Below are 54,189 nucleotides of genomic sequence, written 5' to 3'. Positions count from 1 at the left end.
AAGGGCAAGCTGGAGATGGAGCTGACCGTCGAGCGCGGTCGCGGCTATGTCTCCGCCGTGCAGAACAAGCAGGTCGGCCAGGAGATCGGCCGGATTCCGGTCGACTCGATCTACTCGCCGGTGCTCAAGGTCACGTACAAGGTCGAGGCGACCCGTGTCGAGCAGCGCACCGACTTCGACAAGCTGATCGTCGACGTCGAGACCAAGCAGGCCATGCGTCCGCGTGACGCCATGGCGTCGGCCGGCAAGACCCTGGTCGAGCTGTTCGGTCTCGCGCGCGAGCTGAACGTGGACGCCGAGGGCATCGACATGGGCCCGTCCCCGACGGACGCCGCCCTGGCCGCCGACCTGGCGCTGCCGATCGAGGAGCTCGAGCTCACCGTCCGCTCGTACAACTGCCTCAAGCGCGAGGGCATCCACTCCGTGGGTGAGCTCGTGGCGCGGTCCGAGGCGGACCTGCTCGACATCCGTAACTTCGGCGCCAAGTCGATCGACGAGGTCAAGGCGAAGCTGGCCGGCATGGGCCTGGCCCTCAAGGACAGCCCGCCCGGGTTCGACCCGACCGCCGCCGCCGACGCCTTCGGCGCCGACGACGACGCGGACGCCGGTTTCGTGGAGACCGAGCAGTACTGAACCACTGGGCCCCGGGCTCTGAGCCCGGGGCCCTCGGTTCTGCCCAGAACTTCCGGCGGGCGCTCGCCCGTCGGTGACTGACACCGGTACCTCATACGGCCGGTGCAGACCCAAGGAGAAACACATGCCGAGGCCCACCAAGGGCGCCCGTATGGGCGGCAGCGCTGCGCACGAGCGGCTCATGCTGGCGAACCTCGCCACCTCGCTGTTCGAGCACGGCCGCATCAAGACCACCGAGGCGAAGGCCCGCCGTCTGCGCCCGGTCGCGGAGAAGCTGATCACCAAGGCGAAGAAGGGCGACCTTCACAACCGCCGTCTGGTGCTCCAGACCATCCGTGACAAGAGCGTCGTGCACACTCTCTTCACCGAGATCGGCCCGCGCTACGAGAACCGGCCGGGTGGCTACACCCGCATCACCAAGATCGGTAACCGTCGTGGCGACAACGCGCCCATGGCGATCATCGAGCTGGTCGAGGCGCTGACCGTGCAGCAGCAGGCTGTCGGCGAGGCCGAGGCCGCCACCAAGCGCACCGCGAAGGACGCTGCCGGCGACCAGGCGCTCGAGGGCCTGAAGAAGGACGAGGCCGCCGAGGCCGCCGAGGCCCCGGCGGAGGCCGCTGAGGCCGAGGAGTCCAAGGACAAGGACGCCTGAGCGTCGTTCTGACGGCTTGAGGTGACGGGCCCGCTCCCAGCGACTTGGGGGCGGGCCCGTCCTGCATGGAGAGGATTTCCGGGTGACGGACGAGGCGCCCGAAGGCTACGTACGCGTCCGGCTGGACCTGTCGTACGACGGCACCGACTTCTCGGGCTGGGCCAAGCAGCGCGGCCGGGACACGGTGCGCACCGTGCAGGGCGAGCTGGAGAGTGCCCTCCAGGTCGTCATGCGCATGCAGGACCCCGTGGAGCTGACCGTCGCCGGCCGCACCGACGCGGGCGTGCACGCGCGCGGCCAGGTCGCCCATGTCGACCTCCCGGAGCCCGTCTGGGCCGAACACCGCGAGAAGCTGCTGCGCCGCCTGGCCGGCCGGCTCCCGCACGACATACGCGTCTGGTCCGTGGCGGAGGCCCCGCCCGGCTTCAACGCCCGCTTCTCCGCCATCTGGCGCCGCTACGCCTACCGCGTCGTCGACCACCCCGGCGGCGTCGACCCGCTGCTGCGCGGGCATGTGCTGTGGCACGACTGGCCGCTGGACGTGGACGCCATGAACGAGGCCGCGCAGCAGCTCCTCGGAGAGCACGACTTCGCGGCGTACTGCAAGAAGCGCGACGGCGCCACCACCATCCGCACCCTCCAGCACCTCAGCTGGGAGCGCGGCCCCGACGGCATCATCACGGCGACCGTCCGGGCCGACGCCTTCTGCCACAACATGGTCCGTTCCCTGGTCGGCGCCCTCCTCTTCGTCGGCGACGGCCACCGCCCGCCGGACTGGCCCGCCAAGGTCCTCGCCGCCGGAGTCCGCGACTCCGCGGTCCATGTCGTCCGCCCCCACGGCCTGACCCTCGAACAGGTCGGCTACCCTGCCGACGACCAACTCGCCGCCCGCAACCGCGAGGCCCGCAACAGGCGTTCGCTGCCGCTGGTGGGTCCGACGGCGGCGGGGGCGGGCTGCTGCTGAGGCTCAGCGGCTCTGTTGGCCCGTTAGCGTCTTGTATGGGCACGCCTGTTCGGGGAAGTCTCCCTTGAGTCAGATGATCTCATCACAAGGGGTGGGGAATGCGACAGCGAGACGGAAGAGACGGCCACGGACTCAGACGCTGGGCGCGGGCCGGGTCGGTGACGGCGGCTCTGACCATGCTGGTCGCAGTGGGGGTGGCGGACTTGCCGGCCGGGCTGCCGTTCGGTGCGACTTCGGCCGCCGCGGCGGAGATCCAGCCGGTGGCCATCACCTCGGACCGGTATCCGGACGACGAGCAGTGGTATGACGGCGCGGGAGAGTACGGCAGCTTCACGCTCGACGCCGCCTCCCCTGACGCGGTGAAGTACCAGTACGAACTGACCGGTCAGGGCCGGGCGACCCTAACCCCGTCTGTTCCTGGCGGTCCTGTGACCTTTCGTTTCATGCCGGAGAGCGCAGGTGTGTATCACCTGTCCGTGAGGGCGTACGACAGCGAAGGTTCCACCGTGGGGACGGGCACTTCCTGGTTCCAGGTCGCCTCGGGACGGGCTCCCAAGGCCGCGTGGCGGCTGGACGACCCCGAAGGTTCGGAGCGGGCCCAGGGCAGCGGATCCGCCCCGTCGGCCACGGCCGGGCCGGGCGTGACGTTCGGGCGGCCGGGCCACGGCTGGAACACCGGTACCGCGGCGGCCCTGGACGGCACGAGCGGCGCGTACCTGGACGCGGGTGGGTCGGCACTCGACACGCGCAAGGCGTTCGCAGTGGGGGCCTGGGTGTATCTGCCCGATCGGCCGTCCCGCTCGATGACCGTGGTCAGCCAGGATGGCACCGACGGGCCCGCCTTCGCCCTGGGATATGACGATGAGGCAGGTGCCTGGGCCTTTCGCGCGTCGCCAGCCGAGGGCGGGTCCTTGTCTTGGGCGGTGTCGGGTGGCGCCGCGCCGCGGCAGAGCTGGATCCACCTCCTGGGGGTGTACGACGTCGAAGCGGGCAGCCTCCGGCTGTATGTGAACGGGCGTCTGGTGAAGGAGGACATCCGGCCTGGCCGCACGGTGGCCGGCGGTACCGGCGGTTTGCAGATCGGGCGCGAGGCATCCCCCTCCGGGTACACCGGCCGGCTGCGGGGGACCGTGGCGGATGTGCGGGCGTACGACCGTGTCGTCCCGGTGCCCGAGGCCGAGGAGCTGGGCACCGTGAAGCCGCATCAGGTCGCTTACTGGTCCCTCGAATCCGCCACCGGCGGCGTCGCCCCCGATATGGATCCGAAGCGACCGGACGAGTCGGCGGGAACGGGGATTTCACTGCGCGGCGGCGCGTCGATCTACACCCCGGCGGATCCCGGGTGTGACCCCGGCATGGACCCGGACTGCGTGGTCGATCCGAACGCCTACGCCCTCAGCGGCAACGGGCACCTGGCTTTGAATGGCACGAGCGCGTTCGCCGACCGGGCTGCCGGGCTGCTGGCGTCCGAGGACAGTTTCTCGATCACCGCACGAGCCCGGCTGTCGTCCTTGGACACGGCAGGGAACCACACGGTCCTGAGTCTTTCCGGCCAATTCGCCCGGGCCGCGGTGGTGCGTTACTCGCCCTTCACGCAGAGGTGGGAGCTCGCGGTGACGAGTCGGGACGACAGCGGTGCCGCGGTCAGCACGGCCCGGGCCGTGGGCACATACCCCAGCGACGAGAACTTCGGCGATCACCTGGCGCTGGTGTACGACGCGACGGCCCGCGAGGTTCGGCTATATGTCAATGGCGAACTGGCCGGCGCGGAGACCATGTGGGTCAACTCCTGGGACCTCTCCACGACGCGCCTCGATGTCGGCCGGTCGGCGACCGGCTCCGACGCGGCCGACTACTTCTCCGGGGCCGTCGACGAGGTGCGGGTCTTCCAGGGGGCGCTCGGGGAGGAAGCGGTGTCGATGCTCTCCCTCCTTGTGTCCGGCTCGAGCCTGCCCGAACCCGGCGACTCCACCTCCGGACTCACTTCCCGGGGCTCGGGCACGTGACAGCCAGGTTGTTGGCCTTCGTGAGGTAAGGGCGGATGCCGTCGGTGGACGGGTAGAGGTCCGTCTTGTTGCGGTCGACGATGTCGCCCATGATCCGGCCGACGCGGAGCGGGCTGATGTCGGCCGGGGCTGGGGTGTCCGGGGTGAGACGGAGCGTCAGGTCCCAGACCGGGGCCTTGGGTGATTCCGTGTGGGCCTCGCGGATCCGGTCGTACGGGATGGTGGCGCGGAACTCGGCCGGGCCGAGGGCCGTGACGGGGACGGTGAAGGGGCGGGACGGGCCGCCGCGGGGGACGGCCAGGACGGTGGGGGTCGCGCCCGCGGGGAAGGCGGTGCCGTGCAGGGTGCCGGCCACGTTGAGCGCCTCGGCGTCGGCGTGGATGGTCCGGGCCTCGGCGTGGGCCCGGCGGTGCCAGGTGCGCAGGGCGAGATGGCCGCCCACGGTGCGGTACGGGATCCACCAGGAGAACGGGGCGTCGGGCGACGGATCTTCCAGGTCCAGCAGGCCGCGCCCCTCCGCGAAGCGGCAGACCACCCGGCGGCGGGCGCCGTCGCCGGGGCGTAGGACATGCAGGTCCCAGCGCCCCTCCGCGAGGGTGAGGGCGCGGCGGTCGAGCAGCGCGGTCCAGGGGGCGTCGTCGGTGGCGGGGGGACGCAGGGGCAGGGTGAGGGGGGCGGCCCCCTGGCCGTCGTGATCGTCGCGGCGGGTGAGGGTGAGCGCGAGGTCGGTGCCGCGTACGTCCGTGCGGTCGATCAGGACGGTCAGGTTGCCGTCCGCGTCGACGCGGCAGGAGGCGCTGGGGCGCAGCGGCTTGCGGATCAGCTGCTTGACCGCGCCCTTGAGTGCGGTCTTCAGGGGCGTCCCCGGGGTGGCGAGCCCTCGCAGCGGACGGCGTCCGCGCCGGGTCGCGGGGGCGGACGTGCCGCGTGCCTCGTAGAGCTGCGTGAACAGTTGCTCGTACGCCTCCGCCACGCGCTCAGGCGCGTACCGCTGGGCGGCTGTGCGGGCTGCCGCGCCCATGGTGCGGCGCAGTTCGTCGTCCTCGATCAGGCTCAGCAGCCCCTTGGCGATGGCGTCGCTGTCGCCGACGGGGACGAGGAGGCCGTCCTGGCCGTGGGTGATGATCTCGCCGGGCCCGTGGGGGCAGTCGGTGGCGACGACGGGCACGCCGCAGTGCATGGCCTCCACGATCGTCATGCCGAAGGACTCCTCGCGCGAGGTGACGGCGGCGATGGAGCCCTTGGCCCACTCGGTTTCGATGGGGGAGTGCGCGCCCATGAGCGTGACGTGGTCGGCCAGGCCGAGTTCGTCGATCCGGCGGCGGAGGATCGGCTGCTGGGGGCCGCGGCCGTAGAGGCGCAAGTGCCAGTCGGGGTGTTTGGCGGCGACCGTCGCCCAGGCCTCCACCAGCAGGTCGTACCGCTTGACGGGGATGAGCCGGCCGGCCGCCACGACCAGCTTCGCCGAGCCGTCGGAGGGCTCGACCTCGGTGGCGGGGACCCCGTTGGGCAGCCCGACGATACGGGTGGCCACGCCGGGCAGATGGGCGCGGTGCGTCGCCGCGTCGGCCTCCGAGACGGTGGTGTACGCGTCCAGGCGGGCGATGGCGGCGTCGCAGGCGGCGCGGAGGGTGGCCTCGTGGGTGCCGTAGATCCGGTGTTCCTGCCCGATCCGCAGACAGCGGCCTGCCTGCCCGAACTCGGCGAGGTAGATCACGAGTCCGGGGCGGGTCGCGATGACCACGTCGGCGTCGGTGTCCGCGAGATAGGCGGCGATGCGCTGGTCGGTCAGGGCGTTGAAGTTCGTGGTGCCCTTGGCCTCGGCGGCGGGGATGTGCGCGGTGGGGCGGGTGAGCAGGGGGTCGTCCGCGTCGCTCGTCTCCGCGTCCGGGCGCCGGTCGATCAGCGGGGTGATGCGGACGGCGGGGTGGAGGGGGAGGCTGGGCGCGTCGTGGGTCCGCATGACGGTGACGATCTCAACGGTGTGGCGGGCGGCGAGCGCGCTTGCCATGTTGAAGGTCGTGCGGATGGTGCCGCCTATGCCGTACGCGTTGTGCAGCAGGAATGAGATCTTCATGGTGATGTAGGCGCGGCCTGGGCGGACCGTCGCGCCGCTGCCTCCCGTTCAGCTTCACGTAATGCGCTCAACTCACAAACCACTCTGAAATACGCCCACATGAGCCCGGTATGGGGCCGGTATGGGTTCGGTAAGCATCGATCGGTCGGTAAGACCGTTGGACGCGGGAAAGGTTGCTTATGCGGCAGGTGATATGCGATGCCCCACATCTGGGCCATCCGATACAACCTTCCGCGGGGGTCGGGTGTCGCGGCCATCTCAACGGGAGGGGCGCGGGGCGCGTTGATGCAGCCTCGTGCGGATCCGATGGACCCCGCCCGCCGCCGGCTCAGTGAAGAGTGGCGATCGCCGTGCGGCAGAGGACGCTCTCGGCCTGATCCCACGACCAGCCGTTCTCGACCACCAAGGTGCGCCAGCCGGTGGGGCCGAACCAGAACCACAGCAGGCCGGCCGTCTCCTCCACGGTGCGGGAGGGTGCCGGAGCGAGCGTGTGCAGGTGAGGGGCGGCGGCGATGAGTGCGTCCCGGTACGCGGCGGTGGCGCGCGCGGCGACACCGGCCGCTGAGGCGATGTCCGCGACCGTGACTCGGCCATAGCCGCGCTCGGCGAAGAGCTCTGTGGCCTGCCGGAGGATCAGCGCACGCGTCTGCGCGACTCCGGGGCCGTCTGGGGTCCTCGCCTCGGGCGCGTGGATGCGGTCGGCCTTCAGCGACCTGCGCTTCCCCATCCTCGGCACGGCCCGCGACGATGACCAGGTCTGGGTGCGGCTGCGCATGCGGGGTCGTCATACGGGCCCCTTCGTCCGCTTCCGTGAGGGCGCCCTCGACCAGGCAATACCCCCTACCGGGCGCGAGATCGACTTTGAACAGATCCATGTGCTCGGCCTGCGCGACGGCAAGGTGGCCGTGCACGAGGCGGTGCGCGACGATGTCGCCATGCTCGGGCAACTCGGCATCTTTCCGCCGACGCCGGCGATCGCGGTACGCATGCTCACCTGGCGAGTGACCGGACGAGCCGCCCGCGCGGCCGCACACGTCACGGCACAGGCAGCCGACGCGGCCGCCCTTCTTGCCCCCGCGCCGGCGTGAGGGGTTCCCGGCCCCGCCGCTGGACGGCATGTTGGGCCGTTGTGATCTCGTGATCAGGCGAGGGGCAACCTTTTCGGCGATACCTGATCGTCATGGAAACCGCTGTTCGAACGCGCGCAACCCGTTGTTTGATGACCCCAACCGCGATCGCGGGAGAATCAACAAAGGGTGGACAAAAAAGTGAGTAAGTCTGTGTCGCGCGTCGTGCTGGCGGTCACGGCCGTGGCGGCGCTGGGGTTGGTGACCGCGTGCAGCGGCGACTCCGACGGGGACAAGAAGTCCGACAAGTCGTCAGAGCAGACGGCGGGGAAGACGCCGGGCGGCGACAAGGCGGTCGCGGCGCCGCTCGCGAAGGCCGACTTGGAGAAGGCCGTGATCGTGAAGGCCGACGTCAAGGGCTTCGAGGTCGAGAAGATGACGGACAAGGAGTACGCCGACGGCGGAGCGGCCAAGGCCGCGAAGGCCGAGTGCCAGCCGCTGGCGCAGATGATGGGGGCCGAGCAGAACCCGGTGCCGAAGGCCTCGGCGTACGCGACGTTCGCCTCCGGCACCCCGGGCGGCGACGACGCGGATCTGGGCCTCACGGGCATGATCCGGGTGTCCTCGTACGCGGAGGCCGGCGCCGAGCAGACCATCTCGGACCTGCGGGGCGCCCTCAAGGCCTGCGCCGGTGGGTTCAAGGCGACCGACGGGTCCGGCGACAAGGCGGACGTCTCGAAGGTGGAGACGCTGACCGCGCCGAAGCTCGGCGACGAGGCGCTGGCCTACACGGTGACCGACAAGCAGGAGGGCGCCGCCGTGAAGTTCACCGTCGTGCGCTCGGGCACGCACCTGTCCGTGTTCTTCGGCGTCAACATCGCGAACCCCGCCAAGTCCGAGATCCCGGAGGCCGTGGTCTCGGCGCAGGTCGCCAAGTTGGAGAAGGCCCTGAAGGCCTGAAGCCCCTGACGGGTTGATGTGACGCCCCGCCCGACCCCGGCTGCGGAGACCGGGGTCGGGCGGGTGCGCGGTGTCAGTTGGAGGCCGTCGCCGCCGCCGACGCCTGCTGGTTGCCGCGCTCCAGGATGCGGCGGAAGGCGTAGTCCGCGATATCGCGCCCCGCCTCCAGCGCCTTGGTGTCGGAGGAGGCCACATCCGCGCCGGAGGTGTATCCGGCGATGGTGAAGTAGGCGTAGCGGCCGATGGCGTTGGCCGAGGCGCGGCAGTCCGCCTGGCGGCAGAAGGCGGGCACGCCGCCGCCCGACAGGGACGCCACATTGGGCCCCGCCTGCTCCTTCGCCCGCTCCGCCGCCGCCTTGGTGTCGAAGACGGCGATTCCGACGGTGACCGCGACCCCGTCCTTCGAGTACGTCGCGCGGAAGAGTTGGCGGCAGCCGTTGCCGGTGAGGGCGGGGACCAGGCTGCCCTGGGCCGCCGTGGCACAGCTCTTGGTGGCCGCGGTGGAGCCCTTGGCGTACTCGCGGCCGTTCCCCACGGCCTTCTTGTCGGGGAAGAGAGTGCCGGTGCTGATGGGCGCCTTGTCCCGCTGCGCGCTGGAGAGGATGTCCAGCGGCTTCGGCGGGGCCGGCGGGGCGACGTCGGAGAACGTCGGCTCGGGGGTCGGGGACTCGCTCGGCAGGTCCTGGGGCGCGGGCAGCTGACTGGCCGACTTGTCGGACTTGTTGGCGGATTTGCCCTTGTCGCCGCTGCTGATCACGGCCGTGGCCACGATCGCCCCGACGGCGGCCGTCGCGAGCACCCCGCCGCCGATGAACAGCAGCTTGCGGCGGCGGCCGCGCCTGGCGCTGTCGTCGGCCAGCGCCGCCCAGTCCGGCGTCGGCGGCTGAGCACCCCCGGGCCCGTAGCCTCCCCCGGGCCCATAAGGCCCCCCTTGCCCAAAGCTCATGGCGCGCATCTTAATCCGCGCAAGTGTTAAACCGGTTGGTCCGGTACGCGCCCGGAGGTCACAATCCGGTCCATGGGACATGTGGAGGCAGGGCATCTCGAGTACTACCTCCCGGACGGACGGGTGCTGCTCGGGGATGTGTCGTTCCGGGTCGGCGAGGGCGCCGCGGTGGCGCTGGTGGGGGCCAACGGCGCCGGGAAGACCACGCTGCTGCGGCTGATCGCGGGGGAGCTCAAGCCGCACGGCGGCTCGGTGACGGTCAGCGGCGGGCTCGGCGTGATGCCGCAGTTCGTCGGGTCCGTGCGGGACGACCGGACGGTGCGGGACCTGCTGGTCTCGGTCGCGCGGCCGGGTATCCGGAAGGCCGCCGAGGCGGTGGACGAGGCCGAGCACGCGATCATGACCCGGGACGACGAGCCCGCGCAGATGCAATATGCCCAGGCGCTCAGCGACTGGGCCGAGGCCGGCGGGTACGAGGCCGAGACGGTGTGGGACATGTGCACCATGGCCGCGCTCGGCGTTCCGTACGAGCGGGCGCAGTGGCGCCAGGTGCGGACCCTGTCGGGCGGCGAGCAGAAGCGGCTGGTGCTGGAGTCGCTGCTGCGCGGCGCCGACGAGGTGCTGCTGCTGGACGAGCCGGACAACTACCTCGACGTCCCCGGCAAGCGCTGGCTGGAGGAGCGGCTGCGGGAGACCAAGAAGACGGTGCTGTTCGTCTCCCACGACCGGGAGCTGCTGGCCCGCTCCGCCGAGAAGATCATCAGCGTGGAGCCGGGCCCGGCGGGCAGCGACGTCTGGGTGCACGGCGGCGGCTTCGCCACGTACCACCAGGCCCGCAAGGAGCGCTTCGCCCGCTTCGAGGAGCTGCGGCGGCGCTGGGACGAGGAGCACGCCAAGCTCCGGCAGCTGATGCTCACCTTCAAGCAGAAGGCGGCGTACAACTCCGACATGGCCAGCCGCTACCAGGCGGCGAAGACCCGGCTGCGGAAGTTCGAGGAGGCCGGCCCGCCGCAGGAGCCGCCGCGCGAGCAGGACATCCGGATGCGGCTGAAGGGCGGCCGCACCGGCGTGCGCGCGGTGACCTGCCAGGGGCTGGAGCTCACCGGCCTGATGAAACCGTTCGACCTGGAGGTCTTCTACGGCGAGCGGGTGGCCGTGCTCGGCAGCAACGGATCGGGCAAGTCCCACTTCCTGCGGCTCCTGGCGGGGGACGAGGTCGGCCACACGGGCGCGTGGAAGCTGGGGGCGCGGGTGGTGCCCGGCCACTTCGCGCAGACCCACGCCCACCCCGAGCTGGACGGACGCCCCCTCGTCGACATCCTGTGGACCGAGCACGCCAAGGACCGGGGCGGCGCGATGAGCGCGCTGCGCCGCTATGAGCTGGAGCGCCAGGGCGACCAGCGCTTCGACAAGCTGTCCGGCGGGCAGCAGGCGCGCTTCCAGATTCTGCTGCTGGAGCTCGCGGGCGCCACCGCGCTGCTGCTGGACGAGCCGACGGACAACCTGGACCTGGAGAGCGCGGAGGCGCTCCAGGAGGGGCTCGAGCGGTACGAGGGGACGGTGCTGGCTGTCACGCACGACCGCTGGTTCGCCAGGTCCTTCGACCGCTTCCTGGTCTTCGGGGCGGACGGGGTGGTGCGGGAGGCGTCGGAGCCGGTCTGGGACGAGGGGCGGGTGGCGCGCAAGCGGTGAGCCGCGGTGTGCCGCTATGAGCTGGAGCGCCAGGGCGATCAGCGCTTCGGCAAGCTGTCGGGCGGGCAGCAGGGGCACGGGGGTCTGGGGGTGTCCCCCAGAAGGAAGGGGTCAGATTCTGCTGCTGGAGCTCGCGGGCGCCACCGCGCTGCTGCTGGACGAGCCGACGGACAACCTGGACCTGGAGAGCGCGGAGGCGCTCCAGGAGGGGCTCGAGCGGTACGAGGGGACGGTGCTGGCTGTCACGCACGACCGCTGGTTCGCCAGGTCCTTCGACCGTTTCCTGGTCTTCGGGGCGGACGGGGTGGTGCGGGAGGCGTCGGAGCCGGTCTGGGACGAGGGGCGGGTGGCCCGTAAGAGGTGAGTGGTGCGGTGGCGGCCGGGGGTGTTTTGACCCGTGCGGGGGCGGGCCGGTATTCTGCCAGTTCGTTATGCGTATTGGCTTGCTCGTTCTCACGTGAGAGGCCGTTACGCCGGTCCACCGGGCCGATGACCAGCGGCAGGCACTCGGTTTGCGTCACCGATGTGCGGCCAAGGCTGTCGTGATCGTCCGGGTGGCCTTGTTCGGACCCATCCCCTCGGTCCTGGCGGACCTGGGGAGACCCCATCACTGAAGAAGCGAAGGCAACGACCGTGCGTACGTTCAGCCCCAAGCCCGGCGACGTCCAGCGTCAGTGGCACGTCATCGACGCCACCGACGTCGTCCTGGGCCGCCTGGCCTCTCAGGCAGCCACCCTTCTGCGGGGGAAGCACAAGCCGGTGTACGCGCCGCATGTCGACACTGGTGACTTCGTCATCATCATCAACGCCGACAAGGTGCACCTCTCCGGCAACAAGCGGACCCAGAAGATGGCGTACCGCCACTCCGGCTACCCGGGTGGTCTGCGCTCCATCCGCTACGACGAGCTGCTGGACAAGGCTCCGGAGAAGGCCGTCGAGAAGGCCATCAAGGGCATGCTCCCCAAGAACACCCTGGGCCGTCAGATGCTCTCGAAGCTGAAGGTCTACGCGGGTGACCAGCACCCGCACGGCGCTCAGCAGCCGGTCCCGTTCGAGATCACCCAGGTCGCGCAGTAGTCCCGGCCACCCCCTAAGACGAAAAGAATCTGAGGAGCATCGTGGCCGAGACCACCGCCGAGACCCCCCTCGACGTCGAGGAGTACACCACCGAGAGCGTGGAGACGATCGAGTCGGAGTACACCTCCGAGTCGCTCGCTTCCCGCTTCGGCGAGCCGCAGCCGGCCGCCGGCACCGGGCGCCGCAAGAACGCCATCGCCCGCGTCCGCATCGTGCCGGGCAGCGGCCAGTGGAAGATCAACGGTCGCACCCTTGAGGACTACTTCCCCAACAAGGTGCACCAGCAGGAAGTCAACGAGCCCTTCAAGGTGCTCGAGCTGGACGACCGCTACGACGTTGTCGCCCGCATCTCGGGTGGCGGCGTCTCCGGTCAGGCCGGTGCGCTGCGCCTGGGCATCGCCCGCGCGCTGAACGAGGCGGACGTGGACAACAACCGCGGCCCGCTGAAGAAGGCCGGCTTCCTGACCCGTGACGACCGCGCCACCGAGCGTAAGAAGGCCGGTCTGAAGAAGGCCCGCAAGGCGCCGCAGTACAGCAAGCGCTAATCGCGGCTTCGCTGCTCATGCGGCGGCTTGTCCGCTCGTTCGAACGCCCCGGCGGCACCACCCGTGCCGCCGGGGCGTTCGGCTATTGGCACCAGGGGGCGTATACCTACAAGCAAGCTTCCGCCCCCCAGCTCGTAATCTCGGAGGACACCAGTGGGACGACTCTTCGGTACGGACGGTGTGCGCGGTGTCGCCAACGCCGACCTGACGGCTGAGATGGCGCTCGGCCTGTCGGTCGCGGCGGCGCATGTGCTCGCCGAGGCGGGAACCTTCGAAGGCCATCGGCCGATGGCGGTGGTCGGAAGGGATCCGCGCGCGTCCGGGGAGTTTCTGGAGGCCGCCGTGGTGGCCGGGCTGGCCAGCGCGGGCGTGGACGTGCTGCGGGTGGGTGTGCTGCCGACGCCCGCCGTGGCGTTTCTGACCGGGGAGCGGGGCGCGGACCTCGGCGTGATGCTGTCCGCCAGCCACAACCCGATGCCCGACAACGGCATCAAGTTCTTCGCGCGCGGCGGCCACAAGCTCGCCGACGAGCTGGAGGACCGGATCGAGAACACCTACCGCGCGCACGCCTCGGGCGAGCCGTGGGACCGGCCGACCGGCGCGGGCGTGGGCCGGGTCCGCGACTACGACGAGGGCCTCGACAAATACGTCGCCCACCTCCTCGGCGTCCTCCCCAACCGGCTCGACGGGCTGAAGATCGTCATCGACGGGGCGCACGGCGCGGCCGCCCGCGTCTCCCCCGAGGCGTTCACCCGGGCCGGTGCCGAGGTCATCACCATCGGCACCGAGCCGGACGGGCTCAACATCAACGACGGCTACGGCTCCACCCACCTGGACCCGCTGCGGGCCGCCGTCGTCGAGCACGGGGCCCACCTGGGCATCGCGCACGACGGGGACGCCGACCGCTGCCTCGCCGTGGACGCGGCGGGCGAGGAGGTCGACGGCGACCAGATCCTCGCCGTGCTCGCGCTCGCGATGCGCGAGGCGGGCACGCTTCGCGAGAACACGGTCGTCGGCACCGTGATGTCCAACCTGGGCTTCAAGCTCGCCATGCGGCGCGAGGGCGTCGAGCCGGTCCAGACGGCGGTCGGCGACCGCTATGTGCTGGAGGAGATGAAGGAGCACGGCTACGCCCTGGGCGGCGAGCAGTCCGGCCACGTCATCGTGCTCGACCACGCGACCACCGGCGACGGCACCCTGACCGGGCTGCTGCTGGCCGCCCGGGTGGCCGCCACCGGCCGTACGCTGGCCGACCTCGCGGGCGTCATGGAGCGGCTGCCGCAGGTGCTGATCAACGTCCGGGACGTGGACAAGTCCCGGGTCGCCTCCAGCGCCGAGCTGGCCGCCGCGGTGACCGACGCGGAGCGGGAGCTGGGCGAGACCGGGCGGGTGCTGCTGCGGCCGTCCGGGACCGAGCCCGTGGTGCGCGTGATGGTCGAGGCCGCGGACATCGACCAGGCCCGGTCGGTCGCGGGGCGCCTCGCGGACGCGGTGAAGTCCGCGCTGGGCTAGGCCCTGTCTCCCCGTAGCCGCCGCAGCGCTCGGTCACGCTGCTTGGCCCAGAGGAACTTCTGGGCCAGCAGTGTGAGCGTGCCGGCGACCACGATCCCGGCCAGATTCAGCAGCAGCTGCTCGGTCGAGCCCCACATCTGGTCGATCTCGCCGTAGCCGAGCGCCACCGCCGCGTTGGCCGCGGCCGGCACCGTGGTGACGGAGATCGCCACGCCGACCAGCGCCCCGGACTTCGCCGAGGTCAGCGAGAGCGTGCCGGCGATGCCCGCGAGCAGGGCCACGACGAAGGAGAACATATCCGGCTTCCAGATGAAGTCGGTGTTCGGACGGGCCCGCTCCAGCTGTTCCCTGGTGAACAGCCCGAAGGCGTCCATCAGCACACTGAAGCCTGTCGTCAGCACCATCGCCACCGCGAAGCCGACGACCAGCGCGATCGTCGATCGGGCCGCGAGCCGCGGGGCCCGCTGGACCAGCGCGGTGGACAGGCCCGCCAGCGGGCCGAACTCCGGGCCGACCGCCATCGCGCCCACGATCAGGATCGCGTTGTCGAGCACCACACCGCAGGCCGCGATCATCGTGGCCAGGACGAGGAAGGCCAGGAAGGTCACGGAGAGCGTGGACTCCTCGTGGGTGGCCTCGGCCAGCTGCTCCCACAGGACGGCGTCCGCGCCCTCACCCGGAGCTTCCTCCTCCGCCTTGTCGGCCCGCTTGGACAGCGACAGATCGATGTTCTCCACGGCTATCGAGCCATCGGCGTCCAGGCCCAGCGCGCGCAACTCGCCCAGCAGGGCGTCACCCGCCTCGCGCGCCACATCGACCGTCACCACATCGCCCGCCGGGTTGCGCGCGGCGCCCGGCAGCACCACGAGATGGGTGGTGCCCACCGTCTGCTCCACGGTGTGCACCACCTTCTCGGTGCGGTCGGCCGGGACGATCAGCCGAAGGTGTAGCACGGTGATGCTCCAGTTCGTGTCTCAGAGTTTGCGGAGGGACAGCCGCCGGACCTTGTGGTCCGGGCCCTTGCGGAGCACCAGCGTGGCACGGCCGCGGGTGGGCGCGACGTTCTGCTGAAGATTGGGCTGGTTGATCGTGCGCCACATCATCCGGGCGTAGTCCAGCGCCTCGTCCTCCGAGACCTGGGTGTACTTGCGGAAGTACGAGGACGGGTCCTGGAAGGCCGTCTCGCGCAGCTTGCGGAAGCGGCCCAGGTACCAGCGCTCGATGTCCTCGGCGCGGGCGTCGACGTACACGCTGAAGTCGAAGAAGTCCGCGAGACCGACGCGGGTCAGCCCGTCCTTGCCGGGCAGCGCGGGCTGGAGCACATTGAGCCCCTCCACGATCAGGATGTCCGGGCGGCGCACGGTCAGCCGCTCGCCCGGCACGATGTCGTAGATCAGGTGCGAGTAGACGGGCGCCGACACCTCCTCCTTGCCGGCCTTCACATCCGCCACGAACCGGGTCAGGGCCCTGCGGTCGTACGACTCGGGGAAGCCCTTGCGGGACATCAGACCGCGCCGGTCGAGCTCCGCGTTGGGGTACAGAAAGCCGTCGGTGGTGATCAGCTCGACGCGCGGGTGCTCGGGCCAGCGGGCCAGCAGCGCCTGGAGCAGCCGGGCGGTGGTGGACTTGCCGACCGCGACGCTGCCCGCGACGCCGATCACGAAGGGCGTGCCGGGCTGGGTGCCACTGCCCTTCTTGGCGTCGCCGAGGAACGTGTTGAGCGCGCCGCGCAGACTGCCGGTGGCGGCGACGTAGAGGTTCAGCAGCCGGGACAGCGGCAGATAGACGTCCCGTACCTCGTCGAGGTCGATGACGTCGCCGAGGCCCCGCAGCCGCTCCACCTCCTCGGCGCTGAGCGGCAGCGGGGTCTTGTCCCGCAGCGCGCTCCACTCGTCGCGGGACAGATCCACGTACGGGCTCGGCTCGGCTCGCCGAGGGGTGCGCGCGGGGTGCGCGTCCTGCGCGGGAGACGTGATCATCCTCTCATTGTCGGGGCTCGGCGCGGGCGCGTGGGGCGGGCGGGGCGTGGGGTCCATCACGCGCGGGGGACTCCGGTCGGCCGACCGGCGCGCCGCCCTTCGGTGTGGACGCCGGATGTGCGGCGGATGACCGGCAGGTGGCGGATTGCGCGTGGGCCGCGGTCCGGGCGTCCGGCCGCGGGCCGTACGCTGCACTGCATGTGCGGAATCGTTGGTTATGTGGGAGGGCAGTCCGCCCTCGATGTCGTCCTCGCCGGGCTGAAGCGGCTGGAATACCGCGGCTATGACTCGGCGGGCGTCGCCGTGCTCGCCGACGGTGGGCTGGCCGCCGCCAAGAAGGCCGGCAAGCTCGCCAACCTGGAGAAGGAGCTCGCCGACCGCCCGCTGCCCAGCGGTGGCACCGGCATCGGCCACACCCGCTGGGCCACCCACGGCGGCCCGACGGACGCCAACGCGCATCCGCACCTGGACAACGCGGGCCGGGTCTCCGTCGTCCACAACGGCATCATCGAGAACTTCGCCACCCTGCGCGCCGAGCTCACCGAGCGCGGCCACGAGCTGTCCTCCGAGACCGACACCGAGGTCGTGGCGCATCTGCTCGCCGAGTCCTTCTCGTCCTGCGGCGACCTCGCCGAGGCGATGCGGCAGGTGTGCCGGCAGTTGGAGGGCGCCTTCACCCTGGTCGCGGTGCACGCGGACGCGCCCGACGTGGTGGTCGGGGCGCGCCGCAACTCCCCGCTGGTCGTCGGCGTCGGCGAGGACGAGGCGTTCCTGGCCTCCGACGTGGCCGCCTTCATCGCCCACACCCGGGAGGCCATCGAGCTCGGCCAGGACCAGGTCGTCGAGGCGCGCCGGGACGGGGTGACGGTCACCGACTTCGACGGGGCGCCCGCGGACATCCGCACCTACCACGTCGACTGGGACGCCTCCGCCGCCGAGAAGGGCGGCTACGACTACTTCATGCTCAAGGAGATCGCCGAGCAGCCGAAGGCCGTCGCCGACACGCTGCTCGGGCGCATCGACGTGGCCGGGAACCTCACCCTGGACGAGGTCCGGATCCCGGCGTCGGTGCTGCGCGAGGTCGACAAGGTCGTCATCGTGGCCTGCGGCACCGCCTACCACGCCGGGATGATCGCGAAGTACGCCATCGAGCACTGGACCCGCATCCCCTGCGAGACCGAGCTGGCCAGCGAGTTCCGCTACCGCGACCCGATCCTGGACCGGCGGACGCTGGTGATCGCCATCTCGCAGTCCGGCGAGACCATGGACACCCTGATGGCGCTGCGGCACGCGCGCGAGCAGGGCGCGAAGGTGCTCGCCATCTGCAACACCAACGGCTCCACGATCCCGCGCGAGTCCGACGCCGTGCTCTACACCCACGCCGGGCCCGAGGTCGCGGTCGCCTCGACCAAGGCGTTCCTCACCCAGCTGGTGGCCTGCTACCTGGTGGCGCTGTATCTGGGGCAGGTGCGCGGCACCAAGTGGGGCGACGAGATCCAGTCCGTGATCCGCGAGCTGTCCGAGATGGGCACCCAGGTGGAGCAGGTGCTGGAGACCATGGAGCCGGTGCGGGAGCTGGCGCGGACGCTGGCGGACAAGAACACCGTGCTGTTCCTGGGCCGCCACGTCGGCTACCCGGTCGCCCTGGAGGGCGCGCTCAAGCTCAAGGAACTCGCCTACATGCACGCCGAGGGGTTCGCGGCGGGCGAGCTCAAGCACGGGCCGATCGCGCTGATCGAGGAGGACCTGCCGGTGGTGGTGGTCGTGCCCTCGCCGCGTGGCCGGTCGGTCCTCCACGACAAGATCGTCTCCAACATCCAGGAGATCCGGGCGCGCGGCGCCCGGACGATCGTCATCGCCGAGCGCGGTGACGAGGCGGTGGCCCCGTACGCCGACCACCTGATCGAGATCCCCGTCACCCCGACCCTGCTCCAGCCCCTGGTCGCGACCGTGCCGCTCCAGGTCTTCGCGTGCGAGCTGGCCACGGCGCGCGGCAACGAGGTCGACCAGCCGCGCAACCTGGCCAAGTCGGTGACTGTGGAGTGAGCGTCCGGTGATCATCGGGGTCGGCATCGACGTGGCCGAGATCGACCGTTTCGACGACGCGCTGCGGCGTACGCCGGGGATGGCGGACCGGCTGTTCGTCGAGCGCGAGCTGACCCTGCCGAGCGGCGAGCGGCGCGGGATCGCGTCGCTCGCGGCCCGGTTCGCCGCCAAGGAAGCCCTGGCCAAGGCGCTGGGCGCGCCGGGCGGGCTGCGCTGGACGGACGCGGAGGTGGAGACGGAGGCCAGCGGGCAGCCGCGGCTGTCGGTGCGCGGGACGGTGGCGGCGCGGGCGGCGGAGCTGGGGGTACGGGCGTGGCATGTGTCGCTCAGCCATGACGCGGGGGTTGCGTCTGCGGTGGTGATCGCGGAGGGGTGACCCGGCGGTTCGCCGGTTTTCGCGGTGCGGGTGTTCTGTGGTGCGCCTGGTGTGTGTGCGGGGTGCGGGGGTGGGGCCTCCGGGGCTGTCACCCTGGACCGCGCCGGTCCGGTGGGTGGTGCGCCTGATGTGCGTGCGGGGTGCGGGGGCGGGGCCTCCGGGGCTGTCACCCTGGACCGCATATTTACGGCGCCGGTGCCCGGAAGCGTGGTGTTACCCGGAACTTCGCGCCACAAATATGCGTAAGCGTCCAGGGCACCACCCCTGCACCCCCACCCCCTCCCGTCTCGTCGGCGGCCCCCCGCCGGTGGCCCTTACGACAGCGTGTCCGCCACTACGGACGCTGCTTCGGCGATCAGTCTGTCGTCGGGTTCGGCGTCCTTCTTGCCGCGGTGCGACAGGATCGCCATCACGATGGGGGCCCTGTCGGGGGGCCATACGACGGCGATGTCGTTGCGGGCGCCGTAGTAGCTGCCGGTTCCGGTCTTGTCGCCGACCACCCAGTCCTTGGGCACACCGGCCCTGATGAGGTTGTCGCCGGTCTTGTTGGTCCGCAGCCACTTGGTGAGCTGCGTGCGCTCGCCCTTGCCGAGGACGTCCCCGAGGACATAGGCGCGCAGGTCCTTCGCGAACGCCCGGGGAGTGGTGGTGTCCCGCGTCTCGCCCGGGACCCACCGGCTCAGGTATGGCTCGGGGCGATCCATCCGGGTGGCGTTGTCGCCCATCTTCTCGAGTATGGCGTCGAGGGCCTTGGGGCCGCCGAGTTCCTCGAAGATCAGGTTGGCGGCGGCGTTGTCGCTGTAGCGGATGGTGGCGTCGCACAGCTCGGCGAGGGTCATTCCGGTGTCGACGTGTTTTTCGGTGATGGGGGAGTTTGGGAGCAGGTCGCTTCTGGAGTACGTGATTTTCTTGTCCATCCCGCTGAGTGAGTGCTTTTGCAGGACGGCGCCGCAGGCCAGGGCCTTGAAGGTGGAGTTGTAGGCGAAGCGCTCGCCGTCGTTGTACGCCACCTCCCGGCCGCTTCCCGCGTCGATGGCATAGACGCCCAGGCGCGCGTCGAATTCGCGCTCAAGGTCCTTGAATTCGCTGGTGTGTGACTTGGTGGATGGGGGTGACGAGGGTGGGGGATCGTTCTGGGCGCAGGCCACGAGCGGGATGAGGGTGAGGGTGGCGAGCGCACCACGAAGGGTGCGCCGGATGTGCCGCATGGACCGGACCTCCTGTGGGGGATGTGGCGGTGAGGCCACTCTCGTCTCGTGGCGGCTATGCGATCCAATACGTTTGGGTGGCCTTTCATGCCGATGTGACATAGGGGTGGGCGCTGTGGATCTGGTGGGGGCGTGTCGCGCGTTCGTCAGCGTGAGCGAGCGCGGCAGTTTCACCGTCGGGGCGGCCGCCGCCCGGATGTCCCAGCCGGTGGCCAGCCGCCGTATCGCCGCCCTGGAGGCGCACTTCGGTGAGCAACTGTTCGAGCGCACCTCCCGGCGGGCCGTTCTGACGTCCTTCGGCCGGGACATGCTCCCCGCGGCCCGGCAGCTGGTTCTGGCGGCCGATGTGCTTCAGCACGAGGCGGAAGCCGCGAAGCGCAAGCCGTGGCGGCTCGCGGTGCCCGGGATCTGCTCCGCCGTGGATCTCGCCCGTCTGGTCGCCGACGCGCGGGGGCACGGCGTCACCCTCGAACTCCGCGTCGGCCCGCCGCCGCGGCGGCTGGAGCTCGTCCGCTCCCAACAGGTGCGCGCCGCCCTGCTCCCGGTCCCGCCGGACGAGGCCAGGTGGTCGGTGCCACTCGGGCTGGCGGGTGCTCAGGATCTCGGAGTGAAGCGCGTATACGTCGAGACGCTGCGGATGGGGCGGGCCGACCCCGGGCCGGCCCGCCGCATCTGGATCCAGCCGGAGGACGACGTCCCGCACCTCCGAGACCCCCTGACGCGCCTGCGCGACGCCGTCGGGCTGCGGCCCGTACAGCTCGCCGTCGCGACCGACCTGACGACCGCCGCGGCGGAAGTGCTCTGCTCACGCGATCTGTTGCTGTGCTCGCCCGCACAGGCCCGGGAACTCTCCCTGAGCTGGCGCCCGCTCGGCGATATCACGGTCACCCGCGGGTACGCCCTCACCGCCACCGACGATCCGCAGCAGATCCAGGCGCGCCTGGGCGATGTGATCGCGCGCTGTCTGGGGGCGGTCGCATGACGGAGGCGCTGCTTCGCGAGATGCGCGGGCGTCTGCACGACGGCGGCCTGCGCGGCCATCTCCTCGTCCGGGATCTGCGCACCGGGGAGGAGCTGGGTATCGAGCCGGATGTCCAACTGCCGTCCGCTTCCCTGGTCAAGGTCCCGCTCGCGCTGGCGACGGCGGAGCGCATCCGGCGCGGCGAGCTCGACGGGGCGACGATGCTGGACGTGGCACCCGGGCGGATCACCACGCCAGGCCCCACCGGGCTGAGCCGGTTCCGCCACCCCGCCCGGATCGCGATCGACGACCTGCTCTATCTGAGCACCTGCGTGAGCGACAACTCCGCCGCGGACGCGCTGTTCGACCTCACCCCGCCCGCGCAGGTCGCTGGCCTCCTCCACGAGTTCGGCCTGCACGGCATCACCGTCCGGCACACCATGCGGGAACTGGCCGACACCCCCGTCGAACGCTTCGACACCACCCAGGCGCATCTCGCGCACGCCCTCGCCATCGACGCCGGCACCAGCGGCCGTGGCCACCGGGTGCCGCAGCTCGACACCACCCGCGCCAACACGGGCAGCGCCCGCGCCTGTGTCGAACTGCTCCAGGCCCTGTGGACACCGTCGGCCATCCCCTCGGAAGTGGCCACGCGCGTGCGCGGCCTGATGTCCCAGAACCTGATCCGGCACCGCCTCGCCCCGGACTTCGGCTCCGACGCCACCACCTGGTCCTCCAAGACCGGCACCCTGCTCAACCTCCGCCACGAGATCGGCGTCGTCGAGCACTCCGACGGCCAGGCCTTCGCCATCGCCGTCCTCACCGAATCCCTCGTTCCCGCGAGTACGCAGCCCGGTGCCGACGCTCTGATGGCGTGGGTCGCCCGCACACTGCGTGATCACCTTCGGCAGCTCTGAGCGTGCCGGTGAACGCCGACAGAGGACCTCGCCCATGACCGGAATGGCCACCCGCAGCCTCTACGTCGCCCGGCACGGCGAGGCCTCACCGGATGAGAGTAAGCCTCGCGTCTGCCTTGCGGAGGGAGTGCCCCGTCATACCCGTGGAGGACATGCCCGGCCGCGTGTAGTGCGTTCTCAGTAGTCGGGAATGTCGGCGGGCGCACGACGACGGGACGGGCCGGGTCCGGGGAGTCTGGGGGTACCCCGAGATCAGATGTGGAGACCTCCGTCCGTGGCTACTTTTCTGTACCGACTGGGCCGTCTGGCCTTCCGGCGGCGCTGGCGCTTCGCCTTGTTGTGGGTGGCGGTGCTGGCCGCTGTCGGCTTCGGCGCTGTCCAGGCTCCCGCTGCCCCCGATGAGGGGTCCTCCATGCCGGGTATCGAGTCCCAGAAGGCATTCGACCTGATGGAGCAGCGTTTCCCCGGGGCCAAGGCCGACGGGGCGAGCGCCCGGATCGTCTTTGTCGCTCCGGACGGGCAGAAGATCACCGCGGCCGGGAACCGGGCGGCCGTCGAGAAGGCCGTGGGTGAGGCGGCCGACGGGACTCAGGTCGCCAGCGCGGTGGGCCCGTTCCAGGCGAAGGCGGTGAGCAAGGACGCCTCGACGGCGTATGCGACCGTCACCTACAAGGTGAAGGCCGACGACCTCACCGACGCCAGCAAGAAGACGCTTGAGGACGCCATAGGTCAGGCCCGGGATGCGGGCCTGACCGTCGAGGTCGGCGGAAGCGCGCTGGCGACCCAGCCCTCGGCGGGCGGGGCGGCCGAGGGGATCGGCATCGCCATCGCAGCCGTCGTGCTGCTGGTGACCTTCGGCTCGCTGGCCGCGGCAGGGCTTCCGCTGCTGACCGCGATTGTCGGCGTCGGCATCAGCATGGCCTCGATCCTGGCCCTGGGCAGTGCGCTGGGCCTGTCCATGACGACCGGCACTCTGGCCACGATGCTCGGCCTCGCGTGCGGCATCGACTACGCCGTGTTCGTCGTCTCCCGCTACCGCGAGGAGCGGGCCAAGGGGCACGCACCCCAGGAGGCGGCGGGGCTGGCCGCCGGTACCGCCGGGTCGGCGGTCGTCTTCGCCGGGCTCACCGTCGTCATCGCGCTGGCCGGGCTCTCGGTGGTCGGCATCCCGATGCTGACCAAGATGGGCCTGGCCGCCGCGGGCGCGGTCGGCGTCGCCGTGGTCATCGCGCTGACCCTGGTCCCGGCCCTGCTCGGCTTCTGGCCGAACGCCGTACTCTCGCGCTCCGCCCGCAAGCGCGGGCGGGCCGAGGTGGCCGGTCAGAACAACGGCGGCAGCCGCTGGGCCCGGTTCGTGCTGCGCCGCCCCGTCCCCGTGCTCCTCGCCTCGGTCGCGGGCCTGGGGGCGCTCGCGGTACCGGTGATGGATCTGCAACTGGGTATGCCCGGAGACGAGGTCAAGCCCACCTCGACCACGGAGCGCCGCGCCTACGACGCGCTCGCCCACGGCTTCGGTGCCGGCTTCAACGGGCCCCTGAGCATCGTCGTGGACGCCAAGGGCGCCGAGAACCCGAAGGCCGCGGTGAAGACGATCGAGCAGAAGATCGGCGCCACCGAGGGGGTTGTCTCCGTCTCGCCGGCGCGGTTCAACCCCGCGGGTGACACCGCGGTGTTCTCCGCCGTCCCGGCCACCGGACCGAGCGACAAGAAGACCAAGGACATCGTCCACACCATCCGCGACGAACGCCCCGCGACCGAGTCGGCCACCGGAGCGAGCTTCGAGGTGACCGGCACCACCGCGGTGAACATCGACGTCGCCCAGAAAGTCCAGGACGCGCTGATCCCCTACCTCATCGTCGTGGTGGGCCTGGCCATCCTGCTCTTGCTGGTGGTCTTCCGGTCCGTGCTCGTACCGATCAAGGCGGCCTTCGGCTTCCTGCTGTCGGTGCTGGCGGCTCTCGGCTCGGTCGTCGCGGTCTTCCAGTGGGGCTGGGGCGCCGACCTCCTCGGTGTCGAGCAGACCGGCCCGATCATGAGCCTGATGCCGATCTTCCTGGTGGGCATCGTCTTCGGTCTCGCCATGGACTACGAGGTCTTCCTGGTCTCCCGCATGCGGGAGGCGTACGTCCACGGGGACCGGCCCGGCCAGGCGGTCGTCTCCGGGTTCCGGTACAGCGCCCGCGTCGTGGTGGCCGCCGCACTGATCATGATGGCCGTGTTCTCCGGGTTCGTCGGCGCCGGTGAATCCATGATCAAGATGATCGGGTTCGGTCTGGCCACGGCCGTCCTGTTCGACGCGTTCGTCGTCCGCATGGCACTCGTGCCCGCCGTCCTCGCCCTGCTCGGCAAGGCGGCGTGGTGGATGCCGCGTTGGCTGGACAGGCTCCTGCCCCGCGTCGATGTGGAAGGCGAGGCTCTCAGCCGCCGGTCCTCCACCGCCCCGGCCCCGGTGGACACGACCGAGCTGGAATCGGCTCACGTCTGACAGCCGTAGCGCCCGAGGGCCGCCCGTGCGGGACACGGGCGGCCCTCGTCGGCGGTTCGCACACGGCGCGCCCCCCATGGACCCAGATCGCTCTGACCGGAGTACCCGATGAACACCAGCTGGCAGCGGTACGCGAAGAACCATCCCCGCGTCGTCGACACGATGGCCATCCTGCTGCTGTTCGCCGCCTCCCTCTCCGGAACCATGTTGAGCAGCGTGGAACCCTTCACCCAGCGGATCGACTGGTGGCCCGGCGCGCTCCTGGCGGGCGTCGCCTGCACAGCCCTGTGGTGGCATCGCAGCCACCCCCGCACCGTTGTCGCGATCACCGCGGTCTGTGCCAACGCCGGCAGCGCGCTGGGCTACCTGCTGACCGCCCTGCTGCTGGCACCGACCATGGCCGCGCTGTACTGGCTCGCCATTCACACCGACCGGAAGACCGCACGCACCTACTGCTTCGCCGTCATCGCACTGCTGGTGCCCACGACACTGATCGTCGCCCCCTACCACCACTCGTTGATCCTCAGGACGATCAACCCCGCCTTCTCGCTGCTGGTGCCGGTCGCCTGGGGTACGGCGGTCCGGCTCCGGCGCGCCTATATGGAGGCCGTGCACGCCCGCGCCGAATACGCCGAGCGCACCCGCGAGGAGGAGGCGCGGCACCGGGTCGCCGAGGAGCGCATGCGCATCGCCCGTGAGCTGCACGACGTGGTCGCCCACCACTTGGCCCTGGCCAACGCCCAGGCCGGCACCGCCGGCCACCTCGCGCGGACCGACCCCGACCAGGCGCAGAAGATCCTCACCGACCTCGCCGGTACGACGTCCTCGGCGCTGCGCGAGCTCAAGGCCACCGTCGGCCTGCTGCGTCAACCGGACGACCCCGAGACGCCCCTGGAACCGTCCCCCGGACTCGGTCGGCTCTCCGAACTGACCACCGCGTTCGCGTCCGCCGGACTCAAGGTCACCGTCACCACCGAGGGCGAGGCGAGACAACTCTCACCGGGTGTGGACCTGACAGCGTTCCGGATCGTGCAGGAGGCGCTCACCAACGTCACCAAACACGCCGCCGCGGGCACCGCGCGCGTGAGGCTCGCGTACTCCCGTGACCTGCTGACCATCACGGTCAGCGACGACGGAGAAACCGCGGCCCCCACCGTGCCGGTCCCGGGCGGCGGCTTCGGCCTCATCGGGATGCGCGAGCGCGCCCAGTCCGTCGGTGGCCGCCTGCAAACAGGTCACCGCCCCGAAGGCGGCTTCGCCGTCACCACTGAACTGCCGATTCGCCCCTAGACAGCCTGGACAGCCCGGACAGCCTGGACGGACAGAACCCGGAAGTGACCGAAACAGATGACCATCCGCGTCGTGCTCGCCGACGATCAGGCCCTCCTGCGGGCGACCTTCCGGATCCTGATCGACTCCTGCTCCGACATGGGCGTGGTCGCCGAAGCCGCCGACGGCACGGAAGCGATCGAGCTCACCCGCGCCCATCACCCCGACGTCGTCCTCATGGACATCCGCATGCCCGGCACCGACGGCCTGGCCGCCACCACCGCCGTCTGCTCCGATCCGGACCTGTCCGCCACCCGCGTCCTCATCCTCACCACCTTCGAGACCGAGGAGTACGTCGCCCGGGCACTCCGCGCAGGCGCGAGCGGCTTCCTCGGCAAGGACGTCACCGCCGACGCACTCCTCACCGCCATCCGCACCGTGGCGTCCGGCGATGCCCTCCTCTCCCCCCTGGCCACCCGAGCCCTCATCACCCGCTTCCTCGCCACCCCCGCACCCGGCAGCCACCTGGCGCCCCCCGAACGCCTGGCCGTCCTCACCGCCCGTGAGCGAGAAGTGATGGCACTGGCCGCAGAAGGCATGTCCAACCACGAGATCGCTGAAAGACTCGTTGTCAGCCCACTGACCGTACGCAGCCATATCCATCGCGCCATGACGAAACTGCGCGCGCGTGACCGCGCCCAACTGGTTGTCGTCGCCTACCAGTCCGGCCTCGTCACGCCGTGACGTCGCGCCAGGTGCCGGGGAGGGCCGTAGCGCTCGGCGGAGGGCGCATGCGGAGGCGAGGCGGCTCCGCTCGCCCCTTCCGGACCTAGAACAGCTTCACGTGCGTGCAGCCATGCCGGGCCGCGGATCGCTCCGCGAACTCCCGCAACGCTTCGCGGGCGTACCCACGCTGCGGCTTGGCGTCGTGGTCGCCGTCGCGGTAGTCGACCACGAAGACCGCCTGTCGCGGTGAGCCGGGGCAAACCGCCTCGGCCCGGAAGAGGAAGTCCGTCCGCAGCGGCTTGGTCACCGCCGAGTCGAGCTCCCTGCCGGTCTGCGTCTTCATACGTTGGTCGTCCGCGAAGGTGCCGTAGTAGGAGGACAGGCGGAACAGGGCCTGGCCCTTGTCGTCGATCAGCATGCAATCTTCCACGGGCGCGCGACCTGCGGCCGTCTCGCGGGCACGCGTGATCACCGAGCCCGGCTTGATGCCCGCGCACGTGCCGCCCGCCTCGGCGAGTGGTGGCGCCTCCCGGTACTTCGGCCTCCCGGAGTCGAGCGGCCCCACCCGCTGTACGCGGCCGCCGAAGCGGGCGTCGCAGCCGTACTCGCGGGCGGCGGCCTGCGCGGTCCGCGTCGCGAACCGGGCCAGTCGTACCCGCTGTGCCGCCTCCTCGTACGGCCGCGAACCCCAGCTGTGCACGAACAGCGTCAGGCTGTCCCCGGCGCGCGGACCGTCCGTGTTCCGGCAGTCGAGGACAACGGTGGCCGCGGCGCCATCGCCCGCGAGGTTCACCATGCCCGGCCATCCCGCGCCGATCGGTACCGCGACCGTTGTGGTGAAGGAGCCGGGGTCCCGCCCGGACTCGATGTGCGGGCCCCATGCCTGGGACCGCCATTCCATCCGGACCACGGCACGCTGATTGAACCCGCCCGGCCCGTCGAGCCAGCAGATGACCGGCGGGCCGGACCCGTCCCGGTACTTCTCTCCGTCCGTTCTGCCGACCGCTCTGTGCTTGGTACTGCCGCTGACGTCGTCGGTGCCGAGCAGCGCGCGCACCTCGTCGACGGCCACCGTGCCGTCGCACTCGTCGGCCACGGACTTCTCGTCCCTCCAGCGGTCGTAGCCGCCGCTGAAGTAGAACCACCCCGCCGCGGCGGCGAGTAGCGCCACCGCAATGCCGCCGTATCGTTTGGCCCGTCGCCGCATCGGCGTTCCCCGTTTCACCCCGGCACCCCGCTCACCTGTCGTGATCGCGCCAAGGACGCTAGCAGCTCGCGGTAGAACCCTCTGACGTCTGCCGGCGTCTGCCCCCTCAAAGGATGAACAACGAAGGACCTCGCCCATGACTGAGACGGCTGCCCGCCACCTCTACCTCGCCCGGCACGGCGAGGCATCACCAGACGAGAGCGAGCTGACGGACAACGGCCGCCGGCAAGCCGTACTACTCGGCGAACGCCTCCGGAGCAGCCCGCTCTCCGCCATCCACCACGGCCCGCTGCCACGAGCGGAGCAGACTGCCCGGCTGATCCACGACCAGCTCGACGGCGTTTCACTACAACCCTCGGAACTGGCGGGGGACTACATCCCCCACCTGCCGAAGAGAGAAGAGCTGCCGCCTGATTCGGCCGACGCCATGCTCGACCGCCTCACTCAGTTCCCGGCCGAAGAACGCGAATTCGGACCCCGGCTGGCACAGGAGGCCCTCACCCAGTTCACCGGAGCTGTCAAAGGTGACAAGCCTCGCCATGAACTTGTCGTCACCCACAACTTCCTCATCGGCTGGCTTGTCCGGGCCGCCCTCGACGCTCCGAATTGGCGCTGGATGGGTCTCAACCACGCCAATGCCGCCCTGACGGTCATCCGCTACGCGCCCGATCGGCCCGCCTCCGTGCTCTTCTACAACGACATGGGGCACCTTCCCCCGCATCTCCGCTGGACCGGTTTCCCGTCCGACCTTCACGTGTGACGGCAGTAGCCTTTCGGCAAAGGCGGGCGAACGAGGGGGAATCAGTGCGAGTCACATACGACGCTGAGGCGAACATGGGGTACATCTACCTGGTGGACGAGGTCGGCCCAGGCGAAGCCACCCGGCAGGAACTCACCGAGGACGAATCCGCGGTGCTCGATTTCGACGCGCAGGGACGGCTTCTTGGCATCGAACTTTTCGACGCCAAGGCCAGGTTGCACCCCGATCTCATGGCCATCGCCGAGAAAAGCGGGTGAGCCGCGTCCGTTGAAGCGTCGCGCTTGGCGGTCATGAGATTCCTCCGGCGTGCTTGGGCACGGGGCACTCGTCTTCGTTGTAGTCAGACAGTCGCCTGCCCCTGCTCTCTGCTACTCGCAGCGTGTCGCGCAGTGCCTCACACAGCCGCTGCGCGAGGAAGCGGAGCTCTGTGGTGCTTGCCTTGCGGTCGTCCAGCAGCGCGTGGGCGTGGCCGAGGAGTTCCGTCCCCATGGACAGTTGCAGTGCCTCGATCTGGTCCGCTCGTCGGTTCAGGAGACTGTCGCCGTTGTCCGAGGACAGATAGCAGGGCCTGCCGTCCGGATCGGACCAGGGCAGCAGGCGCAGGCCGGTCATCGCGTCCATCCGGCGGCCTCCCCGACATGGTGCGGACCGGGCGTACGGGCGGCGCAAACCGCTCTCACTCGTTCGAGGGCACGGGCCATAGGGTGGTTCATGTTCATCAGCTCCCATCAGCTGGTGGGCCACGCCCCCGGACGTCCGCAACGTCGCGGGGGTCTTGCGCACTGCCCACCAGTGCAGCGCCTCGACGGGAGCCGTGAGCCGTTCGCGACCGGACGTTGGGGCGGACGTTTTCTCCTGACGGCGCATCGATCGCATCGCTACGCTGAGTGTTCGGTCGCGCACGTGGGGAGAAAGTCAATGGCGGACAGCGGCGTCAGCAGACTTGCAGGGTTGCGCAAGGCGGCGGGGTATACCCAGGTGGCCTTCGTTTCGGACTTCGTCCGCGAGGCGGCCCGACTGGTCATCGACGCCTCGTTGAGCGTCCGCCAACTCCGGCGATGGGAGAGCGAGTCGCCTCCACCGTTACCGCATCCGGGCCAGCAGGCCGTTCTGGAAGCGATGTTCGGGCTTCCGCTTGCGGAGATGGGGTTCGATGTTCCTTCGCATCGGCATTCGACCGTCGAGAGGATCGGCGACGATGGAGAGGTGAAGCGTCGAGCATTCGTCACTGGATCAGGCGCGGCCGTGGCGGCAACGATCCTCCCGAACCAGCGCGGCCCCCGTATCGGTGCCGGCGAAGTGGCGGCGTTCCGCGCCCGGCTGGTCGAGCTCTATACCGTGGATCATCGCTCGGGAGGCATTCCCGCGAAGGCGGGAGCGCGGCGACTTGAGCAGCACATCACGCGGGCCCTGAGTCATAGCGTCTACACGAGTGGGGTTGGCCGGGATCTTCAGGCCATGCTTTCTGAGCTGCACAGTAATCAGGCCTGGTACGGCTATGACAGCGGGCCGATTGGGCAAGCACGCGCCGTCGCCATGGAGGCCTTGACCGCCGCCCAACTCATTGGTGACGGCCTCTTGCAGCTTTCGGCATTGGAAACACTCGTGCTGATCGACATCAAGGCGGACCGGTTGTGGGAAGCCGCGTCAGCGGTCGAGTTCGCGTATGGCTTGGCCGCCAGGAGTGGGGCGGGACCAACCGTGCATCTCGTGATCGCCCTGCGCGAGGCCAACGTCGCTACGAATGCGGGGGATACGGCCGCCGCCCGGCGGGCGCTCAGTCGTGCACTTTCGTACCAGAGTCGTGCTGATATGGACACGGATGTGCCGGACTGGGCGCGGTTCGCCAGCCCCATTGAGATCGACTACGCCACAGCGGATATGTACATGAGCGTTGGCGACCCACGACGTGCCGTGCCATTTTTGCGTGCCGCCGTCGATGGTTTGGCAGGCGGCTATGCCCGCAACACAGCCTGGTACCGGTCCAAGCTGGCCAGCACGCTCCTCGACGCCGGTGAGGTCGAGGAGGCGTGCGCCGAGATGGGAACTGTGCTGGACGCCTACGGAGAGATCGACTCCGACCGCCTCACCCGGCGCATTGACGCTTTCCAGAGGACAGCCACGGCTATTGACACCGCAGTGGCGCGTGACACTTCCGCTCGCATCCGTGAGGCCACACGAGGAGGCTGTACATGACCGTGTCGGAGACGATCGCTGTCGAGCGCATGGACGGCTCGGCTGCCGCGCAGACCGAGGCGGAGTTCAGGCTCGTTTACGCGGAGGTCTTCGCGGAGGAGCCGTACGAGGAGACTCCCGAATCGGTCCACGAGAACTTCCGGCGGTTCCGTTCCCAGGTCCGCAAGGCGACCTTCCGGGGAGCCCTCGCCCGCACCACAGGCGGCGAGCCCGTCGGCATCGCCTACGGCTACCCGCTCAGCCCGAGCACCGGCTGGTGGGACCGGCTCACGACGCCGGTCAGCCAAGAGCTGCGCCGCGAGGACGGGCGGCGGACGTTCGGGCTGATGGAACTCGCTGTGCGCGCCCCGTGGCGCCGCCAGCATGTGGCCCTCCGACTGCATCAGGCAGTCCTGGCCGACACCACCGCAGAACGCGTGCTGCTCAACGCACGGCCGGACGTCGAGGCCGCGCAGGCCGCGTACCAATCGTGGGGATACCGCAAGGTGGGCGAGGCCCACCCATGGGACGGCGCCGACCTGCATGACGTGATGATGCTCGACCTGCGCCGAGAGGGCGGCTAGCCGCCGACGAGACGGGAGGGGGTGGGGGTGCAGGGGTGGTGCCCTGGACGCTTACGCATATTTGTGGCGCCAAGTTCCGGGCAAGACCACGCTTCCGGGCACCGGCGCCGTAAATATGCGGTCCAGGGTGACAGCCCCGGAGGCCCTACCCCCGGCACCACTCACGAACAGCAGGCGCACCCCCCACGAACCCGCACCCAACCAACGTGCTCAGCCCAGCAGCACGTCCCGCCAGACCTCGGGCAGCGCCGTCGCCACGTCGTACGCCGCGATCGGCGCGCCGGAGGGCGTCGTGGCGTGGCGGGCGGCCAGGCCGTGGAGGTAGGCGCCGGCGGAGGCGGCGTCGTGGGCGGGCAGGCCGGTGGCGAGGAGGGAGCCGGTCAGGCCGGAGAGGACGTCGCCGCTGCCCGCCGTGGCGAGCCAGCCGGTGCCGGTGGGGTTGACGCGTACGGGGCCCGAGCCCGGGCCGGAACAGACGAGCGTCGTCGAGCCCTTGAGGAGGACGGTCGCGCCGTAGTGCTCGGCGAGGGCGCGTACAAAGGCGAGGCGGCTGCGCTCGACCTCCTCGCGCGCCACGCCAAGCAGCGCCGCGGCCTCCCCGGCGTGCGGGGTGAGGATCGTGGCCGCGCCGCGTGAGCGCAGGTCGCCGGAGGGGAGCAGGCGCAGCCCGTCCGCGTCGACGAGGAGCGGGACGTCGGAGGCGAGGACGTCGTCGAGGGACTGGCGGGCGGCCGGGTCGTCGCCGAGGCCGGGGCCGACCACCCACGCCTGGACGCGGCCGGCCTTGTGCGGCGGGCCGGAGTGGACGAGGGTCTCGGGGAAGCGGGCGATGACCGCGTCGGCCGCCGGGCCCACGTACCGGACCGCGCCCGCCCCGCCGCGCAGCGCGCCCGCGACGGCCAGGACCGCGGCGCCCGGGTAGCGGGCCGAGCCCGCCACGACGCCGACGACGCCGCGCCGGTACTTGTCGCTCTCCGCGCTGGGGCGGGGCAGGAGGGCCGCGACGTCGTGGTGCTGGAGGGCCTCGGCGTCGGGGGTGGCGGGCAGATGGGGGGCCAGACCGATGTCGATCAGCCGCAGCGCGCCCGCGTGTTCATGGGCGGGGTCGATGAGCAGGCCGGGCTTGTAGGTGCCGAAGGTGACGGTCGCGTCGGCGCGCACGGCGGGGCCGCGCACCTCGCCGGTGTCGGCGTCGACGCCGCTGGGCAGGTCGACGGCGACCATGGTGCCGCGCACGGCCCGGATCAGGCGCTCGGCGTCGGGCCGCAGGCCGCCCTTGCCGCCGATGCCGACGATCCCGTCGAGGACCAGGTCGGCCTGGGCCAGGACCGCTTCGGCGGAGACGGAGGCGGAATCAGAAGAGGCGGGGAGCGCGCGCCCGCCCGCGGCGCGCAGCGCCCGCAGCCCGCCCGCGTGGGCGCGGTCGGGGGCCAGCAGTACGGCCGTCACTCCCGCCCCGCGCCGGGCGAGGCGGGCCCCGGCGTAGAGCGCGTCGCCGCCGTTGTCGCCGCTGCCCACCAGGAGGGCCACCCGGGCCCCGTACACGCGGCCCAGCAGCCCCGCGCAGGCGGCCGCCAGGCCCGCGGCCGCGCGCTGCATGAGCGCTCCTCGGGGCAGCCGCGCCATCAGGTCCCGCTCCGCGGCCCGTACGGTCTCGACGCTGTAGGCAATCCTCATGGCGACCAGTTTCCCGGACCTTTGCCGCACTCGCCGGGCGCCTGTGCGGACGGCTCGTGCGGAAGCACGCGCTCCGCGCGCGGGGCGGGCCTGAGAGACTGACGCTGATGAACGAGACACCGATGCGCGCCCGTGCCGTGGTCGACCTGGCCGCCCTGCGGGCCAATGTGCGCGCGCTGCGCGCCGCGGCCCCCGGGGCCGAGCTGATGGCCGTGGTCAAGTCGGACGCCTACGGCCACGGCGCCGTGCCCTGCGCGCGCGCCGCCCGCGAGGCGGGCGCGAGCTGGCTGGGCACGGCCACGCCCGAGGAGGCGCTGGCGCTGCGCGCCGCGGGTGACACGGGCCGGGTGCTGTGCTGGCTGTGGACGCCGGGCGGCCCGTGGCGGGAGGCGATCGAGGCGGACGTCGACGTGTCGCTGAGCGGGCTGTGGGCGCTGTGGGAGGCCGTCGCCGCGGCCCGGGAGTGCGGCCGTACGGCGCGCGTGCAGCTGAAGGCGGACACCGGGCTGGGCCGCAACGGCTGCCCGCCCGAGGAGTGGCCGGAACTCATCGCCGCCGCGCGGGCCGCCGAGGCGGAGGGCACGGTGAAGGTGACCGGTCTGTGGTCGCACTTCGCGTGCGCGGACGAGCCGGGACACCCGTCGATCGCCGCGCAGCTGGAGGTGTTCCGGGCGCTGCTGGCGCAGGCGGAGGAGGCGGGGCTGCGCCCGGAGGTGCGGCACATGGCCAACTCGCCGGCGACGCTGACGCTGCCCGAGTCGCACTTCGACCTCGTACGGACCGGGATCGCGGTCTACGGGATCTCGCCGAGCCCGGAGGTCGGCCACCCCGGGGACTTCGGGCTGCGCCCGGTGATGACGCTGGTGGCCTCGCTCGCCTCGGTCAAGCGGGTGCCGGGCGGACACGGCGTGTCGTACGGGCACCGCTATGTCACCCCCGGCCCGACCACGCTCGCGCTGGTGCCGGTGGGCTACGCGGACGGGATTCCGCGGCATGCCTCCGGGACGGGTCCGGTGCTGGTGGCGGGCAAGTGGCGGACGGTGGCCGGCACGGTGGCCATGGACCAGTTCGTGGTGGATCTCGGCGGTGACAGCGCGGCGCCGGGGGACGAGGTGGTGCTGTTCGGGCCCGGTGACCGGGGCGAGCCGACCGCGGAGGACTGGGCGCGGGCGGTCGGCACGATCGCGTACGAGATCGTCACGAGGATCGGGGCACGCGTGCCGCGCGTTTATGTGGGTCACGCTGCGGGCACTGGGAACTGACCATGGAAGGCGACAGCACAGCGGAGACGGCGGCACGGGTGGCGGCGGGGGCAACGGCCGTGGGGTGGCGGCGCGGCGCGGGTTTCGCGGGCGTCGCCATCGGTGTCGTCGCGGCGGGCGCGGCCATGGGCGTCGGGCTCGAGCGGCTGACGGTGGGCCGTGGCGTACGGCGCAAGGCGCGGCTGGAGCTGGACGCGGCGGGCCCGTTCGGCACGCTGCGCGGTACCCCGGGCACGGCGGTCGCCGACGACGGCACCGAGCTGTACTACGAGGTCGAGGACATACCGGCGCAGACGCCGGCGCGCCGCAAGCGGCTGCTCGGGCGGCGCACCCCCGCCCCGATCACGGTGATTTTCAGCCATGGCTACTGTCTGGCCCAGGACTCCTGGCACTTCCAGCGCGCGGTGCTGCGCGGCGGGGTCCGCGCCGTCTACTGGGACCAGCGGTGCCACGGAAGGTCGGCGCGGGGCCGCGCCCAGATGGACGGCACGCAGGTCACCATCGACCAGCTCGGCCGCGATCTGAAGGCCGTGATCGACACGGCGGCGCCCGAGGGGCCGCTGGTGCTGGTGGGGCACTCGATGGGCGGCATGACGATGATGGCGCTGGCCGCGCAGTTCCCGGAGCTGGTGCGCGAGCGGGTGATCGGCGCGGCGTTCGTGGGCACGTCGTCGGGGCATCTCAGCGAGGTCAGCTTCGGACTGCCGGTGGTCGGGGTGAACGCGGTACGGCGGCTGCTGCCGGGCCTGCTGAAGGCGCTGGGGTGGCAGGCGGAGCTGGTCGAGCGAGGGCGGCGGGCCACGGCCGATCTGTTCGCGGGCGTGATCAAGCGCTATTCGTTCGGGTCGAAGGACGTGGACCCGGGGGTCGCGCGGTTCGCGGAGCGGCTGATCGAGGCGACGCCGATCGATGTGGTCGCGGAGTTCTACCCGGCCTTCGTGGAGCACGACAAGGCGGAGGCGCTGCCGGTCTTCGACGGGCTGCCGGTGCTGGTGCTGGCGGGCGACAAGGACCTCATCACCCCGATGGAGCACAGCGAGGCCATCGCGGAGGCGCTGCCCGGCGCGGGCCTGGTGATCGTCGAGGAGGGCGGGCACCTGGTGATGCTGGAACACCCCGAAGAGGTGAACGGACATCTGATCGACCTGCTGGCGCAGGCGGCCGGTACGGACACCTCGCGGGCCGCGTCCGGCGGGAGCGGACGGCGGCGTACGGCGCGCGGGTAGCGGCTCCCGGGCCCGGCCCGGGTCGGGGCCCGAGCCGTAACATCGGCCGGTATGGAGACCCCGCACGCCACCGGCCCGTACGCCACCCTGCGCATCACCGTCACCTCGCCCGAGCAGATGCGGGAGCTGGGGCGCAGGCTTGCCAAGCTGCTGCGCCCCGGTGACCTGGTGCTGCTCACCGGGGAGCTGGGCGCGGGCAAGACGACGCTGACCCGCGGCCTGGGGGAGGGGCTCGGGGTGCGCGGCGCGGTCACCTCGCCGACGTTCGTGATCGCGCGCGTCCACCCGTCGCTGGGCGACGGCCCGCCGCTGGTGCATGTGGACGCCTACCGGCTGGGCGGGGGCCTGGACGAGATGGAGGACCTGGACCTCGATGTGTCGCTGCCGGAGTCGGTGGTGGCCGTGGAGTGGGGCGAGGGGAAGGTCGAGGGGCTCTCGGAGGACCGGCTGCACGTCGTCATCGAGCGGACGGCGGGGGACGAGGCCACCGCGCCGGAGGACGTCCGGGGCGTGGTGGTGACCGGGGTCGGGCCGCGCTGGGCGGGTGAGGATCTGGCGTCGCTGGCGGGCTGAGGTTCCGGCCGCGGCGCCGACAAGGTTCCGGCCGCGGCGCCGACAAGGTTCCGACAAGCCGTCGGCAAAATGTTGCGCGAGGGGCATCCCCCGTGGTCACATGGGAAGAGAGGCTAAGTTAGGCGTGCCTAAGTTGGCCGTTTGCCCCAGGACCCTTAGGAGGCATCCATGCCGTCCCGAGAGCCCGCTGCCGAGGCGGGCCGGCGCGATGACCGGTCCCCGTCGATGAGGGAACTGCTGGCCGCCTGCGCGGCGGCGAGCGCGGTGTCCACGCCGCCGGAGTGCCCGTCACCCGGCCCGGCGCCCGCCGCGGCGGGCGAGCCGGAAGAGGCCGGCGCGTGCGAGGGGGAGGACGAACCGCGCCGCGACGCGGCGTAGCGGGCGTGGCGCGGCGCGCGCCGAAGGTCAGGCGAGGACGACGACCTTCGTGCCGGCCTGCGCGAACTGCCACATCGCCGTGGCGTCCGCGCGGCTCTCCCGGATGCCGCCGGTCTTCTTCGTCGCGTTCGGGTCGGGGAGCGAGCCGTCGACCGCCGCGCTGAAGCCGTACACGACCCCCGCTTCCGTGTTGAAGACGACGACGTGTTCGACCTGTACCCCGTCCGAGCCGATCGTGCTCGCCACGCGCGAGGTGACCTCGTACGTCCCGGGGGCCGGGCTCGCCGTGCTGGGGGAGACCACGAAGGTGTGGGTCGCCTTCTCGTCGGCGTCCACCAGCCAGACCCGCCGTTCCCCCAGCGCGTAGACCACGCGGAGCCCGGAGCCGGATTTGGCCGGCAGCGCGGTGGACTTCTTCTTGTCGCCCTTGTCCTTGGTCTTGGCCTTGTCCTCGGAGCCGCCCGCCTTGGAGTCGCGCACGGAGTGGGAGGGGCGGTCGGGAGCGGTCGCCGACGCCTGATAGGCGAGGAAGCCCACGCCGCCGAGCGCGGCGGCGGTGAGCGCGGCCACGACGGTCCCGGTGCTGCTCCTTGGCACGGCTTGCCACCCTCTCCTCGGCTCCGGATTCCTCCCGTCGCCGCGGGCCGGACCGCGGGCGGACAGAGGACAAGCCGACCGTAGCACCGGAGCGCGGTCCCCATGTGCGCCACAACCTCCCCCAGGCTTCGCCCGGGAGGTGCCCCCTCCCGCGCGCACCCCGTCCCCCTCCGGCGCGCGCTCGCGGTGCGCGCCCCGCGGCGGAGCGGCCCCCGCCGCGGGCGCCGTAGGCTGTCCTCGTGCTGTTGCTCGCGCTTGACACCGCCACCCCCGCCGTCACCGTCGCCCTGCACGACGGCACCGCCGTCCTCGCCGAGTCGCGTCAGACCGACGCGCGGCGCCACGGCGAGCTGCTGCTGCCCGCCGTCGACCGGGTGCTGGCCGAGGCGGGGACCGTGCTCGGCGAGGTGACCGATCTGGTCGTCGGCGTGGGGCCTGGCCCGTATACCGGGCTGCGGGTCGGCCTGGTGACCGCGGCCACCTTCGGGGCGGCCCTCGGCATCCCCGTGCACGGGCTGTGCACGCTCGACGGGATCGCGTACGCCGCCGGGCAGGCCGGTCTGGAAGGGCCCTTCGTCGTGGCCACGGACGCGCGGCGCAAAGAGGTCTACTGGGCGCGGTACGACGACGCCCGCACCCGGGTGACCGAGCCGGCCGTCGACCTGCCGGCGGACCTCGGCGAGCGGGTGGCCGGGCTGCCGGCCGTCGGCGCGGGCGCCCTGCTCTACCCGGCCGCCTTCGCGGACGTACCGGCCGGGATGCCCGAGCACCAGTCGGCCGGCGCGCTGGCGGCGCTGGCCGCCGAGAAGCTGGCGCGCGGCGAGGAACTGCTGCCCGACCGGCCGCTGTATCTGCGCCGCCCCGACGCCCAGGTGCCCGCCAACTACAAGGTGGTCACGCCCCGGTGACCCCCGCGACACCGCAGGCCCCGGTGGTGCGCGAGATGCGCTGGTGGGACATCGAGAGCGTGCTGCGGCTCGAAGTGGACCTCTTCCCGGACGACGCCTGGTCGCCCGGCATGTTCTGGTCCGAGCTCGCCCATGCCCGCGGCCCGGCCGCGACCCGCCACTACGTGGTCGCGGAGGCGGGCGGCCGGCTGGTGGGTTACGCGGGGCTCGCCGCCGTCGACCGCACGGCCGATGTGCAGACCATCGCCGCCGCCCGCGACCACTGGGGCACCGGGCTCGGCGCCCGGCTGCTGACCAACCTCATCACGGCCGCCACCGCCTTCGAGTGCCATGAGGTACTGCTGGAGGTGCGCGTCGACAATCTGCGGGCGCAGCGCCTCTACGAGCGCTTCGGCTTCGCGCCCCTCGGCATCCGCAAGGGCTACTACCAGCCGGGGAACGTGGACGCGCTGGTGATGCGCTTGGCGGACCCGGCCTCCCCCACGCCCGCCGCGCAGTGCCCCGTGCAAGGACAAGGCTCCGTACAAGGCTCCGCACAAGGAACGAAGACCCATGGCTGACGAACCGCTCGTACTCGGCATCGAGACCTCCTGCGACGAGACCGGCGTCGGCATCGTCCGCGGCCACACCCTCCTCGCCGACGCCGTCGCCTCCAGCGTCGACGAGCACGCCCGCTTCGGCGGCGTGGTCCCCGAGGTGGCCAGCCGGGCGCATCTGGAGGCGATGGTCCCCACCATCCAGCGCGCCCTGAAGGAGGCCGGGGTCGCCCCGTCCGACCTGGACGGCGTCGCGGTCACCGCCGGGCCCGGGCTCGCGGGGGCGCTGCTGGTCGGCGTCTCGGCCGCCAAGGCGTACGCGTACGCGCTCGGCAAGCCGCTCTACGGCGTCAACCACCTGGCCTCGCACATCTGCGTGGACCAACTGGAGCACGGCCCGCTGCCCGAGCCGACGATGGCCCTGCTGGTGAGCGGCGGCCACTCCTCGCTGCTGCTCGCGCCCGACATCACCTCGGACGTCCGCCCGCTCGGCTCGACGATCGACGACGCGGCGGGCGAGGCGTTCGACAAGATCGCCCGGGTGCTGCACCTCGGCTTCCCGGGCGGCCCGGTCATCGACCGCATGGCGCGCGAGGGCGACCCGGACGCGATCGCCTTCCCGCGCGGGCTGACCGGCCCGCGCGACGCCCCGTACGACTTCTCCTTCTCCGGCCTCAAGACCGCCGTGGCCCGCTGGATCGAGGCCAGGCGGGCGGCGGGCGAGGACGTGCCGGTGGCCGATGTCTCGGCCTCCTTCCAGGAGGCGGTCGTGGACGTGCTGACCCGCAAGGCCGTGCGGGCCTGCCGGGACGAGGGCGTCGACCACCTGATGATCGGCGGCGGGGTGGCCGCCAACTCCCGGCTGCGCGCCATGGCGGAGCGCCGCTGCGAGGACGCGGGCATCACGCTGCGCGTGCCCCGGCCCAAGCTGTGCACGGACAACGGCGCGATGGTCGCGGCGCTGGGCGCGGAGATGGTGGCGCGCGGGCGGGCCGCGTCGGCCTGGGACCTGTCGGCGGACTCCTCGCTGCCGGTGACCGACCCGCATGTCCCGGCCCCCGCGGGCCACGACCACGACCATGTGCACGACCACGACCATGTGCACGAGCTGAGCCGGAAGAACCTCTACGCATGACCGTCGCCCTGATGTGGGAGGCGCGGGCCGTGGAGGGCGGCGGCGAGCGGCTGCTGGCCTGGGCCCGCGGTCAGCGGCTCGACCCCGCGCCGCTGCGCCGCGAGACCCTCCGCGCCCCCGCGGACCGCGTCCTGGTCATCACCTGGTGGGACGCCCCGTACGACGCCGAGCTGCCCGAACTCCCCGAGCCGGGGGAGGACTTGGTGCGCCGGGCCGTGCACCGCTGGCGGTTCGAGTCCGTCGAGTCCGCCGCGCCCGAGGTGTGAGCCGGATGCCGGGCCCCAGCCTCCCGCCGCCACCCGACCCCGCCTCGGACATATGGCCGCCGCCCGACCACGCCGACCTCCTCGCCGAGCGGGAGGAGGCGCTGCGCGAGCTGGTGCCCTGGTATCTGGGGCGGCGGCGGGCGCTGCTGTTCTGGCTGGCGGCCGGGCTCATCTCGGTGGGGTGGGTGGCGGCCTGGGCGGGGAGCCGCTACGTGGGCATGGGCGATGTGGTCAGCGTCGTGCTCGGCGTCTTCTTCCTGGCCGTGGCGGTGGGGTTCGTGGTGCCCACGACGCTGGCCATGACCTCCGGCGTCCGGGACGACCTGGAGGCGCGCGAGCGGCTCCGCGCCTGGGCCGGGGCGGGGCGGGACCGGGACTCCCTGGCCCGGTGGCACTCCCCGGGCCGGGCTCTCTTCTGGCTGCTGCCGTCTCTGCTGCTGTGCTGCTTCGGGTCGGCCTCGGCGGCCAGGGCGGCCGCCGTGGACGGTTCCGTCCGGGCCCTGGGGTGCGCGGTCGTCCTCGCGGGGACGGGAGCGCTGGGCATGGCCAAGGCGGTCGGCTACTACCGCCTGGTCACCCGCGAACTCACCCCCGCGCCCGAGGCGGACCCGGAGGGCGACCGGCCGGACGACATGTTCTGAGCGTCCGGCCTCGGCGAGGGTGTTGGTGTCGCTGTCGGTTCGGGGAGGGTCAGGCCGCGGGGTCCGGCTCGTCGTGGCCGTCCGTGCCCTGCGGTCCGGGCTGCTCCTCCCACGACCTCTGCAACACCTGGAACCTGTGCAGCAGTTCCAGATAGCGGGGGTCGGCGTCCGCCCCCTGCGCCTTCGTCGCCTCCTCGACGGCGTTCAGCATCTGCCTGATCCGCACCGCGTCCATGCTCACATCGCGCTGGAGCTTCTTGTAGGCGGTGGCCGCGGGCCCCTTCCCGTCCTTGTCGACGGACTCGACCAGGAGGTTCAGACGCTTGATCTTCGTCTCGACGTAGCTCTGCGTCTCCTCCAGGTCTTTGATCAGGCTTGTCAGATCCTGATCCGATACGGACAGTTTTTCTTTGCCCATGCCCCCTGCCACCCTCTCATCCGCCCATTAGCGGGATGATCGTGCCATGGCCGGGGGTCTGCCCGAAGGGCTACCTCGGCAATTGGACGCCCTCCGGCGCCTCGATGCCGAACTCGGCGGCGAGTACGGCCAGCACCTCGGCCTCATCGGCCAGTTCGCGCTGGGCGCGGGTGCCGTCGCGGTCCGTCTCGGTCAGGGTGTGCCCGCTCAGTGCCAGATGCCGGTCGGCGGTGGTGCGCTGGACGTGGAGGGTGCGCCGGAAGGGCGAGCGCGGGTGGGTCGCCACATACCAGTTGAAGATCTCGTAGTCGGGGCGCTCGCAGGGTTCGAGGGTGAAGGCGTACTGGTCCTCCCACGCCCCGTCCGCCCCGTCGAGGAATGCCTGGAGCACCCACAGGTCCTCATGGCCGGGGTGCGGCTCGCGGACGAAGCGGTGGCGGCGGATCCCGTCGTGGAACTCGGTGTCCGCGGCCAGCGGCACCGCCTCCAGCAGACCGCCGATGCTGCCGAAGCCGACATCGGCCACGTACGGTTCGCGCTCGCCCGGGACCTCGACGAGCAGCAGCATGTGCGTACGGGGGCGGAGGGCGCCGCGGGCGCCGACGCGCACCCGGGCGGCCAGGCCGGTGACGGTGAAGCCGAGGGCCCTCAGGGCGGCGGCGAACAGCGTGTTCTGCTCGTAGCAGTAGCCGCCGCGCGGGGCGCGGACCAGCTTGGCCTCCAGGTCGGGGAGGGCGAGCGAGGGCGCCGAGCCGCGCAGGGGGTCGAGGTTCTCGAACGGTATGGACGTCACATGCGCGAAGGCCAGCGCGCGCAAGGACGCCGCGCTCGGGCCGCGTTCGCCGGGCCGGCCGATGCGGGCGAGGTAGGCGTCGAGGTCCAGCCGGGGCGTGCTCGGGGCCTCGGGCATGGTGGTGGTCTCGGTCATGGTGATCAACGTAACGACGCCCGGCCGGGCGCGCGTCGGGCCGAGGAGGCAGGGGACCTGGTCCGCTGGGCGTAGGGCTCGGGCGGTGGGGTGGTCATGGCGGTGTCACCGTTAAGGACAGGCGGTCGAACTCACCGGCCTTGATGCCGTCGAGCAGCGATCTGAGCTCGGTGGGGGTGGTGGTCACGACTCTGTCGGGGTCGTCGCTCTCCCGGAGCGCTATGTCCTCGCCCATGGAGGCGACCTCGACGCAGGCGTCTCCCTCGCCTTGGCCGGAGTAGGAGGACTTCTGCCAGTTGATGGTGCGCATTTCCTTGCTTTCAGAGGCGCTGAACGGCGGCGCGCACGACAGAGCGCGATTCCTCGTCGGGCAGGGCCACCTCCGCGCTGCGGTCCAGGACCCCTCGGTACTTGCGCAGCTGGGACTCCGCGTCCAGGAACATCGAGCCGAGGGCCGAGTCGAACTGCACGGTGTCCAGCTGCGGTACGGGCCCCGAGGCGTAGGTGACCGTGGAGCCGGCGACCGGGAAGCCGTCCGTGTCGAGCGGGATGACGCGCACGGTGACGTACTCGCGCTCCGACGCCTCCAGCAGCCGCTCCAGCTGGGCCCGCAGCACTCGCGCCCCGCCGAACCGGGTGTGCAGGGCGGCCTCGTGGATGACGAAGGTGCACTCGGGAGGGGTGTCCCGGTCCAGGATGTCCCGGCGCTTCATCCGGTGGGAGAGCCTGCGGCGCAGCTCCGTCGGTGACCACGGGGGCACGGCCTGGCCCATCACCGCGTGTGCGTACTCCTCCGTCTGGAGAAGCCCGGGAATGTGGATGAGGCCGACTACGCGCAGGCTCGACGCGTAGTACTCCATCTCGGCCAGGTCGAGTCCGCCGGTGGCGATGAGCCCCCGGTACTCCTCCCACCAACCGCCCTTGCGCTCATGGGTCATGGCGGCGAGCGCGTCGATGTACGCGATGTCCGGGCAGGCGTAGATGGCGGCGAGGGTCCGTACGCGCTCCTCGCTCACCCCGAACCGGGCCAGCTCCAGGTTGGTGATGTGGGTCCGGTTGATGCCGAGCCGGTCGGCGGCCTCCTGGATGCTGAGGCCCGCGTCCTCCCGCATCCTGCGCAGTTCGGTGCCCAACCGCTGTTGCCGGGCGGTTGGCGCGTTCCTGGGTGGCATGTCTCTCCCATACGTGTCACCCTCGCGGGCTATTTGTCGGGGAAATTCAACGAATCCGTAGCACTTGTTTGCAGCACTGTCCTACGGTAGGTGCTGTCGCCGTTACGAAGCGTTGATCATCGTAACGGTACGCGCACCAACGGCCCCGTCGCAGGGAGTTGACATGGGACCCGACCACGAGCCCGACGACAGCCCTGCGGACAGTTCGCCCTCCTCGGGACCCGAAGAGCCGTACGTCTACACGCTTCAGAGCACCCGCCGGGCCACCTCCCCGAAGATCTGCCGGGACTTCGTCGCCTGCGTGTTGAACTCCGTGGGCCATGAGGACCTTGTCGAGACCGCGACGGCCTGCACCTCGGAGCTGGCCACCAACGCCTATCTGCACGCCGAGGGCGACTCCCTGATGCTCCGCGTGATGATCGAGCAGCCCCGGCTGCGCATCAGCGTCTACGACGCGAGCACCGAGCTCCCCACGGGCGCGTATCTCCCGGCGGGCGACCGGTTGTACGGGCGCGGGCTCGGGGTGGTCGCGGCGCTGGCCGACGAGTGGGGGACGGCGGACGGGGATCCGACGGGGATGTACGCGAAGGGCGTCTGGTTCGAGCTGAAAACCAGGAACGGCACCGGAGCCTGACGGAGCCGCCCGGGCCGGGTGATTTCCCCCACCCCGCCCTCCCTCGACTGGGGCGGGGTGGGGAAAGGCCTGCTCTCCGAGCCCGGCCCCGGCCGCGTGGCTCAGGCTCGGGCCGGGTGGCCGAGGAGCATGGTGGGGGCGCCGCTCACCCGGGTGAGGAACACCGTGCAGGAATTCACCCCATCGAGGCGGAGCCTCTTCCGCAGCTCCTCCGGCTCGACCGCCGATCCCCGCTTCTTGACCGTCAGGACGCCGACCTTCCGCTCACGCAGCAGCGCCTTGAGCTTCTTGAGGTTGAACGGCAGCACGTCCGTGATCTCGTACGCGGTGGCGTACGGCGTCGGGCGCAGGTCGTCGGCCGTGACATAGGCGATCGTCGGGTCGATGAGGCGGCCGCCGATCCGCGCGGCGACGTCCGCGACCAGGTGCGCGCGGATGACCGCGCCGTCCGGTTCGTACAGCCAGCGCCCGACCGTGCCCGGCTCGGGGTCCGGCAGCAGCGGGGTGCCGAGGAGGGTGTGGTGGTCGGGGAGCAGCGTGGCGCGGCGCAGGCCGGGGCGCGCCGTGCCGAACCACAGCAGGGCCTCCTTCACGTCGCCGTGGTCCGAGATCCACTCGGCCTCCGCGTCCTCGGGGACCGCGTCGTGCGGGATGCCGGGGGCGACCTTGAGCGCGGCGTGCGGGGCGGTGCGGGCGGCCGCGACGGCCCAGGACAGCGGCGGCGAGTACGCCTCGGGGTCGAAGACGCGGCCCCGCCCGCCGCGCCGCGCCGGGTCCACGAAGATCGCGTCGTAGCCGGAGGTGTCGACCTCGGCGACATCCGCGTGGCGCACCTCGATGAGGTCGGCCAGTCCCAGGGCCTCGGCGTTGGCCCGGACCACGGCGCAGGTCAGCGGGTCGCGGTCGACGGCCAGCACGAAGATGCCCGCGCGGGCCAGCGCGACCGCGTCGCCGCCGATGCCGCAGCACAGGTCGGCGACGCGGCGCACGCCGAGCTCGGTGAAGCGGGCGGCGCGGTAGGCGGCGACGGACGCCCGGGTGGCCTGTTCGACGCCATGGGGGGTGAAGTACATGCGGTGGGCGTCGGCGGCGCCGAACTTCGCGGCCGCGCGCTGCCGCAGCCCCGCCTGGGTGAGGGCCGCGGAGACCAGCTCCGCGGGGTGGTCACGGCGCAGCCGGGTCGCCGTGGCGAGCTCCCGCGCCGGGTCGTAGTCGCTCAGCTCGCGGAGCAGCGTCTGCCCTTCGTCGCGGAGCAGTGAGTCGAAGGCGTCAACGTCCACGTCGCCCATTCTCCCCGCTTCAGCGCGCGCGTTCGCGACACCCGGCTGAAGATCGCTTATGTGATGATGATCAAGACTGGCCTTTCAAGGTGTCTCGTGTTGGTCGCGGCCGCGGCGCTGCTCGCGGGCTGTGGGGACGGGCATGGCGCCGGGACGGCTGCGCCGTCTTCGCCGTCGTCCGACTCGTCGATGTCCTCTTCGTCTCCCCATTCGTCCATGTCGTCGCCCGGGGCCGGGGCCCACGCCCCGGGCTCGCTGCACGACTCGTCCCGGTCGCCGGGGCCGGAGCCGGGGTCCGGCCCCGCGTCCGAGTCCGGTTCGGCCTCCGACCTGCCCTCGGCGCCCCCCGCGGCCCCGGACGGCTACCGCCGCTGGGGGCTCGACGGGCCGCTGGAAACGGCGGCGCCGCCCTCGTCCAAGCCGCCCCTGGTGCCGCCCGGGGCGGGCGCGCCCGCCGGGCCGCCGATCATCGACCATGTGCCGACCCACGACAAGGTCGTCTTCGTGACCATCGACGACGGCGCGGAGAAGGACCCGGCCTTCATCCAGCAGGCCCACGACCTGGGGCTGCCGTTCACCGCCTTCCTGACGGACGACGTGGCGTCCGGCGACTACGGCTACTTCGAGCAGCTGCGCCGGCTCGGCAACGGGATCCAGAACCACACCCTCACCCATCCGAGGCTGCCCGATCTGGAGTTCGAGGAGCAGGCCCATGAGATCTGCGGCCAGCAGGATGTGCTCGCTCACCAGTTCGGTACCCGGCCGTATCTCTTCCGCCCGCCGTACGGGGCGGTCGACGACGACACGGTGCGCGCGGCGGCGGCCTGCGGGGTGCGGGCGCTGGTGATGTGGTCGGCCGAGATGAAGGCCGACGGGCTGGAGTACGCGTCGGGCGGCCGACTGCACTCCGGCGACATCGTGCTGGCCCACTTCCGCGGTCCCGCCCAGCAGGAGGGGCGGACCATGACCGATGTGATGACCGAGCTGCTCCGGGAGATCCAGGCCGAGGGCTTCGCCGTGGCCCGGCTGGAGGACTATCTCTGAATCCCTCCGAGGGCTCCCCCTGAGGACCGCCTCCGGGGACCGGCCGAGTGGCGTCCCGCCGACTCCGGCGGGGCGCCGCGGCACCCCGTCACTTGGCACTCTGGTTGACTGAGTGCTAACCGCGTCATAATGTCGTGGCTGGCACTCAGCACCAACGAGTGCCAAACACAGCGACGGGCAGGTCCGGCACCCGCGACGACGGATCCACCTGGTCGCCACCTCAGACAGTTAACCCCGTGAGATCTCCGAAGGGGGAGGTCGGATCGTGACGACCGCCAGCTCCAAGGTTGCCATCAAGCCGCTCGAGGACCGCATTGTGGTCCAGCCGCTCGACGCCGAGCAGACCACGGCCTCTGGCCTGGTTATCCCGGACACTGCCAAGGAGAAGCCCCAGGAGGGCGTCGTCCTGGCCGTGGGCCCGGGCCGCTTCGAGGACGGCAACCGTCTCCCGCTCGACGTCTCCGTAGGCGACGTCGTGCTCTACAGCAAGTACGGCGGTACCGAGGTGAAGTACAACGGCGAGGAGTACCTCGTCCTCTCGGCTCGCGACGTTCTCGCGATCATCGAGAAGTAAGTCACCGAAGTTTTGCCTGTGAGCCGCGCCCCGGTGCCCCAGTCCATACCGGGGCCGGGGCGCGGTTCGTTCGAGAGGACATACGCAACCCATGGCGAAGATCCTGAAGTTTGACGAGGACGCCCGTCGCGCCCTCGAGCGTGGCGTCAACAAGCTCGCCGACACCGTCAAGGTGACGATCGGCCCCAAGGGCCGCAACGTCGTCATCGACAAGAAGTTCGGCGCCCCGACCATCACCAACGACGGTGTCACCATCGCCCGCGAGGTCGAGGTCGAGGACCCGTACGAGAACCTGGGCGCCCAGCTCGTCAAGGAGGTGGCGACCAAGACCAACGACATCGCGGGTGACGGCACCACCACCGCCACCGTGCTGGCCCAGGCCCTGGTCCGCGAGGGCCTGCGGAACGTGGCCGCCGGTGCTTCCCCGGCCGCCCTGAAGAAGGGCATCGACGCGGCCGTCAAGGCCGTGTCCGACGAGCTGCTGGCCACCGCCCGCCCGATCGACTCCAAGTCCGACATCGCCGCCGTGGCCGCGCTGTCCGCCCAGGACAAGCAGGTCGGCGAGCTCATCGCCGAGGCGATGGACAAGGTCGGCAAGGACGGTGTGATCACCGTCGAGGAGTCCAACACCTTCGGCCTGGAGCTCGACTTCACCGAGGGCATGGCCTTCGACAAGGGCTACCTGTCGCCGTACATGGTCACCGACCAGGAGCGTATGGAGGCCGTCCTCGACGACCCGTACATCCTGATCCACCAGGGCAAGATCTCCTCGATCCAGGACCTGCTGCCGCTGCTGGAGAAGATCATCCAGGGTGGCAACAAGCCGCTGCTGATCATCGCCGAGGACGTGGAGGGCGAGGCCCTGTCCACCCTCGTCGTCAACAAGATCCGCGGCACCTTCAACGCCGTCGCGGTGAAGGCCCCCGGCTTCGGCGACCGCCGCAAGGCGATGCTCGGCGACATGGCCGCCCTCACCGGCGGCACCGTCGTCGCCGAGGAGGTCGGCCTCAAGCTCGACCAGGTCGGCCTGGACGTGCTGGGCACCGCCCGCCGGGTGACCGTCACCAAGGACGACACCACCATCGTCGACGGTGGCGGCAAGTCCGAGGACGTCACCGGCCGGATCAACCAGATCAAGGCCGAGATCGAGGCCACGGACTCCGACTGGGACCGCGAGAAGCTCCAGGAGCGCCTCGCCAAGCTGGCCGGCGGCGTGTGCGTGATCCGCGTCGGCGCCGCCACCGAGGTGGAGCTCAAGGAGAAGAAGCACCGTCTGGAGGACGCCATCTCCGCGACCCGCGCCGCGGTCGAGGAGGGCATCGTCTCCGGTGGTGGCTCCGCGCTCGTCCACGCCGTGAAGGTGCTGGAGGACAACCTCGGCAAGGAGGGCGACGAGGCCACCGGTGTCGCGGTCGTCCGCCGCGCCGCGGTCGAGCCGCTGCGCTGGATCGCCGAGAACGCGGGCCTTGAGGGCTACGTCATCACCTCCAAGGTGGCCGAGCTCGAGAAGGGCCACGGCTTCAACGCCGCGACCGACGAGTACGGCGACCTGGTGAAGGCCGGCGTCATCGACCCGGTCAAGGTCACCCGCTCCGCCCTGGAGAACGCGGCGTCCATCGCCTCCCTGCTGCTCACCACCGAGACGCTGGTGGTCGAGAAGCCGGCCGAGGAGGAGCCCGAGGCCGCGGGCCACGGCCACGGTCACGCGCACTGACGCGGCCCCGCGCGATCCCGCCGGGCGCGGTCACCCCTCGCGGGGGTGACCGCGCCCGAGGCGTTTCCGGGGCCGCGGGGCTCCGGGGGCGGCGGGGGTGTCAGCGCTTGGGAGGACGTCCGACGTTCGAGGAGACGACCGAGAGCGCGGCCCGCGGCGCCAGCTTCGCCAGCCCCGTCATCGCCTTGTACCGCGGATCGGGGATCGACAGCGCCTTGCCCCGCGCGAAGTCCTTGAGCGCCTCCGTCACCACCTTGTCGGCGTCCAGCCACATCCAGCTCGGCACGCTGTCCGGCTTGATCCCCGCCCGCGCGTGGAACTCGGTCCGTACGAACCCCGGGCACAGCGCCATCAGCCGCACCCCGGAACTCGCCAGGTCCCGCGCCGCGCCCTGGGTGAACTGCACGACCCACGCCTTGCTGGCCCCGTACGTGCCGCGCGGGAAGAACGCGGCGATCGAGGCGACGTTGATCACTCCGCCGCGCCCCCGGGTCCGCATCGTCTCGGCGGCCGCGGTGGTGAGCCGCAGCACGGCCTCGCAGTGGACCTTCATCATCCGCAGCTCGTCGGCCAGGGGCGCCTCGAGATAGCGGCCCTTGTTGCCGAAGCCGGCGTTGTTGACGAGCAGATCGATCGGGTGCTTGCGGTCGCCGAGGCGCTCCTCGACGGCCGCGATGCCGTCGTCCTCGGACAGGTCGGCCCGCAGCACGTCCGCCTCCACCCCGTGCCGGTCGTGGAGGTCGGCGGCCTGGTCGCGCAGCCGCTTCTCGTCCCGCGCCACCAGCACCAGGTTGTGACCGTCCGCCGCGAGCCGGCTCGCGAAGGCGGCGCCGATGCCCGCCGTGGTTCCCGTAATCAACGCAGTCGTCATACGCGCACGTTAGCGGCCTCGGCGGGGGTCGGAGCGCACCCGTCCGGATCAGTTCTCCGGTGAGTGGGAAAGTGTTCCGGTATAGGAAAGTGCGGTCTGCCGCAGTTCGGGCTGGAGCGCGTCGCCCGCCGCGAGCACCCGTGGCAGCAGGGCGCGTTCGGTGGTGACGGCGCGGAAGGCGAAGCCGACGGTCACCTCGTGGTCGGGCCGGTGCACGATCTCGACCGAGTCCCCGGAGCGGATCTCGCCCGGCTCGAGGACCCGCAGATACGCGCCGGGGACGGCCGCCCGGGTGAACCGCTTCACCCAGCGCTCCTCGCCCAGCCAGGCCGCGAAGGTCCGGCACGGGATGCGCGCCGAGGCCACCTCGAGCAGCAGCTCGGCGCCGATCCGCCAGCGCTCGCCGATCCGGGCGCCGGTGATGTCGAGGCCGCGGGTGGTGAGGTTCTCGCCGAAGACGCCGTTCGGCAGCTCGCGGCCGAGCTCGCCCTCCCAGGCGTCGAGGTCCTCGCGCGCGTAGGCGTACACGGCCTGGTCGTTCCCGCCGTGGTGGCGTGTGTCGCTGACCGCGTCGCCGATCAGCCCGCTCCCGGCCTCGCCCTTGGGGCCGGGGGCGACCACCCGCACCGGCCCGTCGGCGGGGCATTTGTCGATGCCGGTGCCGCCGGACGGGGCGTCGGTGTACTCGACCTGCTTCAGCCGGCCGAGGTTCACGGTGAGCACGGTCGTCGGGTGCGGCTGAATGCGCGGCTGGGGGCGCGGCTCAGGGTGCGGGGACCCGGCCTCGGGGATACGCGTCATGGCGGCACGCTAGAGGACGGCGATTCAAAGCGTCGACGTGATATCGCGGACCATACCCAAGGGTCGCTTATGCTCGAAGAATGATCGAGGCTCGTCACCTGAGGGTGCTGCGCGCCGTGGCAACCACGGGCTCCTTCTCCGCGGCCGCCCGCGAACTGGGCTGCACCCAGCCCGCCGTCAGCCAGCAGATGAAGGCCCTCGAACAGTCCTCGGGCACCCCGCTGCTGGTCCGTACGGGCCGGGAGATGCGGCTGACGCAGGCCGGCGAGGCGCTGGTGCGGCACGCGGCGGGGATCCTGGCCGGGCTGACCGCCGCCGAGGAGGAGGTCGCGGCGATCGCCGGGCTGCGGGCCGGCCGGGTGCGGCTGGCGTCCTTCCCCAGCGGCAGCTCGACACTGGTGCCGACCGCGCTCGCCGAGATGCGCCGGGCCTACCCGGGGACCCGGGTCTCGCTGGTGGAGGCCGAGCCGCCGCGCTCGGTGGAGCTGCTGCGCGCCGGCGATGTCGAGATCGCCGTGGCCTTCCGTTACCCGGAGGTCGAACCGGCGGTGGCGGACGCGGAGGAGCTGATTGCCCCGGCCGAGGGCCCGTGGGGCAAGGACGACCTGGTCGTACGGCCGCTGCTGAGGGACCGGCTGGTGGGCGTGGTGCCCGAGGGGCACCGGCTGGCGGGGGCCGGGGCGGTGGGCATCGGGGAGCTGGCCGAGGAGCCGTGGATCGCGGGGTGCCCGCGCTGTCGCAGGCATCTGGTGGACGTGTGCGAGGCGGCGGGCTTCACACCGCGGATCGACTTCGCCACGGACGACTATCCGGCGGTGATCGGGCTGGTGGCGGCCGGGCTCGGGGTGGCGGTGCTGCCGGAGCTGGCGATGGAGTCCGTACGGGCCAAGGGGACCGCGAGGGTGGAGGTGGAGCCGGCGGTGCGGCGGGAGGTCGTCGCGCTCACGCTGCCGGACCTCGCACGGGTCCCGGCGGTGGCGGCGACGCTGGACCGGCTGGAGTCCGCGGCGCGGCGCGAGACGCGGCCGTGACGCACCGCTGAAGGCGTCCCGCAGCGACGGCCGGGGAGACGCCGAGCTGCGAAAGAGGGGCTCGCGGGGCTCGCGGTCGGTGGCGATACGTTTCTTCAGTCTGTGGTGATCGCGGGCGCGATCAGGCGCCGGGAGCCCCGGCGCCGGAAGTGGCGACGGCCCGGTGGCGTGCCCGCCCCATGAGCTCCTCGCGTTCGTCCTCGGTCAGTCCGCCCCACACGCCGTACGGCTCACGAACCGCCAGCGCGTGCGCCGCGCACTCCGCGCGCACGGGGCATCGCATGCACACCTCTTTGGCTGACAACTCGCGTGCGCTGCGGGCAGCACCGCGCTCGCCCTCCGGATGGAAGAAGAGCGAGCTGTCGACCCCGCGACACGCGGCGAGGAGCTGCCAGTCCCACAGGTCGGCGTTCGGACCGGGAAGACGGGAGAAATCTGCCATTGCCTTATCTCCTCGAAGCGATCTGGTGCGGACGCTGTGTCCTGGGTCGTACACCTACTGTGTAAGTAGATGTAAATATGACTCATTGCGAATCTAGCCACAGAGACAGGCAAATTGGAAGCAAGGTCGCCAAATGCCATCGAAGAGGGCAGAACTCGGGGCGGGGCGCGGCGGCCGCGATGAAGCAGCTCTGTGTCCGTTCCCTCACGTAGAGTGTCGAAGGTGGCCGCCGGACCCCGTAACTCTTTCGGGTGACCGTCGTTGAGAGTGCGGAGGCGGTTGATGGGTAAAGCTCTCGGACGGGCGTCCGAGGTCGTCAATCGCACAGGTGACGATATGTACCAGCCTGGAGGCTCAAGGTGACGCGCATCAGCTGCGGAGGGCGGTCATGACATCCGTCCTCGTCTGCGACGACTCCCCGCTTGCCCGAGAGGCGCTGCGCCGCGCGGTGGCGACCGTGCCCGGCGTCGAGCGTGTGACGACGGCGGCCAACGGCGAGGAAGTCCTCCGCCGCTGGGGGGCCGACCGCTCGGATCTGATTCTGATGGACGTGCGGATGCCCGGCCTCGGTGGTGTCGAGACCGTGCGGCGGCTGCTCTCGGCCGACCCCGGCGCCCGGATCATCATGCTCACGGTCGCCGAGGACCTGGACGGCGTCGCGCTGGCCGTGGCCGCCGGCGCCCGTGGCTATCTGCACAAGGACGCCTCGCGCGCCGAGCTGCGCGCCACCGTGACCCAGGCGCTGGCCGACCCGACCTGGCGGCTGGCGCCGCGCAGGCTGCGCTCTGCGGAGATGGGCGCGGCACCCACGCTCACCGCCCGTGAGATCCAGGTCCTGGAGGGCATGAGCCACGGCCGGTCCAACGCGGAGATCGGCCGTGAGCTGTTCCTGTCGGAGGACACCGTCAAGACGCACGCGCGGCGACTGTTCAAGAAACTCGGCGCCTCGGACCGGGCACACGCGGTGGCGCTCGGCTTCCGGTGGGGCCTGGTCCGCTAGAGCCGGATCATTCACCGGGCCGAGCCGAGGTGCGCGCACAGCGGGGGCGGACTGTCCCCGCCCGTCGGGTGACGGGCGGGGTTGAGGACAGCCGATATCCCGCCGAGGTCGCGGCGGCCGGGGTCACCGCCCAGCGGTAGCTGGGGAAGGCTTATGTCCCCGCTGCGGCAGCAGCTTGTGTCGCTTTGCCGGGCGATGCCGCATCCTTGAAGGTGTGGAGTTCCTCGGGGACATGTCGGTCGGGCGTGAGGGGAGAGCGCAGGACGTGACGACAGCCGGCGCACCTGCTCATAACGCTTCAGCGCACAACTACGGACGCGGTGCTACGGAAGCCACGGCGTCAAGGCACCATGGACGGATGCGCGACGACGAGACCCAGGGGTCCCCGAAGGCCGGCGGCCCAGGGACCCAGGGGGCCATCGGAGCCCTTGTCCGGCGCGCCGCCGAGGGGGACGAGAGGGCCACCCACGATCTGCTCGCCCATGTGCACCCGCTCGCCCTTCGCTATTGCCGCACGCGTTTGTCGCGGCTGCCGGGGGACGCGCGCCATTTCGTGGACGACCTGGCGCAGGAGGTCTGTCTCGCGGTGCTGTGCGCGCTGCCGCGCTACCGCGACACCGGCAGGCCCTTCGAGGCGTTCGTCGTGGCCATCGCCGCGCACAAGGTCGCCGATCTACAGCGCGCCGCCATGCGCCACCCGGGCAGCACGGCCGTGCCCTCGGACGAGATGCCGGAGCAGCCGGACGACTCGCTCGGGCCGGAGGAGCAGGCGCTGCTGAGCAGTGACGCCGAGTGGGCCAAGAAGCTGCTGGCGAATCTCCCGGAGAACCAGCGCGAGCTGGTGCTGCTGCGGGTCGCGGTCGGGCTGACGGCGGAGGAGACCGGGCAGATGCTCGGGATGTCGCCGGGCGCGGTGCGGGTGGCCCAGCACCGGGCCCTGAGCAGGCTGCGCGCGCTCGCCGAGCAGTAGCCCCGCGCGGCCGTACGAACGGCCGTGTCAGTGGCCGTGTCAATGGTGGTTTCGGCAGGCCGCGGGGGTTTTCCACAGGGAGGAATGGGACACCTGTCGAGCCCGTTAGCATGGGAGTCCGCGCTGGGGCAAGACCATTGGAAGGGTGTCATGACTGTCAACGTCGACGGAGTGCCTGAGAAATTCGCGATGCTCGGGCTGACGTACGACGATGTGCTGCTGCTGCCGGGCGCCTCCGAGGTGCTGCCGAACGCGGTCGACACCTCGTCCAGGGTCTCTCGGAACGTCCGGGTCAATGTGCCGCTGCTGTCCGCGGCCATGGACAAGGTCACCGAGTCCCGCATGGCCATCGCCATGGCCCGCCAGGGCGGCGTCGGCGTGCTGCACCGCAATCTGTCGATCGAGGACCAGGCCAACCAGGTCGACCTGGTCAAGCGGTCCGAGTCCGGCATGGTGACCGACCCGATCACGGTCCGGCCGGACGCGACGCTGGCCGAGGCGGACGCCCTGTGCGGGAAGTTCCGGATCAGCGGCGTCCCGGTGACGGACGCGGCGGGCAAGCTGCTGGGCATCGTCACCAACCGCGACATGGCCTTCGAGACGGACCGGGGCCGTCAGGTCCGCGAGGTCATGACCCCGATGCCGCTGGTCACCGGCAAGGTCGGGATCTCCGGCGAGGACGCGATGCAGCTGCTGCGTCGCCACAAGATCGAGAAGCTGCCGCTGGTCGACGACGCGGGCGTGCTCAAGGGCCTGATCACCGTCAAGGACTTCGTGAAGGCCGAGAAGTACCCCCACGCGGCCAAGGACGCCGACGGCCGGCTGATCGTCGGCGCGGCGGTCGGTGTCGGCGACGAGTCGTACGAGCGGGCGCAGGCGCTGGTCGAGGCCGGGGTGGACTTCCTCGTGGTCGACAGCGCGCACGGCCACAGCCGGGGCATCCTCGACATGATCGCCAAGCTGAAGTCCAACATCACGGTCGATGTGGTGGGCGGCAATGTCGCCACGCGTGACGGCGCCCAGGCGCTGATCGACGCGGGTGTGGACGGGGTCAAGGTCGGCGTCGGCCCGGGCTCGATCTGTACCACCCGGGTGGTCGCGGGCATCGGTGTGCCGCAGGTGACGGCGATCTACGAGGCCGCGCGGGCGTGCCATGCGGCCGGGGTGCCGCTGATCGGCGACGGCGGTCTCCAGTACTCCGGCGACATCGCGAAGGCGATCGCGGCGGGCGCGGACACGGTCATGCTGGGCAGCCTGCTGGCCGGGTGCGAGGAGTCGCCGGGCGAG

Annotated in this window: 56 protein-coding genes and 1 pseudogene (2 of these 57 running past the window's edge); 39 read left to right on the top strand and 18 right to left on the bottom strand. The window is 71.4% G+C overall.

Annotation, left to right across the window (positions count from 1 at the left end; all coding sequences use genetic code 11):
• From ACZ4WQ_RS41105 to ACZ4WQ_RS41090, 4 genes are all read left to right on the top strand, one after another.
• Positions 1-633 carry the 3' portion of a DNA-directed RNA polymerase subunit alpha gene (locus tag ACZ4WQ_RS41105; protein WP_311726671.1) on the top strand. Its footprint begins 390 nt before the window's first position, so only the last 633 of its 1,023 coding nucleotides appear in the window; its start codon lies off the left edge, out of view; its stop codon occupies positions 631-633.
• A 124-nt stretch (positions 634-757) separates the two neighbouring features.
• Entirely contained in the window at positions 758-1,285 is a 528-nt protein-coding gene (rplQ, locus tag ACZ4WQ_RS41100) for a 50S ribosomal protein L17 (protein ID WP_398377436.1), read from the top strand.
• A gap of 82 nt (positions 1,286-1,367) precedes the next feature.
• Positions 1,368-2,249, top strand: a complete 882-nt coding sequence (truA, locus tag ACZ4WQ_RS41095; protein ID WP_398377437.1) for a tRNA pseudouridine(38-40) synthase TruA — start codon at positions 1,368-1,370, stop codon at positions 2,247-2,249.
• Positions 2,250-2,425: 176 nt separating this feature from the next.
• Complete coding sequence (locus tag ACZ4WQ_RS41090; protein ID WP_358846561.1) at positions 2,426-4,255, top strand: LamG domain-containing protein; 1,830 nt, start codon at positions 2,426-2,428, stop codon at positions 4,253-4,255.
• Here the strand turns inward: ACZ4WQ_RS41090 and ACZ4WQ_RS41085 are convergent.
• Positions 4,230-6,332, bottom strand: a complete 2,103-nt coding sequence (locus tag ACZ4WQ_RS41085) for a glycosyltransferase family 4 protein (RefSeq protein ID WP_398377439.1) — start codon at positions 6,330-6,332, stop codon at positions 4,230-4,232. The two genes, ACZ4WQ_RS41090 and ACZ4WQ_RS41085, sit on opposite strands and share 26 nt — an antisense overlap.
• A gap of 328 nt (positions 6,333-6,660) precedes the next feature.
• Positions 6,661-7,059: a TetR family transcriptional regulator gene (locus ACZ4WQ_RS41080; protein ID WP_398377440.1), complete on the bottom strand. Its 399-nt coding sequence runs from the start codon at positions 7,057-7,059 to the stop codon at positions 6,661-6,663.
• Between ACZ4WQ_RS41080 and ACZ4WQ_RS41075 the strand changes: the two genes are divergently transcribed.
• On the top strand, positions 7,025-7,420 hold the full coding sequence (locus ACZ4WQ_RS41075; protein ID WP_398377441.1) for an ester cyclase: 396 nt from the start codon (positions 7,025-7,027) through the stop codon (positions 7,418-7,420). The genes ACZ4WQ_RS41080 and ACZ4WQ_RS41075 overlap by 35 nt on opposite strands.
• A 180-nt stretch (positions 7,421-7,600) precedes the next feature.
• A complete protein-coding gene (locus ACZ4WQ_RS41070) occupies positions 7,601-8,359 on the top strand; it encodes a hypothetical protein (RefSeq protein ID WP_385348033.1) in 759 nt (252 codons plus the stop codon).
• A gap of 73 nt (positions 8,360-8,432) precedes the next feature.
• Here ACZ4WQ_RS41070 and ACZ4WQ_RS41065 read toward each other — a convergent pair whose 3' ends face one another.
• Positions 8,433-9,305, bottom strand: a complete 873-nt coding sequence (locus ACZ4WQ_RS41065) for a hypothetical protein (protein ID WP_398377443.1) — start codon at positions 9,303-9,305, stop codon at positions 8,433-8,435.
• A gap of 72 nt (positions 9,306-9,377) precedes the next feature.
• On the opposite strand from ACZ4WQ_RS41065, the gene ACZ4WQ_RS41060 reads away from it, so the two are divergent.
• The 5 genes and pseudogenes from ACZ4WQ_RS41060 to glmM all read left to right on the top strand — a co-directional run bounded on the left by ACZ4WQ_RS41060 (position 9,378) and on the right by glmM (position 14,131).
• Positions 9,378-10,997 carry an ABC-F family ATP-binding cassette domain-containing protein gene (locus ACZ4WQ_RS41060; RefSeq protein ID WP_358846567.1) on the top strand — a complete coding sequence of 540 codons (1,620 nt, stop codon included), beginning with the start codon at positions 9,378-9,380 and terminating at the stop codon, positions 10,995-10,997.
• A gap of 12 nt (positions 10,998-11,009) precedes the next feature.
• Positions 11,010-11,361 (top strand): annotated as a pseudogene (locus ACZ4WQ_RS41055) (ABC transporter ATP-binding protein); the annotation flags it as partial.
• Positions 11,362-11,630: 269 nt separating this feature from the next.
• Entirely contained in the window at positions 11,631-12,074 is a 444-nt protein-coding gene (gene rplM / locus ACZ4WQ_RS41050) for a 50S ribosomal protein L13 (RefSeq protein ID WP_311726681.1), read from the top strand.
• Positions 12,075-12,115: 41 nt separating this feature from the next.
• Positions 12,116-12,619: a 30S ribosomal protein S9 gene (gene rpsI / locus ACZ4WQ_RS41045; protein ID WP_311726682.1), complete on the top strand. Its 504-nt coding sequence runs from the start codon at positions 12,116-12,118 to the stop codon at positions 12,617-12,619.
• Between the two features lie 153 nt (positions 12,620-12,772).
• Positions 12,773-14,131, top strand: coding sequence for a phosphoglucosamine mutase (glmM, locus tag ACZ4WQ_RS41040; protein ID WP_311726683.1), 1,359 nt, complete (start codon positions 12,773-12,775; stop codon positions 14,129-14,131).
• On the opposite strand, the gene ACZ4WQ_RS41035 is transcribed toward glmM, so the two are convergent.
• Positions 14,128-15,084: a DUF389 domain-containing protein gene (locus ACZ4WQ_RS41035; RefSeq protein ID WP_398377445.1), complete on the bottom strand. Its 957-nt coding sequence runs from the start codon at positions 15,082-15,084 to the stop codon at positions 14,128-14,130. The two genes, glmM and ACZ4WQ_RS41035, sit on opposite strands and share 4 nt — an antisense overlap.
• Positions 15,085-15,105: 21 nt before the next feature.
• Positions 15,106-16,110: a type I pantothenate kinase gene (gene coaA, locus ACZ4WQ_RS41030; RefSeq protein WP_311726685.1), complete on the bottom strand. Its 1,005-nt coding sequence runs from the start codon at positions 16,108-16,110 to the stop codon at positions 15,106-15,108.
• Positions 16,111-16,308: 198 nt separating this feature from the next.
• On the opposite strand from coaA, the gene glmS reads away from it, so the two are divergent.
• Both glmS and ACZ4WQ_RS41020 read left to right on the top strand, forming a co-directional pair.
• The gene (glmS, locus tag ACZ4WQ_RS41025) at positions 16,309-18,156 is read left to right on the top strand and encodes a glutamine--fructose-6-phosphate transaminase (isomerizing) (RefSeq protein ID WP_311726686.1); all 1,848 of its coding nucleotides are present in this window, start codon (positions 16,309-16,311) and stop codon (positions 18,154-18,156) included.
• 7 nt (positions 18,157-18,163) lie between these two features.
• Positions 18,164-18,532, top strand: coding sequence for a holo-ACP synthase (locus ACZ4WQ_RS41020; RefSeq protein ID WP_358846571.1), 369 nt, complete (start codon positions 18,164-18,166; stop codon positions 18,530-18,532).
• A 314-nt stretch (positions 18,533-18,846) separates the two neighbouring features.
• On the opposite strand, the gene bla is transcribed toward ACZ4WQ_RS41020, so the two are convergent.
• Complete coding sequence (gene bla, locus ACZ4WQ_RS41015) at positions 18,847-19,740, bottom strand: class A beta-lactamase (RefSeq protein ID WP_398377446.1); 894 nt, start codon at positions 19,738-19,740, stop codon at positions 18,847-18,849.
• Between the two features lie 115 nt (positions 19,741-19,855).
• On the opposite strand from bla, the gene ACZ4WQ_RS41010 reads away from it, so the two are divergent.
• The 5 genes from ACZ4WQ_RS41010 to ACZ4WQ_RS40990 all read left to right on the top strand — a co-directional run bounded on the left by ACZ4WQ_RS41010 (position 19,856) and on the right by ACZ4WQ_RS40990 (position 26,116).
• Complete coding sequence (locus tag ACZ4WQ_RS41010) at positions 19,856-20,722, top strand: LysR family transcriptional regulator (protein ID WP_385348050.1); 867 nt, start codon at positions 19,856-19,858, stop codon at positions 20,720-20,722.
• Complete coding sequence (locus ACZ4WQ_RS41005; RefSeq protein ID WP_398377448.1) at positions 20,719-21,618, top strand: serine hydrolase; 900 nt, start codon at positions 20,719-20,721, stop codon at positions 21,616-21,618. Before ACZ4WQ_RS41010 ends, ACZ4WQ_RS41005 begins: the two co-directional genes overlap by 4 nt.
• A 274-nt stretch (positions 21,619-21,892) precedes the next feature.
• Positions 21,893-24,103, top strand: coding sequence for an MMPL family transporter (locus ACZ4WQ_RS41000; protein ID WP_398377449.1), 2,211 nt, complete (start codon positions 21,893-21,895; stop codon positions 24,101-24,103).
• Between the two features lie 108 nt (positions 24,104-24,211).
• The gene (locus ACZ4WQ_RS40995) at positions 24,212-25,393 is read left to right on the top strand and encodes a sensor histidine kinase (RefSeq protein ID WP_398377451.1); all 1,182 of its coding nucleotides are present in this window, start codon (positions 24,212-24,214) and stop codon (positions 25,391-25,393) included.
• Between the two features lie 57 nt (positions 25,394-25,450).
• A complete protein-coding gene (locus tag ACZ4WQ_RS40990; RefSeq protein WP_311726693.1) occupies positions 25,451-26,116 on the top strand; it encodes a response regulator transcription factor in 666 nt (221 codons plus the stop codon).
• An 85-nt stretch (positions 26,117-26,201) separates the two neighbouring features.
• On the opposite strand, the gene ACZ4WQ_RS40985 is transcribed toward ACZ4WQ_RS40990, so the two are convergent.
• Entirely contained in the window at positions 26,202-27,269 is a 1,068-nt protein-coding gene (locus ACZ4WQ_RS40985) for a hypothetical protein (protein ID WP_398377453.1), read from the bottom strand.
• 172 nt (positions 27,270-27,441) lie between these two features.
• Between ACZ4WQ_RS40985 and ACZ4WQ_RS40980 the strand changes: the two genes are divergently transcribed.
• Complete coding sequence (locus ACZ4WQ_RS40980) at positions 27,442-28,065, top strand: histidine phosphatase family protein (protein ID WP_398377455.1); 624 nt, start codon at positions 27,442-27,444, stop codon at positions 28,063-28,065.
• 74 nt (positions 28,066-28,139) lie between these two features.
• The gene (locus ACZ4WQ_RS40975; RefSeq protein ID WP_398377457.1) at positions 28,140-28,322 is read left to right on the top strand and encodes a DUF2283 domain-containing protein; all 183 of its coding nucleotides are present in this window, start codon (positions 28,140-28,142) and stop codon (positions 28,320-28,322) included.
• Between the two features lie 31 nt (positions 28,323-28,353).
• On the opposite strand, the gene ACZ4WQ_RS40970 is transcribed toward ACZ4WQ_RS40975, so the two are convergent.
• A complete protein-coding gene (locus ACZ4WQ_RS40970) occupies positions 28,354-28,686 on the bottom strand; it encodes a hypothetical protein (RefSeq protein ID WP_311726697.1) in 333 nt (110 codons plus the stop codon).
• Between the two features lie 297 nt (positions 28,687-28,983).
• Between ACZ4WQ_RS40970 and ACZ4WQ_RS40965 the strand changes: the two genes are divergently transcribed.
• Positions 28,984-30,261, top strand: a complete 1,278-nt coding sequence (locus tag ACZ4WQ_RS40965) for a hypothetical protein (RefSeq protein WP_398377458.1) — start codon at positions 28,984-28,986, stop codon at positions 30,259-30,261.
• Positions 30,258-30,824, top strand: coding sequence for a GNAT family N-acetyltransferase (locus ACZ4WQ_RS40960; protein WP_398377459.1), 567 nt, complete (start codon positions 30,258-30,260; stop codon positions 30,822-30,824). The genes ACZ4WQ_RS40965 and ACZ4WQ_RS40960 overlap by 4 nt, the downstream gene beginning before the upstream one ends.
• Before the next feature lie 210 nt (positions 30,825-31,034).
• On the opposite strand, the gene ACZ4WQ_RS40955 is transcribed toward ACZ4WQ_RS40960, so the two are convergent.
• Positions 31,035-32,501, bottom strand: coding sequence for an NAD(P)H-hydrate dehydratase (locus ACZ4WQ_RS40955; RefSeq protein WP_468022805.1), 1,467 nt, complete (start codon positions 32,499-32,501; stop codon positions 31,035-31,037).
• A 107-nt stretch (positions 32,502-32,608) separates the two neighbouring features.
• On the opposite strand from ACZ4WQ_RS40955, the gene alr reads away from it, so the two are divergent.
• The 4 genes from alr to ACZ4WQ_RS40935 all read left to right on the top strand — a co-directional run bounded on the left by alr (position 32,609) and on the right by ACZ4WQ_RS40935 (position 35,940).
• Entirely contained in the window at positions 32,609-33,763 is a 1,155-nt protein-coding gene (gene alr, locus ACZ4WQ_RS40950; protein ID WP_398377461.1) for an alanine racemase, read from the top strand.
• A gap of 2 nt (positions 33,764-33,765) precedes the next feature.
• On the top strand, positions 33,766-34,989 hold the full coding sequence (locus ACZ4WQ_RS40945) for an alpha/beta fold hydrolase (RefSeq protein WP_385348080.1): 1,224 nt from the start codon (positions 33,766-33,768) through the stop codon (positions 34,987-34,989).
• A 51-nt stretch (positions 34,990-35,040) separates the two neighbouring features.
• Entirely contained in the window at positions 35,041-35,562 is a 522-nt protein-coding gene (gene tsaE / locus ACZ4WQ_RS40940) for a tRNA (adenosine(37)-N6)-threonylcarbamoyltransferase complex ATPase subunit type 1 TsaE (RefSeq protein WP_468022804.1), read from the top strand.
• A gap of 168 nt (positions 35,563-35,730) precedes the next feature.
• Positions 35,731-35,940, top strand: a complete 210-nt coding sequence (locus ACZ4WQ_RS40935; RefSeq protein WP_468022803.1) for a hypothetical protein — start codon at positions 35,731-35,733, stop codon at positions 35,938-35,940.
• A gap of 27 nt (positions 35,941-35,967) precedes the next feature.
• Here ACZ4WQ_RS40935 and ACZ4WQ_RS40930 read toward each other — a convergent pair whose 3' ends face one another.
• Positions 35,968-36,537 carry a hypothetical protein gene (locus ACZ4WQ_RS40930; RefSeq protein WP_361190168.1) on the bottom strand — a complete coding sequence of 190 codons (570 nt, stop codon included), beginning with the start codon at positions 36,535-36,537 and terminating at the stop codon, positions 35,968-35,970.
• 239 nt (positions 36,538-36,776) lie between these two features.
• On the opposite strand from ACZ4WQ_RS40930, the gene tsaB reads away from it, so the two are divergent.
• The 5 genes from tsaB to ACZ4WQ_RS40905 are packed head-to-tail and all read left to right on the top strand — an operon-like array spanning position 36,777 to position 40,023.
• The gene (gene tsaB / locus ACZ4WQ_RS40925; RefSeq protein WP_468022802.1) at positions 36,777-37,445 is read left to right on the top strand and encodes a tRNA (adenosine(37)-N6)-threonylcarbamoyltransferase complex dimerization subunit type 1 TsaB; all 669 of its coding nucleotides are present in this window, start codon (positions 36,777-36,779) and stop codon (positions 37,443-37,445) included.
• Positions 37,446-37,480: 35 nt separating this feature from the next.
• Positions 37,481-38,005: a ribosomal protein S18-alanine N-acetyltransferase gene (gene rimI / locus ACZ4WQ_RS40920; RefSeq protein ID WP_358846612.1), complete on the top strand. Its 525-nt coding sequence runs from the start codon at positions 37,481-37,483 to the stop codon at positions 38,003-38,005.
• Positions 37,998-39,116, top strand: coding sequence for a tRNA (adenosine(37)-N6)-threonylcarbamoyltransferase complex transferase subunit TsaD (gene tsaD, locus ACZ4WQ_RS40915; protein ID WP_311726707.1), 1,119 nt, complete (start codon positions 37,998-38,000; stop codon positions 39,114-39,116). Before rimI ends, tsaD begins: the two co-directional genes overlap by 8 nt.
• Positions 39,113-39,382, top strand: coding sequence for a hypothetical protein (locus tag ACZ4WQ_RS40910; RefSeq protein ID WP_311726708.1), 270 nt, complete (start codon positions 39,113-39,115; stop codon positions 39,380-39,382). Before tsaD ends, ACZ4WQ_RS40910 begins: the two co-directional genes overlap by 4 nt.
• 5 nt (positions 39,383-39,387) lie before the next feature.
• Positions 39,388-40,023 carry a hypothetical protein gene (locus ACZ4WQ_RS40905; RefSeq protein ID WP_398377462.1) on the top strand — a complete coding sequence of 212 codons (636 nt, stop codon included), beginning with the start codon at positions 39,388-39,390 and terminating at the stop codon, positions 40,021-40,023.
• Positions 40,024-40,072: 49 nt separating this feature from the next.
• Here the strand turns inward: ACZ4WQ_RS40905 and ACZ4WQ_RS40900 are convergent, their stop codons facing one another.
• The 4 genes from ACZ4WQ_RS40900 to ACZ4WQ_RS40885 form a co-directional block, all read right to left on the bottom strand.
• Positions 40,073-40,441 carry a hypothetical protein gene (locus ACZ4WQ_RS40900; RefSeq protein ID WP_311726710.1) on the bottom strand — a complete coding sequence of 123 codons (369 nt, stop codon included), beginning with the start codon at positions 40,439-40,441 and terminating at the stop codon, positions 40,073-40,075.
• 70 nt (positions 40,442-40,511) lie between these two features.
• The gene (locus tag ACZ4WQ_RS40895; protein ID WP_398377464.1) at positions 40,512-41,369 is read right to left on the bottom strand and encodes an arylamine N-acetyltransferase; all 858 of its coding nucleotides are present in this window, start codon (positions 41,367-41,369) and stop codon (positions 40,512-40,514) included.
• Between the two features lie 94 nt (positions 41,370-41,463).
• Complete coding sequence (locus tag ACZ4WQ_RS40890; protein ID WP_311726712.1) at positions 41,464-41,679, bottom strand: DUF397 domain-containing protein; 216 nt, start codon at positions 41,677-41,679, stop codon at positions 41,464-41,466.
• Positions 41,680-41,689: 10 nt separating this feature from the next.
• On the bottom strand, positions 41,690-42,541 hold the full coding sequence (locus tag ACZ4WQ_RS40885) for a Scr1 family TA system antitoxin-like transcriptional regulator (protein WP_311726713.1): 852 nt from the start codon (positions 42,539-42,541) through the stop codon (positions 41,690-41,692).
• 163 nt (positions 42,542-42,704) lie between these two features.
• Between ACZ4WQ_RS40885 and ACZ4WQ_RS40880 the strand changes: the two genes are divergently transcribed.
• Positions 42,705-43,175: an ATP-binding protein gene (locus ACZ4WQ_RS40880; protein WP_311726714.1), complete on the top strand. Its 471-nt coding sequence runs from the start codon at positions 42,705-42,707 to the stop codon at positions 43,173-43,175.
• A gap of 101 nt (positions 43,176-43,276) precedes the next feature.
• Here the strand turns inward: ACZ4WQ_RS40880 and ACZ4WQ_RS40875 are convergent, their stop codons facing one another.
• Positions 43,277-44,464, bottom strand: coding sequence for a class I SAM-dependent methyltransferase (locus ACZ4WQ_RS40875; protein ID WP_311726715.1), 1,188 nt, complete (start codon positions 44,462-44,464; stop codon positions 43,277-43,279).
• A 207-nt stretch (positions 44,465-44,671) separates the two neighbouring features.
• Here ACZ4WQ_RS40875 and ACZ4WQ_RS40870 point away from each other — a divergent pair, with 207 nt between their 5' ends.
• The 3 genes from ACZ4WQ_RS40870 to groL all read left to right on the top strand — a co-directional run bounded on the left by ACZ4WQ_RS40870 (position 44,672) and on the right by groL (position 47,787).
• The gene (locus tag ACZ4WQ_RS40870) at positions 44,672-45,499 is read left to right on the top strand and encodes a polysaccharide deacetylase family protein (RefSeq protein ID WP_311726716.1); all 828 of its coding nucleotides are present in this window, start codon (positions 44,672-44,674) and stop codon (positions 45,497-45,499) included.
• A 265-nt stretch (positions 45,500-45,764) separates the two neighbouring features.
• Positions 45,765-46,073 (top strand): co-chaperone GroES, encoded by a 309-nt coding sequence (gene groES / locus ACZ4WQ_RS40865; protein WP_014178834.1) that lies wholly within the window; start codon positions 45,765-45,767, stop codon positions 46,071-46,073.
• A gap of 91 nt (positions 46,074-46,164) precedes the next feature.
• Positions 46,165-47,787, top strand: a complete 1,623-nt coding sequence (gene groL / locus ACZ4WQ_RS40860) for a chaperonin GroEL (protein WP_311726717.1) — start codon at positions 46,165-46,167, stop codon at positions 47,785-47,787.
• 100 nt (positions 47,788-47,887) lie between these two features.
• Here groL and ACZ4WQ_RS40855 read toward each other — a convergent pair whose 3' ends face one another.
• A complete protein-coding gene (locus tag ACZ4WQ_RS40855) occupies positions 47,888-48,658 on the bottom strand; it encodes an SDR family NAD(P)-dependent oxidoreductase (protein WP_311726718.1) in 771 nt (256 codons plus the stop codon).
• 48 nt (positions 48,659-48,706) lie between these two features.
• The gene (locus tag ACZ4WQ_RS40850) at positions 48,707-49,459 is read right to left on the bottom strand and encodes an MOSC domain-containing protein (protein WP_398377467.1); all 753 of its coding nucleotides are present in this window, start codon (positions 49,457-49,459) and stop codon (positions 48,707-48,709) included.
• A gap of 80 nt (positions 49,460-49,539) precedes the next feature.
• Here ACZ4WQ_RS40850 and ACZ4WQ_RS40845 point away from each other — a divergent pair, with 80 nt between their 5' ends.
• Positions 49,540-50,490 carry a LysR family transcriptional regulator gene (locus tag ACZ4WQ_RS40845; RefSeq protein ID WP_361190187.1) on the top strand — a complete coding sequence of 317 codons (951 nt, stop codon included), beginning with the start codon at positions 49,540-49,542 and terminating at the stop codon, positions 50,488-50,490.
• 121 nt (positions 50,491-50,611) lie between these two features.
• Here ACZ4WQ_RS40845 and ACZ4WQ_RS40840 read toward each other — a convergent pair whose 3' ends face one another.
• A complete protein-coding gene (locus ACZ4WQ_RS40840; protein WP_311726721.1) occupies positions 50,612-50,932 on the bottom strand; it encodes a WhiB family transcriptional regulator in 321 nt (106 codons plus the stop codon).
• Between the two features lie 388 nt (positions 50,933-51,320).
• Between ACZ4WQ_RS40840 and ACZ4WQ_RS40835 the strand changes: the two genes are divergently transcribed.
• The 3 genes from ACZ4WQ_RS40835 to guaB form a co-directional block, all read left to right on the top strand.
• Positions 51,321-51,932, top strand: coding sequence for a response regulator transcription factor (locus ACZ4WQ_RS40835; RefSeq protein WP_003948568.1), 612 nt, complete (start codon positions 51,321-51,323; stop codon positions 51,930-51,932).
• A 358-nt stretch (positions 51,933-52,290) separates the two neighbouring features.
• Positions 52,291-52,902 (top strand): sigma-70 family RNA polymerase sigma factor, encoded by a 612-nt coding sequence (locus ACZ4WQ_RS40830; RefSeq protein ID WP_065963126.1) that lies wholly within the window; start codon positions 52,291-52,293, stop codon positions 52,900-52,902.
• 150 nt (positions 52,903-53,052) lie between these two features.
• Positions 53,053-54,189, top strand: partial view of an IMP dehydrogenase gene (gene guaB, locus ACZ4WQ_RS40825; protein WP_311726722.1) — the 5' portion only. 369 nt of this gene lie beyond the right edge of the window; only the first 1,137 of its 1,506 coding nucleotides appear in the window; it begins with the start codon at positions 53,053-53,055; its stop codon lies beyond the right edge, outside the window.

It is taken from the genome of Streptomyces sp. NPDC028305 (assembly GCF_055569495.1).
Note: the sequence above shows the minus strand (reverse complement) of the source record. Positions and strands in the feature narration are given on the sequence as shown.

Coding starts and splice junctions, on each gene's coding strand:
- rplQ (WP_398377436.1), top strand. CDS start 758: ATGCCGAGGCCCACCAAGGGCGCCCGTATGGGCGGCAGCGCTGCGCAC.
- ACZ4WQ_RS41090 (WP_358846561.1), top strand. CDS start 2,426: ATGCTGGTCGCAGTGGGGGTGGCGGACTTGCCGGCCGGGCTGCCGTTC.
- ACZ4WQ_RS41085 (WP_398377439.1), bottom strand. CDS start 6,332: ATGAAGATCTCATTCCTGCTGCACAACGCGTACGGCATAGGCGGCACC.
- ACZ4WQ_RS41075 (WP_398377441.1), top strand. CDS start 7,025: ATGCGGTCGGCCTTCAGCGACCTGCGCTTCCCCATCCTCGGCACGGCC.
- ACZ4WQ_RS41080 (WP_398377440.1), bottom strand. CDS start 7,059: ATGGGGAAGCGCAGGTCGCTGAAGGCCGACCGCATCCACGCGCCCGAG.
- ACZ4WQ_RS41065 (WP_398377443.1), bottom strand. CDS start 9,305: ATGAGCTTTGGGCAAGGGGGGCCTTATGGGCCCGGGGGAGGCTACGGG.
- ACZ4WQ_RS41060 (WP_358846567.1), top strand. CDS start 9,378: ATGGGACATGTGGAGGCAGGGCATCTCGAGTACTACCTCCCGGACGGA.
- coaA (WP_311726685.1), bottom strand. CDS start 16,110: ATGATCACGTCTCCCGCGCAGGACGCGCACCCCGCGCGCACCCCTCGG.
- glmS (WP_311726686.1), top strand. CDS start 16,309: ATGTGCGGAATCGTTGGTTATGTGGGAGGGCAGTCCGCCCTCGATGTC.
- bla (WP_398377446.1), bottom strand. CDS start 19,740: ATGCGGCACATCCGGCGCACCCTTCGTGGTGCGCTCGCCACCCTCACC.
- ACZ4WQ_RS41005 (WP_398377448.1), top strand. CDS start 20,719: ATGACGGAGGCGCTGCTTCGCGAGATGCGCGGGCGTCTGCACGACGGC.
- ACZ4WQ_RS40995 (WP_398377451.1), top strand. CDS start 24,212: ATGAACACCAGCTGGCAGCGGTACGCGAAGAACCATCCCCGCGTCGTC.
- ACZ4WQ_RS40990 (WP_311726693.1), top strand. CDS start 25,451: ATGACCATCCGCGTCGTGCTCGCCGACGATCAGGCCCTCCTGCGGGCG.
- ACZ4WQ_RS40980 (WP_398377455.1), top strand. CDS start 27,442: ATGACTGAGACGGCTGCCCGCCACCTCTACCTCGCCCGGCACGGCGAG.
- ACZ4WQ_RS40975 (WP_398377457.1), top strand. CDS start 28,140: ATGGGGTACATCTACCTGGTGGACGAGGTCGGCCCAGGCGAAGCCACC.
- ACZ4WQ_RS40970 (WP_311726697.1), bottom strand. CDS start 28,686: ATGGACGCGATGACCGGCCTGCGCCTGCTGCCCTGGTCCGATCCGGAC.
- ACZ4WQ_RS40965 (WP_398377458.1), top strand. CDS start 28,984: ATGGCGGACAGCGGCGTCAGCAGACTTGCAGGGTTGCGCAAGGCGGCG.
- ACZ4WQ_RS40960 (WP_398377459.1), top strand. CDS start 30,258: ATGACCGTGTCGGAGACGATCGCTGTCGAGCGCATGGACGGCTCGGCT.
- ACZ4WQ_RS40955 (WP_468022805.1), bottom strand. CDS start 32,501: ATGAGGATTGCCTACAGCGTCGAGACCGTACGGGCCGCGGAGCGGGAC.
- alr (WP_398377461.1), top strand. CDS start 32,609: ATGAACGAGACACCGATGCGCGCCCGTGCCGTGGTCGACCTGGCCGCC.
- ACZ4WQ_RS40945 (WP_385348080.1), top strand. CDS start 33,766: ATGGAAGGCGACAGCACAGCGGAGACGGCGGCACGGGTGGCGGCGGGG.
- tsaE (WP_468022804.1), top strand. CDS start 35,041: ATGGAGACCCCGCACGCCACCGGCCCGTACGCCACCCTGCGCATCACC.
- ACZ4WQ_RS40935 (WP_468022803.1), top strand. CDS start 35,731: ATGCCGTCCCGAGAGCCCGCTGCCGAGGCGGGCCGGCGCGATGACCGG.
- rimI (WP_358846612.1), top strand. CDS start 37,481: ATGCGCTGGTGGGACATCGAGAGCGTGCTGCGGCTCGAAGTGGACCTC.
- tsaD (WP_311726707.1), top strand. CDS start 37,998: ATGGCTGACGAACCGCTCGTACTCGGCATCGAGACCTCCTGCGACGAG.
- ACZ4WQ_RS40910 (WP_311726708.1), top strand. CDS start 39,113: ATGACCGTCGCCCTGATGTGGGAGGCGCGGGCCGTGGAGGGCGGCGGC.
- ACZ4WQ_RS40905 (WP_398377462.1), top strand. CDS start 39,388: ATGCCGGGCCCCAGCCTCCCGCCGCCACCCGACCCCGCCTCGGACATA.
- ACZ4WQ_RS40900 (WP_311726710.1), bottom strand. CDS start 40,441: ATGGGCAAAGAAAAACTGTCCGTATCGGATCAGGATCTGACAAGCCTG.
- ACZ4WQ_RS40895 (WP_398377464.1), bottom strand. CDS start 41,369: ATGACCGAGACCACCACCATGCCCGAGGCCCCGAGCACGCCCCGGCTG.
- ACZ4WQ_RS40890 (WP_311726712.1), bottom strand. CDS start 41,679: ATGCGCACCATCAACTGGCAGAAGTCCTCCTACTCCGGCCAAGGCGAG.
- ACZ4WQ_RS40885 (WP_311726713.1), bottom strand. CDS start 42,541: ATGCCACCCAGGAACGCGCCAACCGCCCGGCAACAGCGGTTGGGCACC.
- ACZ4WQ_RS40880 (WP_311726714.1), top strand. CDS start 42,705: ATGGGACCCGACCACGAGCCCGACGACAGCCCTGCGGACAGTTCGCCC.
- ACZ4WQ_RS40875 (WP_311726715.1), bottom strand. CDS start 44,464: ATGGGCGACGTGGACGTTGACGCCTTCGACTCACTGCTCCGCGACGAA.
- ACZ4WQ_RS40870 (WP_311726716.1), top strand. CDS start 44,672: ATGTCGTCGCCCGGGGCCGGGGCCCACGCCCCGGGCTCGCTGCACGAC.
- groL (WP_311726717.1), top strand. CDS start 46,165: ATGGCGAAGATCCTGAAGTTTGACGAGGACGCCCGTCGCGCCCTCGAG.
- ACZ4WQ_RS40855 (WP_311726718.1), bottom strand. CDS start 48,658: ATGACGACTGCGTTGATTACGGGAACCACGGCGGGCATCGGCGCCGCC.
- ACZ4WQ_RS40850 (WP_398377467.1), bottom strand. CDS start 49,459: ATGACGCGTATCCCCGAGGCCGGGTCCCCGCACCCTGAGCCGCGCCCC.
- ACZ4WQ_RS40845 (WP_361190187.1), top strand. CDS start 49,540: ATGATCGAGGCTCGTCACCTGAGGGTGCTGCGCGCCGTGGCAACCACG.
- ACZ4WQ_RS40840 (WP_311726721.1), bottom strand. CDS start 50,932: ATGGCAGATTTCTCCCGTCTTCCCGGTCCGAACGCCGACCTGTGGGAC.
- ACZ4WQ_RS40835 (WP_003948568.1), top strand. CDS start 51,321: ATGACATCCGTCCTCGTCTGCGACGACTCCCCGCTTGCCCGAGAGGCG.
- ACZ4WQ_RS40830 (WP_065963126.1), top strand. CDS start 52,291: ATGCGCGACGACGAGACCCAGGGGTCCCCGAAGGCCGGCGGCCCAGGG.